At 42.4% G+C, this 57,671-nt stretch carries 41 protein-coding genes and 2 pseudogenes (2 of these 43 running past the window's edge); 22 read left to right on the top strand and 21 right to left on the bottom strand.

Annotated features, from left to right (window positions below):
- Positions 1–609 carry the 5' portion of a succinyl-diaminopimelate desuccinylase gene (gene dapE / locus MRK00_14045; protein ID MDR4518487.1) on the bottom strand. It extends 522 nt beyond the left edge of the window, so 609 of the gene's 1,131 nt are visible here — the first part of the coding sequence; its start codon is at positions 607–609; the stop codon falls past the left edge of the window.
- Positions 610–857: 248 nt separating this feature from the next.
- Between dapE and MRK00_14040 the strand changes: the two genes are divergently transcribed.
- The 4 genes from MRK00_14040 to MRK00_14025 all read left to right on the top strand — a co-directional run bounded on the left by MRK00_14040 (position 858) and on the right by MRK00_14025 (position 6,549).
- Entirely contained in the window at positions 858–3,596 is a 2,739-nt protein-coding gene (locus MRK00_14040; protein ID MDR4518486.1) for an acyl-CoA dehydrogenase, read from the top strand.
- A gap of 1 nt (position 3,597) precedes the next feature.
- Positions 3,598–5,406 (top strand): long-chain fatty acid--CoA ligase, encoded by a 1,809-nt coding sequence (locus MRK00_14035; protein ID MDR4518485.1) that lies wholly within the window; start codon positions 3,598–3,600, stop codon positions 5,404–5,406.
- A gap of 247 nt (positions 5,407–5,653) precedes the next feature.
- Positions 5,654–5,911: a hypothetical protein gene (locus MRK00_14030; protein ID MDR4518484.1), complete on the top strand. Its 258-nt coding sequence runs from the start codon at positions 5,654–5,656 to the stop codon at positions 5,909–5,911.
- 344 nt (positions 5,912–6,255) lie between these two features.
- Positions 6,256–6,549, top strand: coding sequence for a hypothetical protein (locus MRK00_14025; GenBank protein MDR4518483.1), 294 nt, complete (start codon positions 6,256–6,258; stop codon positions 6,547–6,549).
- A 61-nt stretch (positions 6,550–6,610) separates the two neighbouring features.
- Here the strand turns inward: MRK00_14025 and MRK00_14020 are convergent, their stop codons facing one another.
- From MRK00_14020 to MRK00_13970, 11 genes are all read right to left on the bottom strand, one after another.
- On the bottom strand, positions 6,611–7,363 hold the full coding sequence (locus MRK00_14020) for a PEP-CTERM sorting domain-containing protein (GenBank protein ID MDR4518482.1): 753 nt from the start codon (positions 7,361–7,363) through the stop codon (positions 6,611–6,613).
- A gap of 253 nt (positions 7,364–7,616) precedes the next feature.
- On the bottom strand, positions 7,617–7,826 hold the full coding sequence (locus MRK00_14015) for a hypothetical protein (protein MDR4518481.1): 210 nt from the start codon (positions 7,824–7,826) through the stop codon (positions 7,617–7,619).
- A 119-nt stretch (positions 7,827–7,945) separates the two neighbouring features.
- Positions 7,946–9,019, bottom strand: a complete 1,074-nt coding sequence (locus MRK00_14010) for a hypothetical protein (protein ID MDR4518480.1) — start codon at positions 9,017–9,019, stop codon at positions 7,946–7,948.
- Positions 9,020–9,318: 299 nt separating this feature from the next.
- Positions 9,319–11,946, bottom strand: coding sequence for a hypothetical protein (locus MRK00_14005; protein ID MDR4518479.1), 2,628 nt, complete (start codon positions 11,944–11,946; stop codon positions 9,319–9,321).
- A complete protein-coding gene (locus tag MRK00_14000) occupies positions 11,943–13,325 on the bottom strand; it encodes an ATP-binding protein (GenBank protein MDR4518478.1) in 1,383 nt (460 codons plus the stop codon). Before MRK00_14000 ends, MRK00_14005 begins: the two co-directional genes overlap by 4 nt.
- Positions 13,309–17,859 carry a contractile injection system tape measure protein gene (locus MRK00_13995; GenBank protein MDR4518477.1) on the bottom strand — a complete coding sequence of 1,517 codons (4,551 nt, stop codon included), beginning with the start codon at positions 17,857–17,859 and terminating at the stop codon, positions 13,309–13,311. Before MRK00_13995 ends, MRK00_14000 begins: the two co-directional genes overlap by 17 nt.
- Positions 17,843–20,962: a hypothetical protein gene (locus MRK00_13990; GenBank protein ID MDR4518476.1), complete on the bottom strand. Its 3,120-nt coding sequence runs from the start codon at positions 20,960–20,962 to the stop codon at positions 17,843–17,845. The genes MRK00_13995 and MRK00_13990 overlap by 17 nt, the downstream gene beginning before the upstream one ends.
- A 4-nt stretch (positions 20,963–20,966) precedes the next feature.
- The gene (locus MRK00_13985; GenBank protein ID MDR4518475.1) at positions 20,967–21,284 is read right to left on the bottom strand and encodes a hypothetical protein; all 318 of its coding nucleotides are present in this window, start codon (positions 21,282–21,284) and stop codon (positions 20,967–20,969) included.
- A gap of 12 nt (positions 21,285–21,296) precedes the next feature.
- Positions 21,297–22,115: a hypothetical protein gene (locus MRK00_13980; GenBank protein ID MDR4518474.1), complete on the bottom strand. Its 819-nt coding sequence runs from the start codon at positions 22,113–22,115 to the stop codon at positions 21,297–21,299.
- A complete protein-coding gene (locus tag MRK00_13975; protein MDR4518473.1) occupies positions 22,099–25,983 on the bottom strand; it encodes a hypothetical protein in 3,885 nt (1,294 codons plus the stop codon). Before MRK00_13975 ends, MRK00_13980 begins: the two co-directional genes overlap by 17 nt.
- A 120-nt stretch (positions 25,984–26,103) precedes the next feature.
- Positions 26,104–26,526: a GPW/gp25 family protein gene (locus MRK00_13970; GenBank protein ID MDR4518472.1), complete on the bottom strand. Its 423-nt coding sequence runs from the start codon at positions 26,524–26,526 to the stop codon at positions 26,104–26,106.
- Positions 26,527–27,446: 920 nt separating this feature from the next.
- Here MRK00_13970 and MRK00_13965 point away from each other — a divergent pair.
- The 16 genes and pseudogenes from MRK00_13965 to MRK00_13890 all read left to right on the top strand — a co-directional run bounded on the left by MRK00_13965 (position 27,447) and on the right by MRK00_13890 (position 45,177).
- Entirely contained in the window at positions 27,447–28,691 is a 1,245-nt protein-coding gene (locus MRK00_13965; GenBank protein ID MDR4518471.1) for an HDOD domain-containing protein, read from the top strand.
- 51 nt (positions 28,692–28,742) lie between these two features.
- A complete protein-coding gene (locus MRK00_13960; GenBank protein ID MDR4518470.1) occupies positions 28,743–29,318 on the top strand; it encodes a hypothetical protein in 576 nt (191 codons plus the stop codon).
- 76 nt (positions 29,319–29,394) lie between these two features.
- Positions 29,395–29,757 carry a response regulator gene (locus tag MRK00_13955; protein MDR4518469.1) on the top strand — a complete coding sequence of 121 codons (363 nt, stop codon included), beginning with the start codon at positions 29,395–29,397 and terminating at the stop codon, positions 29,755–29,757.
- A gap of 118 nt (positions 29,758–29,875) precedes the next feature.
- Positions 29,876–30,976 carry a PAS domain-containing protein gene (locus MRK00_13950; GenBank protein ID MDR4518468.1) on the top strand — a complete coding sequence of 367 codons (1,101 nt, stop codon included), beginning with the start codon at positions 29,876–29,878 and terminating at the stop codon, positions 30,974–30,976.
- A gap of 114 nt (positions 30,977–31,090) precedes the next feature.
- Positions 31,091–32,154 (top strand): annotated as a pseudogene (locus tag MRK00_13945) (IS5 family transposase).
- Between the two features lie 269 nt (positions 32,155–32,423).
- On the top strand, positions 32,424–33,971 hold the full coding sequence (locus MRK00_13940) for a methyl-accepting chemotaxis protein (protein MDR4518467.1): 1,548 nt from the start codon (positions 32,424–32,426) through the stop codon (positions 33,969–33,971).
- Between the two features lie 167 nt (positions 33,972–34,138).
- Positions 34,139–36,349: a chemotaxis protein CheA gene (cheA, locus tag MRK00_13935; protein ID MDR4518466.1), complete on the top strand. Its 2,211-nt coding sequence runs from the start codon at positions 34,139–34,141 to the stop codon at positions 36,347–36,349.
- A gap of 59 nt (positions 36,350–36,408) precedes the next feature.
- Positions 36,409–36,918: a chemotaxis protein CheW gene (locus MRK00_13930; protein ID MDR4518465.1), complete on the top strand. Its 510-nt coding sequence runs from the start codon at positions 36,409–36,411 to the stop codon at positions 36,916–36,918.
- Positions 36,919–37,976: 1,058 nt separating this feature from the next.
- Positions 37,977–39,122, top strand: a pseudogene (locus MRK00_13925) (methyl-accepting chemotaxis protein).
- Positions 39,123–39,198: 76 nt separating this feature from the next.
- Positions 39,199–40,119 carry a chemotaxis protein CheR gene (locus MRK00_13920; GenBank protein ID MDR4518464.1) on the top strand — a complete coding sequence of 307 codons (921 nt, stop codon included), beginning with the start codon at positions 39,199–39,201 and terminating at the stop codon, positions 40,117–40,119.
- A 3-nt stretch (positions 40,120–40,122) separates the two neighbouring features.
- The gene (cheD, locus tag MRK00_13915) at positions 40,123–40,770 is read left to right on the top strand and encodes a chemoreceptor glutamine deamidase CheD (GenBank protein MDR4518463.1); all 648 of its coding nucleotides are present in this window, start codon (positions 40,123–40,125) and stop codon (positions 40,768–40,770) included.
- 34 nt (positions 40,771–40,804) lie between these two features.
- Complete coding sequence (locus tag MRK00_13910) at positions 40,805–41,884, top strand: chemotaxis response regulator protein-glutamate methylesterase (protein ID MDR4518462.1); 1,080 nt, start codon at positions 40,805–40,807, stop codon at positions 41,882–41,884.
- A 78-nt stretch (positions 41,885–41,962) separates the two neighbouring features.
- Positions 41,963–43,675 (top strand): methyl-accepting chemotaxis protein, encoded by a 1,713-nt coding sequence (locus MRK00_13905; protein ID MDR4518461.1) that lies wholly within the window; start codon positions 41,963–41,965, stop codon positions 43,673–43,675.
- A gap of 249 nt (positions 43,676–43,924) precedes the next feature.
- Positions 43,925–44,356: an NlpC/P60 family protein gene (locus tag MRK00_13900; GenBank protein ID MDR4518460.1), complete on the top strand. Its 432-nt coding sequence runs from the start codon at positions 43,925–43,927 to the stop codon at positions 44,354–44,356.
- Between the two features lie 72 nt (positions 44,357–44,428).
- Positions 44,429–44,830 (top strand): isoprenylcysteine carboxylmethyltransferase family protein, encoded by a 402-nt coding sequence (locus MRK00_13895; GenBank protein ID MDR4518459.1) that lies wholly within the window; start codon positions 44,429–44,431, stop codon positions 44,828–44,830.
- Between the two features lie 47 nt (positions 44,831–44,877).
- Positions 44,878–45,177: a DUF4389 domain-containing protein gene (locus tag MRK00_13890; GenBank protein ID MDR4518458.1), complete on the top strand. Its 300-nt coding sequence runs from the start codon at positions 44,878–44,880 to the stop codon at positions 45,175–45,177.
- 61 nt (positions 45,178–45,238) lie between these two features.
- Here the strand turns inward: MRK00_13890 and MRK00_13885 are convergent, their stop codons facing one another.
- The 9 genes from MRK00_13885 to MRK00_13845 form a co-directional block, all read right to left on the bottom strand.
- On the bottom strand, positions 45,239–46,384 hold the full coding sequence (locus MRK00_13885; GenBank protein ID MDR4518457.1) for a TIGR03088 family PEP-CTERM/XrtA system glycosyltransferase: 1,146 nt from the start codon (positions 46,382–46,384) through the stop codon (positions 45,239–45,241).
- 83 nt (positions 46,385–46,467) lie between these two features.
- On the bottom strand, positions 46,468–48,027 hold the full coding sequence (xrtA, locus tag MRK00_13880) for an exosortase A (protein MDR4518456.1): 1,560 nt from the start codon (positions 48,025–48,027) through the stop codon (positions 46,468–46,470).
- Positions 48,028–48,121: 94 nt separating this feature from the next.
- Positions 48,122–49,144 carry a FemAB family PEP-CTERM system-associated protein gene (locus MRK00_13875; GenBank protein ID MDR4518455.1) on the bottom strand — a complete coding sequence of 341 codons (1,023 nt, stop codon included), beginning with the start codon at positions 49,142–49,144 and terminating at the stop codon, positions 48,122–48,124.
- Positions 49,145–49,188: 44 nt separating this feature from the next.
- Positions 49,189–50,025, bottom strand: coding sequence for a DUF3473 domain-containing protein (locus tag MRK00_13870; protein ID MDR4518454.1), 837 nt, complete (start codon positions 50,023–50,025; stop codon positions 49,189–49,191).
- A gap of 45 nt (positions 50,026–50,070) precedes the next feature.
- Positions 50,071–51,081: an XrtA-associated ATPase gene (locus tag MRK00_13865; GenBank protein ID MDR4518453.1), complete on the bottom strand. Its 1,011-nt coding sequence runs from the start codon at positions 51,079–51,081 to the stop codon at positions 50,071–50,073.
- Between the two features lie 15 nt (positions 51,082–51,096).
- Positions 51,097–52,638, bottom strand: coding sequence for a TIGR03016 family PEP-CTERM system-associated outer membrane protein (locus MRK00_13860; protein MDR4518452.1), 1,542 nt, complete (start codon positions 52,636–52,638; stop codon positions 51,097–51,099).
- Complete coding sequence (locus MRK00_13855) at positions 52,635–53,528, bottom strand: XrtA-associated tyrosine autokinase (protein ID MDR4518451.1); 894 nt, start codon at positions 53,526–53,528, stop codon at positions 52,635–52,637. The genes MRK00_13860 and MRK00_13855 overlap by 4 nt, the downstream gene beginning before the upstream one ends.
- 62 nt (positions 53,529–53,590) lie before the next feature.
- Positions 53,591–55,156: a chain length-determining protein gene (locus MRK00_13850; GenBank protein ID MDR4518450.1), complete on the bottom strand. Its 1,566-nt coding sequence runs from the start codon at positions 55,154–55,156 to the stop codon at positions 53,591–53,593.
- 191 nt (positions 55,157–55,347) lie between these two features.
- Entirely contained in the window at positions 55,348–55,908 is a 561-nt protein-coding gene (locus MRK00_13845) for a polysaccharide export protein (protein ID MDR4518449.1), read from the bottom strand.
- Positions 55,909–56,496: 588 nt separating this feature from the next.
- Between MRK00_13845 and MRK00_13840 the strand changes: the two genes are divergently transcribed.
- Together MRK00_13840 and fghA are read left to right on the top strand one after the other, a co-directional pair.
- Entirely contained in the window at positions 56,497–57,603 is a 1,107-nt protein-coding gene (locus MRK00_13840) for an S-(hydroxymethyl)glutathione dehydrogenase/class III alcohol dehydrogenase (GenBank protein MDR4518448.1), read from the top strand.
- A protein-coding gene (gene fghA / locus MRK00_13835; GenBank protein MDR4518447.1) for an S-formylglutathione hydrolase crosses the window boundary here: on the top strand, positions 57,603–57,671 show its start. The gene runs 780 nt beyond the window's last position; 69 of the gene's 849 nt are visible here — the first part of the coding sequence; its start codon is at positions 57,603–57,605; its stop codon lies off the right edge, out of view. Before MRK00_13840 ends, fghA begins: the two co-directional genes overlap by 1 nt.

Below are 57,671 nucleotides of genomic sequence, written 5' to 3'. Positions count from 1 at the left end.
ATTTTTCGCCAGATGCGGATAGGCAATATGGCCTTGAATTCCTTTAACGGTCAGATTGCCGGAAAGTGATCCACGGCGGCCATTTTTAATGGTATCGCCCAATTGATTCACACAGGTTGGCTCTCCCACAATACAATAATCCAGTAGTTCATCGCGCGCCTTGAGCGCTTCCACGACTTTAACCGTGCCATCTTTAGCTGGACCTTCCTCGTCTGAGGTGATCAATAATGCAATTGAGCCGCAATGGTCAGGATGTTTCTCGACAAATGCTTCGATAGCGGTGATAAATGCCGCCAGAGAAGACTTCATGTCCGCTGAGCCACGCCCATATAGCTTGCCGTCTCTAATTGCCGGCACAAACGGATCGCTTTCCCATTGAGTCAGAGGGCCGGTTGGGACCACATCGGTATGCCCCGCAAAGCATAGTACCGGTGAAGTATTTCCGCGCCTGGCCCAGAGATTGTCGACCTCGCCAAAACACATTTTTTCTATTTTAAAACCAATTTTTTCAAGCCGTTGTAAAAGTATCTCCTGACAGCCGCAGTCCTCGGGCGTTATTGAACGTAATGCAATTAATTGCTGCGCCAAATCCAATGTATTATTGGTCATAAAAAAACCTTCAAAATAAAATAATAGAAATTAATCTGATGTAAACCTACAAAGTGTATGTATTAAGCAACACTTTTTACAAAAAACTTTATTGGGGGTGTAGGGGTTTATGTGATTATCATGTAAATTTACGGTTGCAACAGAATCTGAATTCTACACGTCTGATGAAAGACATGCATCGATGCCGTTCACGTAACTGAGGCAACTGGAAATTTAACTAACCAAGTTCGATCAATAAGGGGAAAAAGATGCTCCTGTCGCTATTTTATATTTTTTTGTCTTTACTGGCGGTCATCGCTTTAATTTTATTCGTTCCGATTTTAAGGCGTCTGATTGTGTCCAATCAGGTTTTAAAAATTTTTCGGAAAATGCTGCCGCAAATTTCCCAGACCGAGCAGGAAGCGCTTGATGCCGGGACTGTATGGTGGGACGGCGATCTTTTCAGTGGAAAACCGGACTGGAATAAACTTCTGGCCTATCCCAAGCCACAGCTCAGTGAAGAAGAACAGGCGTTTCTTGATGGCCCCGTCGAACAACTTTGCGAAATGCTGGACGAATGGCAAATCACGCATGATCTAAAGGATTTGCCACCGGAAGTTTGGCAGTTCATCAAGGATAACGGCTTTTTTGGATTAATTATCCCCAAACAATACGGTGGAATGGGTTTCTCGGCGCTGGCGCATTCCGAGGTGGTGATGAAAATCGGTTCGCGCAGTGGCACCGCAGCTGTAACGGTAATGGTGCCGAATTCGCTCGGACCCGCAGAGTTGCTGTTGCATTACGGCACGGACGAACAAAAGAATCATTACTTGCCGCGACTGGCCAAAGGGCTAGAAGTACCCTGTTTTGGCCTGACTTCACCGGATGCCGGTTCGGATGCAGGTTCAATCCCGGATTATGGCATCGTTTGTAAAGGTGAATTTGACGGTAAACAGGATGTGCTGGGTATGCGCGTCACCTGGGAGAAGCGTTACATAACGCTTGGCCCGGTCGCAACAATTCTTGGGCTGGCGTTCAGATTATACGATCCTGATCATTTGCTGGGCCAGAAAGAGGATCTGGGCATTACACTGGCACTGATTCCGACCAATACGCCGGGACTGAATATCGGGCGGCGTCATCTTCCTCTCAACGCCGCATTTCAAAACGGTCCCAATTGGGGCAAAGATGTATTCGTGCCAATGGAGTGGATTATTGGTGGGCAGGAGGGCGTCGGGCAGGGCTGGCGCATGTTGATGAACTGTCTGGCTGCTGGCCGTTCGATTTCGTTACCGGCAACCAGCGCCGGCGGCGCAAAACTGGCGGCAAGAACCAGCGGCGCCTACAGCCGGGTTCGCGTACAGTTCAAAACGCCAATCGGCTATTTCGAAGGCATAGAGGAAGCGCTGGCGCGTATTGGCGGCAATACATACATGATGGACGCGGCGCGCGTCATGACAGCTAATGCTGTCGATCTGGGAGAGAAACCGTCAGTGATTTCTGCTATTGTCAAGTACCACCTGACCGAGCGTGCGCGCCAGGCCGTCAACGATGCCATGGATATTCATGGCGGCAAAGGCATATGTATCGGCCCACGCAATTATCTGGGACGATCCTACCAGCATATCCCGGTAAGTATTACGGTTGAAGGCGCAAATATTCTGACGCGCAATATGATTATTTTTGGGCAGGGTGCGATCCGCTGCCACCCGTATACCTTGCAGGAAGTCAATGCAGCGCATGACCCTGACAAGAAACGCGCATCAATAGCCTTTGATGCGGCACTGACAGGACATGTTTTATTCAGTACGCGCAATACGGTGAATTGTATCGTGCATGGTTTTTTCGGCAAATATTTAAAGGACAGCATTCCAGAGAACTGTCTGCCGGAGATGGCGGTATATTATCAACAACTGACACGTTTTTCGGTGAATTTCGCGTTTCTTTCCGACATTGCGCTGGTAAAACTTGGCGGCGCACTAAAACGCAAGGAGCGGTTGTCTGCCCGCCTGGGCGATATTCTCAGTTTACTGTATCTGTGCTCGGCAACACTCAAACGATTTGAAGAAGATGGTCGTCCTCAAGCCGATCTGCCCTTATTGCACTGGTCAATACAGGATGCAGTTTATCGTATTCAGCAGGCATTTGATGAGTTTTTAAGCAATTTTCCCGGCAACAAAGCTTTTGTATGGCTGCTAAGAAAATGGATTTTCCCGTTAGGCAAACCTTATTCTCTGCCCTCTGATACACTGGGGCACGACATTGCACGGCTCATGCTGGAACCCGGTGAAGCACGCGACCGGCTAACATCCGGCATTTATGTGCCGGCAGCGCCAGGTGAACCGCTTGCCGTTCTGGAACAGGCCTTGCAATGCGCTATCGAAAGTGCGCCAGTCGAGTCCAAGGTGCGCAGTGCAGTAAAATCCGGGAAAATTACCGCACAGGGCGAGAAAGATCAGATTACGCAGGCATATCATCTGAATGTCATCAACGCTTCCGAATTTGAATTGTTAAAACAAATGAAAGAGCTGCGTAGCCGTGTTATCAAGGTTGATGATTTTTCGCAGGATTTTGCGTATGAACCATCCGATCTAAAAGGTGAGGTAGCGCCGACAATTTCAATTCCACCGACACCACCAGCGCCGTCTGAGCCTGCGCCAACGATTACGGATTATACGGAACCTGAAGAATCCGCGGATTCAGAGGAAAATGCAACGCAAAATCAACCAATCGGCGGAATTGAGCAATCCAAAATTTTTGAATCCGGTCAGTTAAGCGAAATAGCGGCTTCGGATATATTCGCAGAACCTGAACCGGAAAAGAAAGACCATGACATGGAAACCGCAGCATCAACTGCAGAAACCGAAACTGGTGCAAATATGAAATCCATTCAGCAGACGCCTAAAGCCGAGACTGTTGATACAGCTTCCTCAACAACCGAAAGCCATCGTAGCGAAAACGGCGGTAAAGGTGACGAAAAAGAATCGCAGACAAATCAGGCCAGGTAAGATGGATCATATTATTACGGTTGAACAGGCAAAAACACTCGACGGTTTATTCAGGGAGCGGGTGCAATGGACGCCAGAGGAAATAGCCTATCAATATTACGATGATAAACAGCAAGCCTGGAGCGCCTACACCTGGGCGCAAATGAACGCGCAGGTTGCCCGCTGGCAGGCTGCGCTGATCAGGGAATCGCTCGCGCCGGGTGATCGCGTGGCCGTAATGATGCGCAACCGGCCGGAATGGGTTATGCTCGATCAGGCGGCGTTGGGTCTGGGGCTTGTTGTTGTGCCATTTTACACTGAAGATCGTGCCGAAAATGTGGCCTATATGCTAAACGATGCAGGCGTAAAGCTGTTACTGCTGGAGAAGTCCGTACACTGGCAGGAAGTAAGCGAAACCAGTAGTAGTGTTAGCAGTTTGCAACGCATCGTACTGGTTGAACCTGATGGTGAAAACCATGCGACATCGTTGAGTAATAATCGGTTAATCACATTATCAGACTGGCTTCCGAACAGCGCTGAAGCGGTTCAACATATCAACAGCGATCCATACAGCCTCGCCACCATTATCTATACTTCCGGAACCACAGGCAAACCCAAAGGAGTCATGCTGAATCATCACAACATACTGACAAATGCATACAGCAGCTTGCAGGTTGTAGAGGTCAATCCGGACGATTTATTGTTATCATTTTTGCCACTGTCGCATACTTTCGAACGAACAATTGGTTACTACCTGCCGATGATGTGCGGCGCAAAAATCGCTTATGCGCGTTCAATTCCACAATTGCAGGAAGATCTGTTAACAATTCGTCCAACCATTTTAATTTCAGTTCCCCGGATTTATGAACGCATCTATGCTGGAATCCGCACCAAGCTTGCGGAAGGCGCTTCATTTGCCCGCTGGTTGTTTGATTTTACTGTGGATGTGGGTTATGCACGATTTGAACATCAACAAAAACGTGCTTCCTGGCGGCTATCGTTTTTATTATGGCCGTTACTGAATAAACTGGTGGCTTCCAAACTCATGGACAAACTGGGCGGAAAATTGAATCATGCCATGAGCGGTGGTGCTGCTTTGTCCGCCGAGATATCACGCGTGTTTATCGGTCTTGGACTGCCTATACTGCAAGGGTATGGCATGACAGAAAGCAGCCCAACCGTTTGCGTAAACCGTCACAAGGATAACGTGCCTTCGAGCGTTGGCCTGCCAATTCCCGGCGTTGAAGTTAAGCTTGGGGAAGAGGGGGCTTTGATGATCCGTGGACCGAATGTCATGATGGGCTACTGGAATAATCCCCAGGCGACAGAAGCGGTATTGTCACCGGACGGCTGGCTGAATTCGGGCGATGTCGCATCGATTGACCAACAGGGTCATGTAACAATTACCGGACGTCTGAAAGACATCATCGTTTTGTCTACCGGTGAAAAAGTACCACCGGGCGACATGGAAGCAGCCATTTTGCGTGATCTGGCATTTGAACAGGCGATGGTTATTGGTGAAGGGCGTTCCTATCTGAGCACGCTGGTGGTCCTGAACTCGGACAACTGGAAAAAATATGCGGCTGAACGGGGCATAGCAGCAGAAGCTGAAAATGATGAGCAAAAAGAACAGATTGAGGAGGCTCTGCTTGATAAAATTACCCATTTAACCCGGGAATTTCCCGGCTATGCCCGTATACGCAAAGTTGCAGTCATACCAGAACCCTGGTCTGTCGATAACGAAATGCTGACGCCAACGCTGAAGCTCAAGCGTTCAAAAATTATGGCACATTATAAGGATCTCGTTGAGACAGTCTATGAAGGCCATTAACAACCCGATAACGTTCACTAACGCAATCTAAAGATAGTTGCATATTTTTGACATACTTTCAGGGCAAGCTGGATTTCTTAAATTTTTTTAAAATAATCCGTCTATAAATACCAAAGACAGGCCGGTGCCATTTATTCAGATTTTTCTTTTTTTTGAAATACGGCTTTTTTATAGATGTTTTCATCGCCTGAAAAATTGTTTTTTTTGGTTTAATTTAATTTTTAGTTTTTTTTCAGAGAGTATACGAATGACTTTAAGAGCCCAAATCAAAGAGTTTAATAATTACCTGAAAAATAATGAATCTGTTCTGGATAGAGACTTCAAGCATGTTGCAGATAAAATTCAGTTGCATTGGGGATATCCAGAATTTTATCCTTTCATAAACAAATTGTTCGTTACTGATTCAGAACGTAAAAGAGGTGGCTTTCCCCCGGAAGTGATGCAGGAAATTTATGCGCTACACGAAATACATTCTAAATTGTTTCCACTAGAAAATTCCAAATAAAAATATTATATTCAAGTTGAAATTCTGATCATCGCCTGAAAGCTTCTTCTACTGCATACTGTTTTGGGCATACTTGAATTAACACACCTTCAAAAAAACCTCAGGTTATATAATACTTGATAGACGGAAAATCGTACTAATCCAATGTGTCACGTATCATCATAGACCATATCCAAGTTGCAATGCTGCATTGTGTCTTCTTGCTTCACTCTTTGGTGAAATATCCAAATCAATCTGCCAGTACCCAGATTTCCTCCACATTGAATCAGTGTAAGGAGTATCAAGATGAAAGCACCTTTACTTGTAAATCTTGCGCCGGCAATCAGTACCGATGTCTGTCGCTGGTGCTTCGAGTACTGGGGCATGGCGCTTCGCGAGAGCATGCACGTCCCATATTCCACGTACTTGCCCTTGCCTGGTATAAAGCGTCCAATAGTGAACGACCTGTGGTCGTAGACGGATTCAGTCGATATAAAACCGAGGCCGGAATAACCGCTCATTTTGATCCATTGGCGCAGCCCGAACGTCGGCTGATACCAGATGGTGAGCTTGGACAACAGGTGTTGGCCGAAACAAACTACTACCATAAAACAATGCGGTACAATCTTCACCGTAAAATACCAGGTGATAAGCAGTAATAATAGGCCTCCCTTTACTGCATGGAGGCGTTAATAGATTATTCAGTTAAGTTTTCCTTATTTATGTCCTTCTATACTTCATAAGCCCAATTAATCCAATACCGAGTAGAATCAATATAGATGGCTCTGGGACTGTTGTAGGTGGTGGGGCAACCGTTTCTTCTATTCCTGCATAAAGCACTTGGGCTTGGCTATAGTTGTAAAAACCAAAAGAACCATTGTTAAAAGAACCTGTGATACTCAATTCCTTTACATTATTTACAAATACTTCTACTAATGATGATGTAAATACTAAATCAAAATGATAAGTTGTATTGTCTAGCCACCCTGTACTACCAAGAGTAGTTGCCCGTTGAAGTTCGTCTACGCCATGAGCACTACTATGTAACCATGCTCCTGCACCGTCAGGAAGTACATCGGTTACACGTGATATTGATAGGCCAGCCAAGGCAGTTCCACCAAAAAATCCACCTTGATTTGCTTGTTTCCAATCAATGAGCAAATAATCAGATGATGAATTTCCTAAATCACCAGCATTATAACCAAGTACAAAACCAATAAAATCATCATCCCCAGTAGTCTGTACCGTTATTTCACCTGACAATTTTAACCCTTGGCTATTCGTGTTATTGTAGAACACAGTTGGGTCACCATTCAGTGATTGTTTAACAGCATTATTTCCGGTTTGCAAAGTCCAATTTCCGCCTCCTTCTGCTGTCCATGAAGATAAATCAACAGGAACTGCGTTGACTGGTGCAACAATTCCTAAAGAAAAAATTCCGGCGCAAAGCACGCCACTTAACGACTTATTCATAACGCTCCTTGTATATATTAATAATTTTAATTTGTTGTATTGCTACACAGATAAAAAAGCAAAAATCATACCTGGATTAATATCCTTTTGTTATCAAATTGTTATATTTGATGCTGCATGGTAATTCCTGTGGAGTGTAAAAAATTCCGACTCTATATAACCTTGGTTTGTGGAGTTTTAAGCACTCCCTAACTTGGATAAAAGTTAACGGGTCACGTCAATACTACCTACGCAATATTGCTAATAATTTATATTATGTAATATTATGGAGAAAAGCTATGAAATTGCTTTGTGCTTTTTCCGGTATTATTCGAGGCGTTCCCGGCGTGTCTGTTTCGCAGATTATCAAGATGCCGACATAAAAGTCGCAATTCTTCCGGATCAATGCCTGCAACAAGCAGGCGTTTTTTTTCCTTCTCGACATAACGGTAATATCGCCGCTTTGCGCTAGAGTTGCGAGCATAGCGAATAAACCAATAGTGATTATATAACTTCGAGAACATATTTATAAAATGATAAAAATTATATTTACGTTCTATTGAAAACTAAATTTACACTTCGAAAAATAGGATTATTACTTTGCTATTTTGTGCCAATTATTTTAGAAACTTTTTCTGAAATAGTAGAAATGTTTTGTTGCTCGATCTTTGCTTTTTCAATCTCTGCAGTTGTTTGTCCTTTTTTAAGTACAGCGTTTCTTTCAGTATTTAGTAATGTTGATACTACACTTGTAGTAGTATCTTGGTTGTCATTACACATTGCAAGTTTAAGTGCAGAAAATTTAGATTCAATATTGGTAATTTCGTTTTGGAAATATTTGATTTCTGACAAGCTTTCCTTATATAACTTTAAGAAGAAGAACGCAAATATCTCTATAAGAACAACAAGAGATAACTTTGGCAAGAAATACGCTAAAAATGCTACTTTATCTTCGGGTATAGAATCAATTTCTAACACAAAATATCCAAGAACGATTAACCCTAATAAGGTGGTTATAATACCCAAAGCAAGATTTAAATTACCCCTTCTACCTAAAGTGCTTATTTCAGAATCAAGTCTGCCTAACATCCTTAAAAAAATTTCATCTAAATTCTCATGTTTTTTAAATTTTTCAATTCGACTTTCAATAGAATCAAAATACTCCTTAAAGGCTTCATCATTTGACTTTTCAAGTAACTCTAATTTTAATTGATCAACTATTTCTTTTTTCTCATCCGGATCTATTGATTCTAAATTTAGTGATACCTTTTTGTGAATTTCATCTATTTCATGTTGAATTTTAAATATTTCAGCGGTTCTAGAGTCTATAAGTTTTTTACAATACTCCTTAATATGGCCATAATCTTCAATAGAAGGAGATATGTTAGACATCTTAACATTATTGCGATATCCTCCTGTTTGCAAATAGATAACAATCCAGCCGGTACCAGCAACAAAGATACTAAATGGTATTGCAATCTTAAGCAATTCTTTCAAGTTTTCATTTGGGTCGGTATACTGTTCTACATTCGTACCATCTGAACTAAAATTTATAGTATTAACTGTTTGTATTTCATCAGTTAGCAAAAGGTAAGTCACTAAGCCAGTTATAGCAACTATCGTACTTGCTGCAGTAAGTAGAGTAAAAAGCCCAAATTTAGTGAAAAAACTAAGCATACGCATATTTTAAGATTTATTGTATTTTTATCTAAAAGATATGAAAGTGTAACAGGTAATCAAAGCTAACTATAATTTTGACCATCCATACTTTGCTGCAAGTTGACAAGTTTCTTTCGGTATCATGAGGTGTTCTGACGATTTGCCGTAGCAGATGCAGCCGAGTTTATCAGAATCAAGGCAGGCGCCTATTCTGTCCCAGTCGTACATAATCACGATGTCTTCAGATATATTTTTGATACCAGCTGCCGGCCAGACTTTGGTGGCCAAATAACCGGGGCCACTTCAGTTTCCCGTTATTACCTGGGCCGGGTTGGTTTTTTTGACATCCGCTGCTGTTTCCGGTAAAAAACAATGCTACCCAGGGCGCCGATTGAAACCACACCGATTAACGGTATATTGCCTTCAGCGAGCGTTTCGAGCATGGGGTCGAACAGCAGGAGCAGTAATGCCACAATCAGCGCCGGAATAATGGATGCAAAGATGCTGATAATAAAAAGATTCTGATATTTCCCCTGAAGCCGGCATGAACGACGGTAGCTGATCAGTAAAACGAGCGATAACACGGTCAGCAGAATCAGCGCAAGCCAGAAAATTTTGCGGTTTTCGCAGACAAACCTGTCGAGCAACGAATCCGGCTGACCATCTCTTTCCGCGAGTTGAAAATGCCTGACCAGGCAACCGCCGATCGCTTTTAATTCCTCACAGCGGCCGGACATCTCAGCCGGCATTTCAGGCTCATTCATAGGCATGGCCCAAAATCCTGCGCCCCCAAAATTATCCTTGAAATACACAATATCGTCTTCAAGCTGCTCCCAGTTGCGGCCATCGAATTCGATTACCGGCACGATATTACGCAGCAACAGTCCCCTTAAAATACCGTACAAACCGCCATTTTCGATATTCAGGCGCAATTCCTTTTTTGCTTTGGTGGTAGGTTCCTCGATCAGGACCAGAATCTTGGCCTTAAGATCGTCCCGGATGTCGATTTGCTGAAAAGAAGTCGCTGCGTCATTCGGCTGAATGCCCGAGATTCGCTCAATCAGGTTAAAATACTGATAAAACCCTACCCCTAGTTCCGATTGCACAACCATGATGTTCACGAAATAATCGCCGCCCGCAGCATTCAGTCTTTTTGTCAGGTCATCATAGAGATTATTCAGCAGATCAACCGATACTGCATCTATCGGAAACCCGCGGAAATCAAGCGTAACACCATCGCCCCGTGTCGCCGCTGGCACCAGTCCAAACGACCATCGCGCAAAATCTTCTTCAAGCGGTTCAGTCAATAATTGAAACAGCTCGTCTGCCAGTGTAGAAAAAATATTGGCTTTCTGATTTGAATCGAGTAATTTCCATGTTTTTTCCCAATAGGAACGGTCTTTGTGAATGACCCAGTCCACCTTGCTATCATGTTTGCGCACGGCCTTCACGAAAGGATTTTGTTTCAGAAACCGCTTCAGATCGAAGTGATTGTGATCATCGTTGGCGTGAACGATGGCGCCGCCAGCCTCAAAAGACAACCCATAGTAGGCCACTCTGGACAGGACGCTGAAATTAACGGTTTGTTTTTCATTATTCGCCTGCCAGTAAGGATAAAAACCGTAAACAGTGCCTGATAACTTGTCCAGTACGCACCCGCAACCGTTACCATCCCATTCAAAGGTTGTGTTTGCATCGAAAACCGGTCTTTTTCTGTACAGCAGCGCGATGCTCGGCTGAACGACGTTCGCATACAATTGGGTGACAAATGCGTTGACATCGTGCTGTTCCGTTTCGTTACATGCGCCAGAGCGTTGACGCAACGCATTGATTAATTTCAGGTGTTTGCGAATATCGGGCATGCCATAGTATTCCCGGTTATTCAGCAGATCGGTTTCAAGACTTAAAAAGTCTTCGTCCACGAACCTGAGTCTCTGGGTATATTGACTATGTAATATCAGCGTATTGCAGGCCCCTAGAGCGGAATGAATTCTGGCCTGAGCAGCTTTATCAAAAAGATCCTGAGCCGGATAAGCGATTCCAGCCAGCTCTTTTTCCAGCAGTTCCGCGAGCACAGCATTCAACGAAGATACAGACGGGTCGCCACTTATCGCCTGGTTAAGAAAAGCGATAAAATCCGGCGTAATAATCAGCGGTTGGTTATTGTAAAATCTTTTGATTGCGGGTAACAGCCTTTTCACCAAATCGGGATAGGCTTGCAGGACTTCTGAAACTGCTTCCGCGAGCAGTGAAAAATTCTCGAATGGTTTGTTTTCCAGTTTGAGCAACTCCACGATCATTTTTTCCTTGTTTTGCAGCAACTGGAAATCTTCTGCGGTCAATTGGTAGTAATACAGCGGCGACACGGAATAATCGAGGGTGGCGCCGATCTGAAATGGCTCAGTCAGCGCCCGGTATTGGTACACCAGATCTAGGAGCGCCTGATGCGAACCTGAGCGCCTTATTTCGTAATCCAGATCACGCTGTATACTGGGCAGTCTGTCATTCCAGTCGGCGAAATCAGGCATCAGCAGCACAGAAGCTTCTTCGGGAAACATATCGGAAAACTCGGCTATCTTTTCCACCCTGTTAATCAGACTGTTGACATAATCGCCTATCGGTTCAATTTTGAAATCAAAGGCAAAACGCTGCAACCAGAATAAGGTGACCGGACCGATGACGCCGTCAGTAAGCGGTTGCTTACTCAACTGTACATCTCTTTTCCAACTGAAATCGTCCTGGTAAATCGCGGCAAGGTTTTGTTGTGTTCGTTGAACAACAGTCTTGTCCAGGCGGATAAATTCAGACCGGTCAAGCAGCCGGTCATAATGCTGGTCGTAATCCAGTTCGTAATGCAGACTCTCATTTGCATGCAGCAAAGAAACACTGCAGCCGGTTATCAAGGCAAGCCAGAGGTGCACGATTATTGACAAGCGCATTTTCATTGTGTTCGCCCCTCTTTCAACAGCTCTTTTGTAACACCTTTGATGAGATCGTCCTGGGTAATGGTTTCCCGTTTCATTCGAACCGCCTGTATGGCAGCATAGCGCACCGCATTGGTAATCGCGCCGCCTGATATGGCATATTTATTGGCCAACACACTTAAATCCACGTCTGGCGATAATCGTTTGCTTTCCGGAAACATGCCCTGCCATAATTGCAGGCGTTGTTCGGTATCCGGCAATGCAAAATGAATTGAAGTCTGAAAACGACGGGAAAATGCTTCGTCGATATTGGCTTTTAGGTTGGTCGCAAGAATAACTACGCCTGGGTAGTCTTCAATTCGCTGCAACAGATAGGAAATTTCCTGATTGGCGTAACGGTCATTGGAATTACTGGCTTGGGTTCGTTTACCGAACAACGCATCCGCTTCGTCAAAAAACAATATCCAGTTCTTGTTGATAGCCTGATCAAATACGTTGGCGAGATTTTTCTCTGTTTCACCGATATATTTGGAAACCACCATGGACAAATCAATACGATACACGTCGATATTCGCAGCGGAACCGATTAATGTTGCTGTCAGTGTTTTTCCAGTTCCCGGTGGACCGTAAAACAACGCACGGTAACCGGGCTTGATATTCCGGCCCAATTCCCATTGCTGCAGAATTTTTTCGGAATGCTGCAACCAGGCGTTGATATTTTCGATTTCATCCATGATTTCGGCACTTAACACCAGGTCCTGCCAGGTCAATGCCGTTGTAATATGTTTTGCTGGAAAATGAATATCATAATCGGGCTTTTGACTTTTTCCGGTCGTCATCCGGCCCAGATATTCAGTAGTCATCGTCAATGCTGCGCTTAAAAAGGGTTCTCCATTCGTCGCATGCGTGACTTTAATTACGCCCTGCTTTGACAGGTAGTAATCAGCCTGAAACAGTCGCAAAACCTGAAAACGCCGGGTTAAGTCGTTACCTGCGAGTATGAAAACCGCCGTTTCGCAAGTGGGTAAAAAGCCGCTATGGTGTTTCCCCCGCCAACCGCCAAATTCGGTAAAACCGCGCGCAAGATCCTTATTGTTGAATAAAAAATAATCGAGCCCCTGCGGCTGTAAATGTGGCAATAACGCCAGAATAACAATTATGCGTTCATCAAAATCCATGTCGAATTTTTTGATGATTTGTGCAAATTCTGATAAGTCTGTCGCCAAATCGGGCGGTGCTATCGTGCTGATTTCCTTGATATCGGTGTTCCGTTCGAAATACAGATCAAACCGTGCTGTCATGACTTTTTTAAACCATACAATCTCTTTTTCGAGTGTTGCGGCATTAAGGTTTTCTTCAGGTTGAGATAAAACCAAGTTATTATTAGCGCCAGGTAACATGAATTGCCCGCTCCATCCAGTTGTATTTAATAACTGAAAAACTCCAGGGCAATTGATCGAGCAACATATCAAATGGCCCAGGTTCAATTGTCAGAAACCACATTTTATCCTTCAGCAATAAGTGTCCATTACGCTGCAGAAACGTTTCTCTCAATCCCTGTACTGAAGTGTTTCCAATTGTCTTCCAGTTCCGAATCATGCCTTGTATCAAATTCTCTATTGTTTCCTGCTCATGCTGACTGATTTCTATTTCGTTGCTGATCGGGGTGATAGTCGATAAACCGCACAGTAGTTTATTTAGCAACAGTTGATATTCGGGAGACCGCGTCTCTTCATTCACCATAAACTGTAACAAATGTACAGCACGTTCGGCTGCTGACCGATTAACAAAAACGCCTTTTTCAATTAAACCCAGCAGCTTGAAAAGCTGCGGCAAATAAGGCGCCGCCAGCACTTGCCCCGCATTGTGAATATAGAACTCATCGCCGTCGTCAACTTCATTATCCATTTCCGCCATTTTGTTTGGCAATACGTATTCGGCAACATTGTCGTTTCTTATTTTTAATGGCTGGGGATGAAAAGACCGTTCAGGTTCTCGCTCTAAACCGGATTTTTGTTGCATCAGCAATGTTTCAATACTGTGCCGGAGTATACGCGTTCCGTGATCTTGACCATATTCAACACCGTGCATTTTTGTCAAGGCGTTATGCCAGGATTGGATAACAGTAATATTGTCTTTGCTCTCAGACAGTTTATCGATCACCGTATGAATAAACGCCACTGTGTTTAGGCGGCCTGCAGATGCATCAATGATGGGTAAGGCGAGAAGATAACTAAAACTGTTTTCCCAGATTCTCCGCTCCCATTCATCAATACGTGCAGCATGCTTTTTTGGCGTGAATTGAAAAAGCATTTTAGCATTTGACAACAACTGTTCGATAACCAGGGTTGCCTGGGGCGACAGCAAGTAAATCATATCAAACAGAATGGATTTAGGCAGCTTTGCAATTATTTGTGTACGTACTTCCGTCTGCTGTAGCAAATCCAGCACATGTTTTTGAATCGTCTGTGCGTTGGCAGCTGGCAATAGTTGTAAAAACAGCTCCGTTCCGGTTATCGTGGATTGGATCAAAGCGGAACGGATACGGTGATAAATGGCCGCTGCAGCCGAAGTTGATTGTATAACGGGTTGTTTCAAACCAGTCACGGTGAGTACTGGATCGCTCACGTCAACAGACCGGGATACTATGGACTCAAGATCGACAGCCTGATCGCGTAGCAGTTTTTCCAGTATTTGCTGATAATACAGGGCAATATTTTCGGCCCTATGGGCATGGGTTTCGATGGCATTTATAAATGTTTGACTGTCGTCACCGGTTAATGCCGGATTATGTTTTAGCAGTGCCCGAATCATAGACTTCAGCTCATTTTCGGTTAGTTTCCCTAAAGTTAGTTGACCGGAATGAAAGGCGGTTTCAAGTTGCTGATAACCCCGTTCATAGTCACGCGTTAATGTATCCACTATTTGCCGCATTCCCTCACCGGACAAGTCACTCTGTGGCGTAGCGTGTGATGCTGAAATCGCTTCAACAAGAACATTGCGCAATACGATTTTTTCATGCCCGTGTTCTTGCTTCAGGATCTCGTGCCAATTTCTTAGGATCGCCGCAGTATCATTTTCACCAGACAGGTTATTTACCAATCCATGCAAAAAGCTTGCCGCATCAAATAAACCTTCAAATAAATGTTTTGGCGGTTTATGAACAAAAAAAACCAGCGCATTTTTCCATACCTGATGTTCCCATCCGGCAACGTCGGGATGAAGCCTGTTTGGGGTTTTATTGTGCAACGTTTCGGAGTACAGCATCAGTTGTTCCAGAATGATCGCTGTGTGTGGCGACAAAACATAGCTGATATCAAGCAATATTGATTGCGGCAACCGCAATATCAGCTGTGTTCGCTGCGCCTTATCCTTGAGATACTTCAATAACTGTTTTTTGGCCGATGGAATATCTGTCGTTTGCAATTGCCAAATCTGCACATCTGCCCCTGTTTCTGCAAACTGCTTTAAAGCGGACTGGATACGTTCAAGAATATCAGTACCGGTCTTTTTATTTTGAACTGGCCGTTTTTTTTCTGCAACTTCAGTATTGAGCGCAATATCGCTATCTGTCCGGGGCAAATCATGTCGCGCAGCGCGTGAGGCAATTTCCTCCAGGTTGATCGTCTCACCGGACAGTAATTTTTCCATGACCTGTTGGTAATAGAACGAACGGCTTCCAGCCTTCCGAGCATGGGATTCAATTGCTTCAATAAACGTTTGCTTGTCGGCATCAGTTAATGCCGGATCATGTTTCAACACGGCATGAACAATAGCTTTCGGCATTTCATCCGGCAATTCCTCAGACGCCAAACCGCCCGTTTCACTGGCCATTTCAAGCCGTTGCCGTTGTGCAACAAAATCGGTTTCCAGTGCGGCGATTATCAATTTTATTTCCTGATTGGCAAGGAAACTTCGGGATACAGATGAATCCGTCGATAGAGCATCGAGAATAATATTGCGTAGTGTGTTCGTCCCAACTTTGTTTTGGTGATCCTGATGTTGCAAAACTTCTGGCCAGGATTGCAATACTGGCGCTTTATCTTGATCTGCAGACTGCCCTCTCGCAATTTCGTACGAAAAAGTCGATGCTTTAAATGACTGTGATGTTAAATCTGCAGCGGATTGAGCGACTGATTGTTGTCTTGTTGCTTTTGTCTGATCAGGGTTGGCTTGCTTTGAAGAATCGGTCTCCACCGTTGCTTCGGGCTGCCGCCGGGTGTAATTTGGATCAGTCGCCAAGCCTGTTGTAATCAAATTTTTTTCCTGGGCTGTCGGGATTTCCCGGGTTTCAGGCTTTAATGTTGCAATAGCATTAAAAAAAATATTTTGCAATGCGCCATGTTCCTGCTGCTGCGCTTTAACTAAAATTTCGCGCCAGTTATCCAGCACGGTCACAGTTTCTTCATCGTCAGGTATCATTCGTACAAGCGCCTGCACAAAGTGTGTCGCCTCGAACGAAGTTTTTAGGGATCCAGAAACCAGAAAGCTCAACGCATTTTCCCAGAATTGCCGTTCCCATTCTGCAATAGTCATGTGATTTCTGTCGGCGGTGAGCTGGTGAAATTTCACGGCATGCAGCAGCAATTGTTCGATAATTAAAGCCGCTTGCACTGACAACAGGTATGCAATATCAATCAGGATAAACGATGGCAGTCCGGCAATCAGTTTTTGGCGTATCACCTTATCCTGTAGCATTTCAAATAACTGTTTCTGAATTGTTAGAGAATTTGCAGCGTGTAAATTTTCAAGGAACAATCGAGTTTCATTGATTTCTGTTTGTTGCAACGCGGCTTTAATCTGCTTGAATAACACAGTCGAATAAGAAAGATGACGATCTTTTTCAGACATTAATACCGTCTTGCCGAATAGCGACTCACCGTCATTAACCGTTTTCTGATCACCGTATGTTTTGGTTACTTTGAAGTATTGCAGAAAATTCCATATAGACTTCTGCCCTGCTTCCGATTTTCGGGCATAAGCGGTTAATATAATTGGTAACCGGCTGTCTTTAAGATGTTTTTTCGACAAAAAAATCAATTCATCAATCAGAGCGTTCTGGTCAAGTAAATCAGGGGTGGTCAATTTTTGCAGAATTTGCGGGATTGCATCGGAAAAATCGAATGAATCCAAAGCATGTGCATGACCAGCAATTGCCTTAAAAATTTGCGCCCATAGTTGTTGCATTGCAGCGGTCTGCTGCAATGTCGGCAATTGTAATACAGACAAAACGGATTGATATGCTCTGGTCAGATCCAGCATCAATTCATGCTGTTTTGGCGCGATTTGAATGAGTATTTTTTCAAGCGCCCTGTTTGAATATTGTTTGACCAGACGACTGACAAAAGCTGCGCGTCTGTTCGATGGTATTTTGACCATCAGCGCGCGCAGTGCAGCACCTCCTGTTGCATCGAGCAATACCCGTTCAAGAAGCTTTTCGTGCGCCCATGAATTTGATGCATCGACATGCCAGGGCATGTTGCCTGTCGCCAGAAAGTGATCCAGTATTTCCAGGTCTGACTGAAATGGGTTGATCTGTTGCACTGTCATCCCGTCTGCCGATGCTTTTTGGTATTGATGGCCTTCCGGTTGCGTCAGTTTCGGGGATGATGGTGTTATCGATCTGCCCAGACTTCGGGCTCTATTTAACTGGAGGATGAGTTGTTCATACAAAGGCGGAATAATTTGTGTTAAAAAATCACTATTGGAACTGGGAATATCTCCCAGATCGATTGTTATCCGTTCAATGCGTAAAACCTTTCCTTTCTCATCATATTCGTCCAAGGCGGCTTCCACCGTGGGTAACAATTTGTCAACAACCCATGTACTCATTAGCGATTCATGTTCATCTGTAATAACACTTGAATCGAACACAAAGTCCAAAACAACTTCCTCGATGATATGCCCAGTTCCATTATCAGAGCCAGTAATCACGATCTGCGTCCTGTTTATATTCCTTTAAAAATGAAATAATTTTTTCAGATGCCTGATCAAGTTGAGGAAACAGTGTCGCTTCATCATTTTGCGTTAATTGCTGTATAAAACCGAGCCAAGCCATATAGCGTGCTTCAAAATCCTGCATTTGTGCAAAATCGAGCCAATAAAAATCTGCGAACAAATGCGCCGGCAAGTTCATTTGAACAGTTTCCTTAACGAACTTTCTATATGCAATATCAGAAAAACGCGCCGTCCAGTTTGGAAAAACAAAACTGACATGGTAATGAAAAAAAACGGTGTCAGCCGAATGATGACTGAGTGTTAGCGGTTCGCGGCCGCGCGGACGCAGTAGAATATGCTCAATCATATAGAAATACTCACTGGCTTCATTTAATTGTTTTAGCGTACTGCAAAACTGCTGCGCATATCTTGCTGCGCCGTAAAAAGTAGATTCTTTTGCCAGTATCCATAATCTGCCACCCTGTTCGGATCTGAAGCATACTGTTGTTTCCTCTTGCTCTGGGCCGGACCGAACAAGCCGGTAGTTTTCCAGGTTCAGGCCTTCCTTGAAAAGCGAATAACTGAACACTGGCAGCCGGGAAGGTATTGTTATACCGGAAGATTTGAAACCCGCAATGGGTGGAACGCCCTCACTTTGTTTTTTTTCGGTTATATACTTAACCTTTCCGGCCATCATTTGATCGGAAACCAGTCGGCTTTTTCTGCTACTCAGCACCGCCGTCACGAATCCGGGTTTGCCATCACATTTTAATCCTAGAAGCAAACTGATTCTAGCGTGCAAGGCTGATGAAATTTCCATTGTCCGCTGGCCATCAGACTGCGTTGCTAAAGATTGTCGGCAGTAATCGAATCCTTTTCCTCTATCACGGGTAATTTCGCGGATATGCTTCAGATAATTGATTTTTTGTTCAATAATCCAGTTATCCGCATCATCAGGACGGTAATAATTGAAACGAAGCAGTTGCTGTTGTTCATAGACTTCGCCATATAACGCCAGCAAAATATCGAGTAGCCGATTTTTTCGCTTGCCATAATCATCATAATGTCGAAGTATGTCATCAATTGCGGATGGTTTGTCTTGCGCACGATCGGTATAGAGCGTTTCTATATCCGGGATTTTGGAATTATCCAGAAACTGGGAAAAATAGGTTTTTTCCGGGGCCCCGTTCACAGAGAACAGTTCCGGAATTTCTTGCAGTCCCTGTAAAAAGTTAGCCATCAGTTGCTCAAAGGGAAACAGATAAGCTTTGAGTTGTTTGACTTTTGCTTGCGCTTCAAGGGATTTTGAGCGCGGAATACCATACTTGTTGATACCGTAAATGGCTGGAAAGTGATTCTGAACTGAATAGTAATGGTCTAATTGCCGCGATCGACCCTGAGGTAACGGTATAAATCGGGAAAAAGGCTGGCAATTGCGTCTGAAGGCGTGATACTCAAAAACCAGCTTTTCCAGTTCACGGTTGAACTCGTCATAAAATACCGCAGTTTTGGCAGCGGCATTTTTTTTCAAAGTAATTGTTTCAGGATCTGCATGATTGATTTCATCTTGCGGCAACTTTAAATGTAATTGCTGTGCATTGCTTTCGACATCTGAAAAATACAGGGCAGGAAAATAATGCTGTGACAATTGATAATCCAGATCCAGATAGCGGCGTCCTGTTTTATCGAGCAAATTGAGGTTCTGGATGCGTACAACACCTTTGATTTTTCTGATCTGCGTCATTAAATCCATAACCGTAATTGTGCTTCGCTGCGTTTCCAGGAATTCATCACGAATATAGCCGTGTTGTGTCAGCGGTCCAGTAAAAACCCGTTCATAGTTTTTATCCTCGGTTAACACAGCCCCATAGTGTTCAATCTGAATACTTGACGAGATATAGCGTGAGCAGTGAAAAAAAATCTCCGCGTAGACTTTGGCCGGTATATACGACGGATGTATTTCTATCTTGCCAACCATAAAAAAAGGTTTTGTTTCAATTACTTCTATACTGTGAACATCCTCGCCAAGACCGCGATTGGCCGAATAAACTTGCAGAATTTTTTTCTTAACGCCAGTTTCATAAAATGACATCAACAGCTTTGTGACATTTCTCAAATCGTCAATCCGGTTTCTTAAAAATACCGCGAAATCATTTAAGGGTGTCGTCAAACGGGGCAAAACATTTTCCAGAACAACAATAAGGTCGTTCAGTTTCTTTATCGGAAAATCCAGTATGGAAAGAATTTGTTCAAATTCTACAATCGGTAACGGTACATCGAATAATTGCTCTAACAGAGTTAACTGCTCACCGAACTGACCGGTTCCCTCAGGATTGCACGACTGCCTGACCAAAGTCTCCTGGATTGCATCCAGTTGATTGCGCAAATCGGTCAGGCCGGATAATTGCTTTTCCAATTCGAGTAAAACTTCGCCGGATTTTGTAATTAATAGCGTAATCGATGCAAACGGTTCAGTCTGTATTTTTTGCTCAGACCGGTTAATTCGATCCTGCCATCGTTTCAACGCATTCTGCCTGATGTGGAGGCTTTCAGTAATTTGATCGGTCAACCCGTACAACCGGTTCAAACGATCCAGTAATTGACAAATCTGATTAATGGTTTTTTTTTGTTTTTCAGACTCAGAAACGGTCTGTGTCCGGGCTTGCAGCAGATCCGTGTCGATTTTCACATAAATGTTGTATAGACCGGCAACTTCGCCATTTTCGGGCTGATAAGGCTTGAACCAGATTTGGTCGATTTCCGGCACCGCGTCATATAGAATTTTCTCATAGTCCAATTCGGTAACAGCCGAACTCGGTAGGATTTCATGCGGCGGAAAAAGCGCCTGTTTTTCATAATCAATTGTGTTGTTACTGGCGGCAAGATAGTCTTTTACTGGGAACTCACAACGGTACGATAGATCCGTCAAGGCATAACACAGTTGTTCCAGTATGGTGACACCCGGATCGTGTAAATTATAGTCGGTCCAGTTATCTCCGCTTATTTGCTGGATTAATGACAGTGCGTCCTTTCTGAGGGTATCAAAATCAAGCGCATCCGGATCGCTGCGAATACGCTTTATTTGCTCAGAAGTCGGCATATGTTCAGGATGTCTGGGCTGAGTGAACGCTTTCTGGCTGAACCTGGCGCTCCATTTGTCTGTTCAAATTGGCCAATAATTGATGAACATGTTCGTATGGCAATTTTCCGAGTGCCTTGACTGCCAATACTATTTCTTGCTCTGTAAACGTGAATGTAATCCGCCGAGACCGGTTGGAGATTTCTGTACAATGAAACTGCGCCTGTTGATTCAGTTTGCCGATCAGTTCAAAAACCGTCTTAAAAGGATACTCCGCCAATGCGGTCAATAGCAGATTTCCTTCCTCAAGACTCAACTCTATTGATAGTATGCGATCAGTCATTATGGTTACCTGTTATTTTTTCTTTCTGGATGTAGACACAGGTTGCTTAGATGGTTTTACTTCACTGTCGTACATGGCAGTATCTTCCCAAAGCCGAGTGATATGATATCTCACCCAGATACCCTCGCCATAGGAAACGCCTGTACGCAATTGCAATATATATTCAAAATTATCGCTTGCGCTGGAAACAGGCTCCCAGCGCAATTCCAGCTGATTGCATTTGGCGCCGTAATGCGCTTGATGATAGCTGATATGATTCTTTGCATGATAGGTGCATAAGGCAAATGCATGCATGAGTGCATATTTGCCGTCCGCGTCCCGCCCCCCGACGCCGGAGACAACCTCAAACGCATGACAACCCGTCAAAACACCAGTGATATCATACCATTCACCGTCAGCGGGAACAGCGAATTCATCTTTCTTTCCTGCTCTGCCATGTGCCGCAATTGTTCCGACGACATCAAGTTCATATTGTGGCTGTTCGGTGTTAATGCCGACACCGAAGCGCACAGCACCCGCTGGATCATTATTTTTTTCTATGCTGCGTAACGTTAATAAATTCGGATTGAATTGATTGCCGATTTTAAGATTAGATGTCGCCTTGTCCAAACCCACAAACCATAACGGGCTAAGCGTTTCCATTTTTTGATAAAAACTCATTAATTTCCCATCACCAAGCTGGAAAATTCTTAGGCCGTCTTTAATCGTTTTGTCAAAGCCATCATCGACCAAATTCAATGACGAATCGATCAAATCCGCAAATGCGACTTCCGAAGGCATGCTGCCATTTTTAAATTTGGCTTCCAGTGTTTTTCTATTTTGTTTTGCCATCTCTGTTAAGAACAATGAATGTACTGCCTATTTCCAATTCACCAATGCCGGTAATCTCCGGCTCTATTGAAACGAAACAGTCATCAACTTCGATAAAATGCTGCCGCATTGGCTCCGATATGCTCCAGGGGTATTTGGGCATAATCTCACAGGACTCGGTGTCTTTCCTTGTTTCCAAAACACTGTCAAACAGGTCAAATAATGTATTGCCGTCGGGCGTTATGCGTAACATCGAAAAATTTGTAACCCGGTCAATAAAATCAAGTTGTTGTATATAAGACTGCACATCATGCATGTTGATACGCCACCCAAAATGGGTGGTATAGCCTACCCTGTCATGCCACGGCGAAATATACGCTGAAATTGCTTCATTTAATTTTCCTATGCACAAACCGCGATCACGTCCATTTTTTAGTTTAACCGTACACCGTACTTGCAAGGTTTCATAGATCGGATTGACAAAATGGACAGTCACAAAAGGTGATGTATGCCGTTGAATAAAGTCTTTCACTGCATCGACCAGATGCCCACTTAACCATAATTGTTTGCCATAGTGTATCTGCTTTACGGGATGCGGCAATAACACGATTGTCACATGACCGGCCCGTATACACGGAAAGAGCCGGTTATGCTGCGGCTCCCTTTTGGGCGCCAGATTCGCAAAACACTTTACTTTATAAACTTGTGGAAAATTTGCCAATATGAGTTGCTCATAGTCAATAGGCAGTAATGCACGGTTCTTATGACGGAGTCGTTCACTCACCCGGATGCGTACATCGATTTTGCTTTCAGCAGATTTCCCACTGACTGATGGCTGAACTTGCCAGATATTATCCAATCCGGAGATTGATTGCTTGGCCTGCTTAATGCTGCCAGCCGGCAATGGATTAAAGGAAATTAATTTGGAAATTTCAGTGCCATTCAAATGGCGATTGATTTTTAGTGCTTGCGCATAGACTGAATAGAGGCTGCAAAACTTCTCCATATCAAGGTCGGCGGATACGCATAGCCAAAAAAAACCGCTTGGCATTATGGTGTTCTCAGAATTAATAGTCGCCGGAACGTCCAGTGTCACAATTCCTGAAGTCATAAACCCGTGTGTGGAATCTGAGACAATTTCCTTGACAGCCAATGGTATCCATTGATTGGAAGACAAAAAAAACCATTGCAGTTGTTCTGCAGAATTATGTTCGGTTGGCAGCGAGTTTTCGCGCAAGTGAAAATAGAGGGTCAGCAATCCACCTCCCTCAAATGCTTCCAGCCCAATCAACAAGTTGCCTGAATAAACATACTGCGGTAACAAGAAAACAGAATGACCCGATTTCATTATTGCGTCTTCCCATCCCATGGGATGAAGATGAATAAGCTTATCCGCAAACAAAGGCCAATCGTTGGTCTCCGATTTACCGATAGTAATCCTGGAGGTCGCCTGATAATTCACCAGTATGGATGTGACAACCGGCGTATACGGTGCATTGGGTTCTTTTTTGAGCACCTTGTTGAATCGCTGCTTGGCATTGTGGGTCAGTACGCGCGCTAAAGTCTGCGGATATTTTTTATGACCAAAAGCATCCGCAGGAGAAATCAATGTAAACTTAAAAAAACCGTTTTTACTTGAAGGCGTATAACTGAATGATGATAGCGTTTGCCGGTAATCTGACGGACTCCAGTATGGCATTAATGGATCGCACGATATCCGTTTATTTTCATTTAATGTGTTCGCTGCATGATGCACGTCTTTGGTTTGAAAAAGCACATCATCAATGCCGGTAACGGTGTCTTCCGGAAACCATTTGCCTTCCATTAATACAGATAGACCAATCTTGAAATCGGTATGCGCATTTGGTCCATCGTATCCTTGATAATAAGATTCAAACCCTCCGATTCCGGCGGGAAAGCCCCCCCACTTTATCTCCACGCTGAAATGAGTCAGCTGCTTTATTGCTGCTTCGGCGCAACCGATTACACAGTATGAACCCACTTCCGGCAAAGGGCCCAAAGGATTAAAAGACGCCAGCGATGACAACTGCCCCAGATGATTGTGTAATGTCAGGGTACGGTGACCGGATACTGAAACATTGACCTCGACCCAGTCAAGTTCCAATTTGTTCAGGATACTGTATGGATACAGATACCCTCTCGGGTTTAGTATAAATCTGACCGCGGGTAACTGTGTCGTATAGCCTTCACCATGAATCACACTGGAATATGGTATAACAGCGGGCGCATCGATTGAAAGTGCGAATGCAATACTTAAACTGTTGTCATCCAATCGTTTGTCGACATCAGAATAAGCCGGAACATATTCTTCGATCGGCAGCCACCCTGCTTCACTTGTCACATGAATCACAAAGAGATTTCTGAAAACCTTAAAAAAAATGTCTTGTTTCTCTTCATCAGTTAAACCGACATCCGTGGTGTTATGCGAACACGATTTCAGTACTATGCCAATAGTGTTGATCCATTGCGTAAGCGAGCTTTTTCCGGTACTCGCATCAGGCACGCAAAATTTTAGCGTAATACTGATGTTTCGCCGGCCTTCTCCGAGCAGCAACGTCTTGCTGGCCACTATAAAGCCGATCTGAGCATGCTCTACAGACAACGATTCGATTTCGGTATTTTTGGGCGCCCCGAAAATCGGGTAGGCCATTAAGTCATCTTGATCTGTCGAGGTTTCTTTATTGTAAACAGGTATTGTATTAAACCAGCACTCGGTTGCAAGTTGTCTGTGTTTTTTTTTACCTGCATTCGGCAGTAAAACAGTCTCCTGCAGAATATTTTCTGGCGAATTTAATGGATCACGATTAAAAAACAACGTATGGATTGCGCACACTCTGGCAGCGTGAATGAAGGCATCGCTATCACTGGAAAACAGTATCTCCTGCTTGTCGTTGTCCAGTCCGGCCTGAAAAACCGTACCTTTTGGAATCAGTACGGTTTGTCGTTTGTTGTTCAAAGCGACGACCAGATAAGTATGGTCAGGCTGAAAAGGATTGGCCTGCGCACCTAGAACCTGCTCATAATAAAAATCAATATAATTTGAAGTAAATCGATTGATTTTCTGATGCAACCGCTGAAACAATTGTAAAAATGCAATCAGCAGACCGGCCGCCGGATCATGACGCTGGTTATACAATGAAGCAGAAAGCAAATCCACCGCACGTGCTTGTACCATTTCTATCGCTTTGATAACTGCATAAAAACTTGAACGTATACGTGCCTGGTCTTTCAGTCTGAAGGAAAAACCCACCAAAGGGCCCTGTCTTTCTGGTTCAGCAGTGTTTATCAGCTGTATTAAATCGTTTGAAAAAAAAATATTCGGTTGTTTATCAGGTAAGAAATGTTCAAAGTACAGTAATAAAATGCGCAGCTCTTTCCCGAGCCCGATAATAACGCTTTCAATTAATTGATGTAATTCTAGACCAGTCTGATTCTGCGTTGTCCTAAGTGCGACCAACCAGTTGTCTATAATTCCGGCGACATAATACAACGCAATCAGCTGTTGCCTGAATTCAACCGGTAAAGCCTGCTGCATAGCGTGCACAGCTTCGTGACTGTATTTTTCAGGATATTGCTGATATTTAAAAAGACCTGACAGTTTACCTGTATCGGTAGACAAGATAATAGCGATGATGACGGTTTCATCGGCTGTGAAAAAAGATTTCCAGTGACCATCCTCCTCATTATTTAAACGATAAAATTTCATCATTTCGGCATAATCGACAACCATCGCCATCAATGAATGAAAACGTAAATCGATAAGCTGAAAATAATCATGATCGAGTGCAGGCAATAAACGGCTCGCCTGGCTCGTGCCGTCACGAATATGCAGATGTACATTGGAGACCAAGTCAGTACAGTTTTTCATGGATAAATAGAATATTCATGCAGATCAACAGTGTTCCAGCGCGTTAACCGTTAAAACCGTTTCAAGATAGTTTGCTTGTTTTTTGTAGATTGAGTCTAGCGTGCTAACAGATTGAAAATATTAAAGACGCACATTGGTTCCTTCCGTAAAATAAAACGGATACACCATATTTTGGCGATTATTGGTTGAGCGGATGGTATATGTAATATTGATTCTAACCAAGCCGTTTAACCAATCTTCCTCGTTTTCTGTGTCAACATCAATATGTTCTACCTGTATCCGCGGTTCAAAAAACAAAATAGCGCGTTTTATTAAATCTATAATGACCGTAACAGCACTTTCATCAATTTCTTCAAATATCTGGGATTTTAAACCACATCCATACGTCGGTTGCATAACTCGTTCTCCTGGATTGGTCGACAGTAAAATATATAAACTCTCCTGAATATCCGCTTCGGCTGATACCTGTTCAACGGTGCCATTTTTATTAAACCGGGGTGGAAAGGCCCAGCCAGTTCCAAGAAACGATTTTTCTTCAGCCATACTAAATTATCGTCAATAATTATAAATTATAGCGATTCGGGCAACTCATAAATTTTTTTACTTAGCGATTTTGCATGGTCAACAAAAAATTCCCCGTTCTGATTAAACGGGGCAAGAAATAAAAAGAATGAAAAGCCGCTACGTAAATCTGCTACTACAGATTCGAAATAAATTTCAATACCAGCTCACTGCACTTTACTATAGTTTCTCTAAAGCAAAATAATTCTCTTAACACAATTATGCGCAATAGAAATTGATATGTTATTACAGCAACTGAAAAAAAGCGGCCTAAGCCAATTAGTCTGGTGCTTTATTAGTTAGAAAGTTACCAGCCTTTCATACTAATATTCGAGACAATTCAAACGCCCGTACAAAACTTCAAATGCGTAATTGTTTCATTAACACCATCAAATCTAGGCATTCCGGCAAGTATATTAGAATACCTACAAAGTATCCACAGTGAAATCTTTCGCTTCCCGTTGTTTTTTAAATCTATGTAAATCTTATATGTGTCCTTTATTGTGATTGTTCGAACACTCACTTTAGCATTGCGATGCAAATTGTGCGCATTTGATTAAAACTGATCACATCGAAAATATTCAAATATACCAGGCTAAAATCAAGTCAACGCTCAGTTAATCCTTACATCCATACAACTGGAATCTGTGCCGGCAATGAACCCCAGACTTGGTTAGAAAATGACCATATCACCCTCCAGTCTTGTTGCGCGCACGATTTAATCTTTTTTGTCCCAATCCTATTCATCATTACTCGCTTGACAAAAAAATAACATTTTCCCCAACCATATCCCATCTTCTAACTTCAAATTTTGAGATTCCCTTAAGAAAAAAACCTTCAAGTCGATAATCAATACCATGAATTACATATGTTTATGACTGATAATGATTACGGAGAACTGAATGGACAATATTTTTCTTGGTAAACAGCCCATACTCGATCGACATAAAAATTTGGTTGCATTCGAATTATTTTTCAGGGCTGATGAATTTACTGAGTCAGCTGATTTTGCAGACGATCTTTCAGCTACTGCAAACGTTATCGTTAATGCTTACGGTCACTTGGGCATACAGAATGTTTTAGGCCAGCAACGTGGATTTATAAACATAAACAAGGAACTAATTAAAAGTGATGTCATCACCCTGTTGCCAAACAAGCATGTTGTTTTAGAGGTTGACAGTTCAGATCAGTTTGATGATGAATTTGTTGCACAGTGCGCTGAATTAAAAAAAACAGGTTATCAGTTTGCACTTGATGGCGTGGTTTCACTCAATGAAAACATCCAGCATATTTTGCCTATTATCAATATCATTAAAATCGATGTATCGAAACTGACAAAAGAAGAACTCACTAACCTCGTTAATCAATATAAAAATTGGCCGGTACTGCTTCTAGCAGAAAAAGTTGAAAATCACGAGTTAGCAAATCAGTGTATGGAACTCGGGTTTGAGATGTTCCAGGGCTATTTCTATGCAAAACCCGAAAATATTTCGGGTAAACGCGCTGATCCGGCCAAGATTTCTTTATTAAAGTTATTGACGCTTATAATGGGTGACAGCGATATCGATGAGATTGATAAAGAATTCAAACGACAACCGGGTTTAAGTTATAACCTGATGCGCATGGTTAATTCCGTTGCCTGCGGTTTGCCGCAAAGGGTCAATTCGATTAAACAATCCATTATGTTGTTGGGAAGAAAACAATTGCAACGCTGGATACAGCTATTGCTTTATACAACCGAAAATTCCGGCGATAAAGACACCATGGCAAATGCGCTGCTTAAAACGGCCGCAGCACGTGGCAAGCTCATGGAACTCATTGCTACAGTAGAACGCCCTTCAGACAAAAACCACCAGGAAAGAGCCTTTATGGTCGGCATTTTATCGTTACTGGATACAGTACTTGGTATAGATATGCAACAAATTATCGATAAATTGGGTATTCCCGATGATATGAGCCAAGCCCTACTAAAAAAAGAAGGACGTTTGGGTCTCGAACTTAAACTGATTGAAGCAAATGAAACTGGAGAAGTCACAGTTATCCAATCGCTGTTAAAAGAACTTGAATTTTTGAGTTTAGGCGAATTAACTAACCTGGAGCTTGAAGCATTGGGATGGGTGAACAGGATTGGAGAAGCAAACGGTTAATAGGAAACAATAGAAAGTTCTTATTCCATTTTACCGGCTAAAGGAAAAAAAATGACTGATAAACAATATGAATGTATTGAGAAAATTAAACAGACAGACATCGAACCTGAGGATGAAGCTTCCAGCAAAATCTGTAACGTAGAGATCGATGAATATTTTTTGACTGTCAAAAGCGACTTAAATCAGATAGATCGACTGATAAACGATGCCGTTACGAATCTTGTGATTAATTTCAAGTACATCAATGAACTATCAAAATCGCACCATGAAATGGTAATGACAATTGAGAAACTATCAATACCCAAGGAAAATAAACCGGTTTTGGAATTATTGAACAAGCAGATGGCTATTGGAGAAAAAATTGAACGAGAACTGGAATCTGCTCTAACTTCCTTGCAATTTGGTGATTTAGTTTCTCAGTTACTGGCACATACGTCAAGACAGATTGAGATGCTGAATTTTGCGCTACAGCATATCGATCAAATCAAAAACAACCAAAAAGACCCGGATAAATCACATAGAAAAAACAATGAAATTTCACAGGCAATACAACTTGCCCATTCAAAGAAATTGAACAAACCCGTTGTTCAACAGGAAATGCAAAATGGTGAAATAGAGCTGTTTTAGTCGCTTACATAGAAACTTTAATTGATAGATTTTAAGTTATATTTACTGAATCGATACAAGGAGTAATTAGATGGAAATGGGAAAGGCAATTTTAACAGTAGATGATTCTGCATCAATTCGCCAAATGGTTTCATTCACCTTAAAAGGAGCCGGGTATGACGTTACTGAAGCAGTTGATGGGCAGGATGCTTTGGAAAAAGCAAGCCGGAAGGCATTCAATCTCGTTTTAACAGATATCAATATGCCCCGGATGGATGGGCTGAGATTACTGGAAAAGTTAAGAGAAATTTCTCAATACAAAACCATACCCATATTGATGTTAACAACAGAATCCGGCGATGAGATGAAAGCGAAAGGCAGAGCAGCAGGTGCAACGGGATGGCTGGTTAAACCATTCAATCCAGAAAGTCTGCTAGAAGTTATAAAAAAAGTTACCTAATAAGTTTAAATTGATATCGATAAATACTCTTGATAAAAGATTTGATATTTACCATCAATTGCTAAATTGTTAATCGTTATAAATTTTGTTTCGGTGAAATTTTAAAAAAGGATCGGAAATGACAAGTGCTATTAAAACTTTTGTAAACAAATTTGTGAGCAAATCGGCTTCAATCCAGGATTATTCCTTGGCTGCTATCGGACAACATCAAGGAATTATCGAATTAACATTAGATCGTAGAGTCGTATCGGCTAATGATCTTTTTTTGAATATGCTGGGCTACTCTCAGGCTGAAATTGCAAATATGGATTATGGCATGATGGTCGATCCGGAATACCGTAATAGTGCGGGTTATCATACATTCTGGCAAAAACTGAATAACGGTGAATTTATTTCCGGTGATTTCCTCTATCACACTCGCGAAAATAAAGAAATCTGGGGACATGCTTCCTTTAATCCGATAAAAGATGATGACGGAAAACTGTCCAAAATCGTCGGTATCGTTACAGATATTACCGCTGCAAAAAAAGAGCAACTTGAAGAGCTGGAAGAACTGAAAGTACGCGCATCAATTACGGATATGACCAGTATTGTTTCCGATGCGAATCTCAAGGGTGATATCCTCTCAATTAATCAAAAATACATGGAGGTTTCAAAATACAGTCGCGACGAATTAATTGGGCAACCGCATAGTATCACGCGGCACCCGGATATGCCCAAGGAAGTTTTCAAGGAAATGTGGTCAACCATCGGACGCGGTAAAATTTTTCGCGGTGTCGTGAAAAATCGCGCCAAGGATGGAACACCTTATTATGTGGATGCCTGCATCGCGCCTGTTCTGGATAAACGGGGCAAACCTAGGAAATATATCGGCGTTCGCTACGATATTACCGAGACAGAAATTGAACGCCACAATATGAGAGGTATTTTTGATGCGATCAATTCCGCATATGCCTATATCGAGTTTGATACCGAAGGAAAAGTTTTGTCGGCGAATAAAAACTTTCTCGACCTGATGGAATACCAACTCGATGATATAGTCGGAAAACATCACCGTACTTTTGTCGACCCGTCTTACGCGAATTCTGGTGAATATATACAATTCTGGAACGATCTTGCTGCCGGCAAAGCTAAAACCGATACTTTCAAAAGAATTACCCGCTCAGGTAAAGGCGTTTATATCCAAGCAACTTACTCGGCAATTAAAGGGCATCTCTAAAAATTGATATTACAAGACAGGGTAATTCAGGAAGGGAAGCCATTTTTCATAGTTAGTGTATAATAACACATTGTTTATTATAGTTAATAGTCATATTCACTGATATAGGATTCCATCATGCAATTCAGTTTTTTTGACCTTGAAAATCGCTATGAACAGCTAAGCAAGCTAAGAGATCCGCTTGAAGAACTGAATCGCATGATCGACTGGAATTTATTCGCTGATCTTCTCAGGGAGACGACTACGAAGCCTAGGAAAAGCGCGGCTGGTCGCAAACCCTTTGATCGGGTGATGCTATTCAAGATGCTGGTATTGCAAAGAATGCATAATCTGTCGGATGACCAGTTGGAGTATCAAGTACGGGATCGATTGAGTTTCATGCGTTTTTTGGGGCTTGATTTGGCGGGGGTGGTACCGGATGCAAAAACGATGTGGGCGTTTCGGGAGGAGTTGAAGGAGAATCAACTGATTGAACGGCTATTTGCGAGATTTGCTGAATGTTTACGGGAGCTGGATGTTGAGCTGAAGTCAGGTCAGATCATTGATGCAACTTTTGTGACGGTTCCCAAGCAACGTAATACGCGTGAGGAGAACAAGATCATCAAGGAAGGTGCGATTCCGATTGAATGGGGGCAAAATCCTCACAAGCTGGCACAAAAAGACATTGATGCGCGTTGGACGAAGAAGAACAACGAATCGTTTTATGGTTACAAAGATCACGTGAATGTGGATCAGTGTACCAAGTTGATAACCCATGGGAATTTACATCAGCGGAAGTTCACGATAGCCAGGTTTTGGCAGAAGTGCTGCAATCCCCTAAAGAGGGAGGGACTGATGTTTACGCGGATTCAGCCTATCGCAGCGAAGCACAGGAAGAAATTCTGGCTACTTCTGGACACACGAGCCGCATTCACGAAAAAGGTGCTCGCAATCATCCACTCACGGACACGCAAAAGTTTGGCAACAAAAAGAAATCACAGGTGCGCGCACGGGTTGAACATGTATTTGGTTCGATGACGAATGAACTGGGTGGAATCACTATTCGTACCATAGGGCTTATGAGAGCAAAAGTACAAATAGGCTTGCTCAACCTCGTTTACAACATTAAGCGTGTGGTGACGTTGATTCGCAAAAGATGTTTCAGTTTCGACAGGGTTATTACGCCCAGAATTGCCTAAAATAGGAAAAACGAGAGGATAACAACCCAAAACGCCTTGAACTGAGCAATAATCAAATTCTTGAACAGAAAAATATCGGGAATCGAACTAATCGTTCCCCGGCTTGGAAAAATTCTCTTTATATAAGGTATTTTTAGAGATGCCCTAAAGATGAAGTGGGTCGTGTGTTCAAAGTGGCCAAAATCGCAACTGATGTGACAAGAGAAAAACTTGAAGTCGTTGGTCAACTCGACGCAATCAGCAAGGCTCAGGCTGCAATTGAGTTTTCTATGGATGGAAAAATAACTGCTGTTAATGATATTTTCCTGGAAATGTTCGGATATACAGGCAACGAAGTCATTGGACAGCATCACAGTATAATGCTTGATGCATCTGGAAAAAACACTCAAGAATTCAAAGGGTTCTGGGAAAGGCTGCAACGTGGCGAACAAAACAGCGGCCAATACAAGTATATCAACAAAAGTGGCAAAGACATTTGGATTCAGGGTTTTGCCAGCCCATTAGTAGATTTAAACAGGCAGCCATTTAAAGTGGTCATGTATGCTTCAGATATCACGCAACAAGTAGACGCAAAACAAATGCTTGAATCGGCTGTGATACAAACCAAAGATGTTATTTCATCAGCACGTGAAGGCGATCTGTCGCAACGTATTCCGATGGACGGCAAGGAAGGCGGTATCGCTGAATTGTGCGACAACGTCAATTCACTAATTGAAACAACCGATATCACCATGAAAGAAGTTGGGCGTGTGCTCGAAGCGCTGGCCCAGGGTGATTTGAGACAAAAAGCACCTGAAAACTATCAAGGCGATTTTGGCCGATTGGCTGATCACGTCAACAAGACAGTTGACAACCTTGTCAGCATCGTTAACAGCATAACTGATTCATCAGATGTGATATCAGACGCCATAAAAGAAATTGCATCAGGAAACAGCGACTTGTCCGAGAGAACTGAAAAACAGGCGGCTAACCTTGAAGAAACAGCGGCCAGTATTGAAGAATTAACCAGCACTGTTCGTCAGAATGCCGAGAATGCACAACAAGCCAACCAGCTCGCGATAGGCGCCTCTGACGTGGCGGAGAAAGGTGGAAATGTCGTCAGCCAGGTTGTCACAACAATGTCTTCCATCAACGACAGTTCGAAGAAGATTGTCGATATTATCAGCGTAATTGATGGCATTGCCTTCCAGACTAACATCTTGGCATTAAATGCAGCGGTTGAAGCTGCTCGAGCTGGCGAACAAGGCCGAGGTTTCGCGGTTGTGGCTACAGAAGTCCGTAATCTGGCGCAACGCAGTTCCGCAGCGGCAAAAGAAATTAAAACGTTGATTAGCGATTCGGTTGAAAAGGTTGAAAACGGCACCAAACTGGTCGATGAAGCGGGCACAACAATGGATGAAATTGTTCAGTCCATCAAACATGTCGCAGATATTATTGGCGAAATCACTACCGCATCTCATGAGCAAAGCTCAGGAATCGAACAGGTTAATGACGCGATTACCCAGATAGATGAGGGCACTCAACAAAATGCTGCGCTTGTAGAAGAGGCGGCTGCCACAGCTGAAGAAATGCAATCTCAGGCGCAGCAATTGACACAGGCCGTCGCTGCATTCAGTCTGAGATCGTCACAAAAAACTGTTTCCAATACAAAACAGGCGCCGGAGAGACGTGATTACTCGTCAAGGCCATTCAGTGGAAACAAAGCAACAAATAGTGACATGTCAGCCAGCAAGACTCAAGCAACAGAAAAGGCAAAAACTGCGACCACCAAATCAAAAGTCGTCAACGCCAAAGATAATGACTGGGATGAATTTTAACGGTCACTCAATCATTTGATCAATGCAATTGCATGTAGCCTGTGTACGTCTGCAATCACTTTGTTAAGAGTAGAACTGGTCATTGACCTGGGTTACAGACGTGCATGGGTTTTCAACAAGAAATTAAGATTTGACCAGATCCATACTTTTGAATTTTAGGATTAGAAATGAGCGCAGACCTTGAACAATTTTATGAGGTATTTTTCGAAGAATCCTCAGAATTACTTGCAGAGATGGAAGCGTGCTTGCTTGGGTTGGATATCAGTTCTCCAGATCCTGAAGACTTAAATGCCATTTTCCGCGCTGCACATTCTATCAAGGGTGGAGCAGGCACATTCGGTTTTACAGACATGACGGAGATGACACATATGCTGGAGTCGTTACTGGACAAGATACGCAAAGGTGAAATTGAAATCCGCAGCGAAATGGTTGATACCTTTCTTAAAGCAGGTGATGTTATCAAGGGTCAATTAGAAGCACATAGAGGCAACGGCGAAGCCGACAAAGCGACAGCTGCGGAAATCAGTGAGGAATTAAAACAGTTCTCGGAGAGTTCCACTCCCCAAAAAAACGAAACAACAGACAAAGCAATAACAGCACCTGCAGAAAATAATGATCAATTACCTGCCGCCACATCAGATGAACAGGCCATTAATGCTGAAAACATTAAACCGAATACTTCAGAAAATGAAACAAAAAGCTTTAACATAGAATTCTCAACCAGTGATATTAACGCAAAATCAATGGAAAATTTGTTTTCCAATTTGAGTGTGCTCGGAAAACTGGAAAAACTCCTGGAATCAGATGAGAAACAAATTTGCAAATTACGGCTCACCACCGCAACCTGCGAAGAGGATGTCTGGGAAGCACTTGCTTTCGTTGTCAATCCCGCTCAGTTAATAATCGAGAAGGAAACGCAGAGCAATCAACAAGCAACAATAAGTGCGGAGCCTTCCCCTGCTGTTTTAGCCGAAGAGACCAATTCAGGGAATTCTGACGAAGTAATCGCTGCAGCGGCAACCGAAACAGAACCAAGTTCGGAAAAACTATACGGTTTTTTCCCCGGAGCCCCCGCAGCACCCAATGAAACAGAAAAAACAGAAAAAACCCAAATCAATATACAACCTGCAGATAACCCAAAAGTCACTGCGAACCCAACAAGCCAGAGTCCGGCTAATAAACAATCCAAATCAAACACTGCAGCAAGTGAGTCTTCTTCTATTCGGGTCAGTATTGAGAAGGTCGACCAGATGATCAATCTGGTGGGTGAACTGGTCATTACCCAGGCGATGCTTGCACAAACAGCTTCAGAGGTTGATCCGGTGATTTATGAAAAGCTCAACAACGGAATGAACCAGTTGGAGCGGAATACGCGCGATCTGCAAGAAGCAGTTATGTCTATACGAATGCTGCCAATCAGCTTTGTATTTAGTCGTTACCCCAGGGTGGTACGCGATCTTGCAGCAAAGCTCGATAAAAAGGTTGAGTTGAAAACGGTCGGTGAAGGTACGGAACTGGACAAAGGATTAATTGAAAAGATTGCAGATCCTTTGACGCATCTGGTTCGAAACAGTCTGGATCACGGTATTGAGTCGCCAGAAAAAAGAATCGCGGCAGGAAAACTGGCTAAAGGAACCATTACATTACGCGCATTTCACCAGGGTGGCAGTATTGTCATTGAGGTTGGAGACGATGGCGCAGGGTTAAACCGTGAAAGAATCATAGCAAAAGCATTGGAACGCGGCATATCGGTTCATGATGGCATGACAGATCAAGAAGTCTGGATGCTCATTTTTGAAGCGGGTTTCTCTACTGCCGAACAAGTTACGGACGTTTCCGGCCGCGGTGTCGGCATGGACGTGGTAAAGCGCAATATTCAAGACATGGGCGGACGCGTTGAAATCGATTCAGTTTTCGGCGTGGGTACGCGTATTACCATCCGTCTGCCACTGACATTGGCCATTCTCGATGGATTATCCGTTGCTGTTGGCGATCAAATGTTCATTGTTCCGCTTACCTATATTACGGAATCGCTCCAAGTTAAAAGTGGTGATATTAAAACAGTCGGTGGCGTTGGCCGTGTAGTGCACGTACGCGGAAATTATTTACCGGTTATTGCGTTACATGAAATCTTTAATATCAAGCCCAATGCCACACAAATTGAAGATGGTATTCTCGTCATTCTCGATGCGGAAGGTCACAAAGCAGCGATGTTTGTAGATGCGTTGGTTGGACAACATCAAGTAGTCATTAAAAGTTTGGAAAGCAACTACCGTAGAGTTGTAGGCGTTTCAGGCGCAACAATTATGGGCGATGGAAAAGTCGCGCTAATTCTGGATACTACCGGTCTGGTCATGGCTTCGCACAAAGATTCTTAAAAAACCATACAACACATTGAATTCATTAATAGTCTAAATTTAAAACTAGGAGGAGCGTCATGTCGCAACAACAAACCGTAACGTCAACCGATTCAGTTGTCGCATCAGCAAACCCGGCACTGAATGAGTTTCTAACTTTCCGTTTGGGAAACGAAGAATATGGCATCGACATACTTAAGGTTCAGGAAATTCGTGGCTATGATGCGATAACGCAAATTGCCAATTCTCCTGAGTTTATCAAAGGTGTCGTCAATCTGCGCGGTATCATTGTTCCCATTATCGACATGCGAATCAAATTCAGACTGGGCACGGCTGAGTACGACCAATTTACTGTTGTGATTATTTTAAACGTATCTGGACGAATCATTGGGATTGTAGTTGACGGCGTGTCGGATGTCATAAACCTCGATTCCGAACAGATGCGCGCAACACCAGAATTTGGAACGGCAATTGATACCGAATATATCAAAGGTTTAGGTACGGTTGATGACAGAATGCTGATTCTGCTTGACATTGAAAAGCTTATGGGAAGTCGGGAAATGGGTTTATTGGACACAACCATTAATTAATCTCGAAACAGTTGGCGCAACTGAATTAACAAAATTTATACGGCCCTGGCAACACTGAGTGATTTCGGTTTAAAAAATTTTGTGAATAATTAAGTACCTAGGAGAAACAAATGTCGTTTTTAGAACACATGAGCTTACCACAAAAATTTACTGTCCTTGGAATCATATTCCTGGTAATGGCAGCTTTCCCGGCATCATTTTATATTATGTCGGTTGCTGGTGAAGTTGAAGTTGCCGAGCGGGAGGTTGCAGGCGTTGCGCCCATTGTATCAATCCATGAAATAGTTAAATTAACGCAGCAGCACCGTGGCCTTTCCGGTGGCATACTGGGTGGAAACGAATCATTGGTAGTACGCTTGCCTGAACTGCAATCACAAATAAATAACGCTGCAGCCAATGTTGATGCTGCATTCAAATCAGCTAATGTATCCGAACTAGTCAATAGTAACTGGTCTGCTGTAAAGCAGCGTCTGGGAGAATTGGCAAACGCGGTTAATCGGCGCCAACTCAGTGTTCCAGACAGCGCCAAGCATCATACTGACGTGATAGGGAGCATGCTGTTAATTGCAGAAAAAATTCAGGATGAATTCGGGCTTTCACTCGATCCTGTTGCCGGCACCTATTTTCTTATCAATGCCACAATGGTCAATGCGCCCAAGATTACTGAAAGCATGGGCAGAATGCGCGCTGCAGGTACAACTGTTCTCGCTTCTGGCGAACTTACTACGGCTCAACGCGCCACCCTTATGGGCCAATACAGCAACATTAACGAATTTTATCAGGAGTTGACGCGCAACCTGGAAAAAGCTACCAGTACCGATGCGCATATCAAAGCAGCAATCGAAGCCAAGGCGGCTGAAGTTAAGCAGCAAATTGATAATGTCCTGGCCATCACCAATACCCAACTATTAAATGCAGAACGGTTGACTCTTGCCGCCGATAAATATTTCGATGATTATACCAACGCAATTGACAACATTTATGCATTTAATGCAATTGCCATTCAGACTCTGGTCGAGGCATTTCAGTTTCGTGTCGTTGATATGCAACATTCCATATATTTACTGATTGGATTAATGGTGCTGGCTTTGGGTTTTGGCATTTTTCTCGCCATTCTTATGGTGCGCAGCATCACAAAACCCATGAATGAAGCGATTGCAATAGCAAATGCTGTTGCTGCGGGCGATCTTACGACCCGGATCGATGCAAAATCCAATAACGAAACCGGAAAACTACTGCAAGCCCTCAAGCAGATGAACAGTAATCTGATTGATCTCGTCGGTAAGGTACGTTTGGGCACGGATTCAATCACCAGCGCCACTGAAGATATTGCTGCAGGCAATTTGAATTTGAGTCAACGCACTGAAAGACAATCCGCTAGTCTGGAACAGACCGCTTCCGCAATGGAGGAATTGACGTCGACTGTCAAACAAAATGCCGATAACGCTAAGCAAGCCAACCAGTTGGCTGCCGGCGCATCCGATGTGGCGATTAAGGGCGGTCAAGTCGTTGGTCAGGTTGTTCAAACCATGAATGAGATCAACGAAAGTTCCAAAAAGATTGTCGACATTATTTCTGTTATTGACAGCATCGCATTCCAGACCAACATCTTGGCACTGAATGCCGCTGTAGAGGCTGCGCGTGCGGGTGAGCAAGGCCGCGGATTTGCTGTAGTTGCTACTGAAGTACGCACTTTGGCACAACGCTCTGCTTCTGCAGCCAAGGAAATAAAGGAATTAATCAGCAATTCTGTAAACAAAGTCGACGTTGGAACGCGGTTGGTCGATGAGGCCGGGGCAACTATGGACGAGATTGTTAATGCTGTCAGAAGAGTAACCGACATCATGGGCGAAATTACGGCTGCATCACAGGAACAAAGTCAAGGCATTGAACAGGTAAACCAGGCAATTTCCATGATGGATACAGCTACACAGCAAAACGCAGCGCTTGTTGAAGAAGCTGCGGCTTCTGCGGAATTAATGCAAGATCAGTCTCAAGAATTGGTTGATGCAGTAACCGTATTCAAATTATCAGTAGGTAGTCAACGCGTGACTAATCATAAAAGACGTCCCAAGCCAGTGGTAACAGAATTGCCCGTTCAGAAAACACAAAAAACCCAAGTTGACGATGAGATTATGTCAGGTTTAGAGCAACCATGTAAGGTTGCAGCAGGCGGTAAAAATGATTCATGGGAAGAGTTTTAATTTGAATTTCTCACAATTTGTGCAAATGACTTGCGGATTGGATTCTAAACCGTACATTTGTTGGAGTATATAAATCATGTTAGCAACAACTACAAAAGCTTCGGAACTCCCGTCCCGTGAATATAATTACACGCAAGCAGATTTTGATAGAACCAAAAAATTGATTTATGACCATGCCGGTATTTCATTATCAGATTCCAAGCAAAACATGGTTTATAGCCGATTGGCGCGGCGTTTACGCGCGCATGGATTAAACAGTTTTAAAGAGTATTTAAATCTTTTGGAAAAAGCTGATGCGGCAGAGTGGCAGGAGTTTGTCAATGCCCTGACAACTAATCTGACATCTTTTTTCCGTGAGAATCATCATTTTCCGATTCTGGAGCAGCATTTAAAAACGTGCAAGAAACCACAGCCTGTCAATACTCAAGATGCTTCGGATCTAAGCGATTATCTTCAAAAACGCAGAAACCAGGCCAAAATTCATCTTTGGTGCAGCGCATCATCCACTGGAGAAGAGCCCTATTCCATGGCGATTTCAGCAATCAGAGCATTTAATTCATTTACCCCGCCGGTGCATATTCTGGCTTCAGACGTGGATACCCAAGTATTGAGAAAAGCACAAGAAGGCGTTTACAGTCTGGATCGTGTGGAAAAATTACCGCAAAGTGTTTTAAAAGAATTTTTTTACAAAGGCAAGGGCCGCAATGAAGGTTCAGTCAGAGTTCGTGACGAAGTACGGGAATTGATCACCTTTCGAAAAATCAATCTTCTGGAAGAATTCTGGTCGATACGCGGTCCTTTTCAAGCCATTTTTTGCCGTAATGTCATGATTTATTTTGACAAGGAAACACAATATAAAATTCTGAAAAAATTCGCACCGTTACTCGACGATGGCGGATTGCTTTTTGCCGGTCACTCCGAAAGCCTGCAATTTGCTTCTGATATTTTTAGACTGCGTTCGAATACCGTCTATGAAGTTGCAAATAAAAAAGGATAAATAATGATTGAAATCGAACCAAAAGAATTTATTCCGATTGACAAACAAGTTGCAACTCATTTCTACTACGATAGCGACTTTAAAGCCCAAAGCGTTAAACTGTTGCCCGGTGAATATTATGTCACCAATCAAGATAAATTACTGGTAACAGTCCTGGGTTCATGTATTGCCGCTTGTATTCGCGACACCAGCAATGGTATTGGCGGCATGAATCATTTTATGCTGCCTGACGGTGGAACATCGGATTCCAAAACGCCGCTCAATGCTCCCGCACGTTACGGCACCTACGCAATGGAAGTGCTGATAAACCAGCTTTTGAAATTGGGTGCACGCCGTGCAAATCTTGAAGCAAAAGTGTTTGGCGGCGGCAATGTGATGAAGGAATTGACAACATCGAATGTTGGCCAGAGAAATGCAGACTTTGTACTCAAGTTTTTAGCCACGGAGAATATTCGAGTAACGGCAAAAGATTTGGTTGATATTTACCCGCGAAAAGTATTTTTCTTTCCAAAGTCCGGCAAAGTGATGGTTAAAAAACTGAAAGGCAGCCAACTGAATAGTATTTCTGCACAAGAAAAAAGCTATAGCAAACAGGTGAATACCTTCAACAATTCTTCAGATTCGAGTGGTGCGGTTGAGCTTTTTTCCTGATAACAATCCGAATAACCGTTTTTGGCGATAATTTATGAATAAAATTAGAGTATTAATCATTGACGACTCTGCACTTGTTCGGAAAATGTTGACCGAGATCATCAATAGTCAACCTGATATGGAAGTTATTGGCGCAGCACCTGATCCGCTTATTGCCAGAGAAATGATACGTGAAATGAATCCGGATGTATTAACGCTGGACGTTGAAATGCCCAAGATGGATGGGCTCGATTTCCTAGAAAAATTAATGCGTTTGCGGCCAATGCCCGTATTAATGATTTCTACTTTGACTGAACAGGGTTCCGAAGTGACGTTTCGTGCACTTGAACTCGGCGCTGTTGATTTCATTGCTAAACCAAAAATTGATATTGCGCATGGTTTACAGGAATATGCCCATCAAATTGCATATAAGATTCGCATTGCAAAGCAGGCTCGGATAAAACGACCGATTGCTGCTTCGCAACCTAAAGTTGCGACTACTCATCAGTCCCTCCCGGTATTGACGAATCGGATTGCATCAACAGAAAAGTTGATCATAATCGGTTCATCCACCGGCGGAACCGAAGCGCTGTATGAATTCCTTTCACAATTGCCACCGAATTGCCCAGGTATTCTCATCGCCCAACATATGCCGGAGACATTTACAAAATCCTTTGCCGAGCGTTTGAACAAACTGTGCAAAATTAGTGTTGCAGAAGCGCAAGGTGGTGAACGTATATTACCGGGACATGCTTTTATCGCACCAGGACATTCTCATCTTCTACTGCAACGCAGTGGTGCAAATTATGTAACTGAATTAAGCAAATCGGAACCGGTCAACCGTCACCGCCCGTCTGTCGATGTACTTTTCAGTTCTGCCGCAAGAATTGCCGGAAAAAATGCAATCGGCGTGATTTTGACCGGCATGGGTAAAGATGGTGCGGCCGGAATGTTAGAAATGCATGACGCTGGCGCCTATAATTTTGCCCAAGACGAAGCCAGTTGCGTTGTTTACGGCATGCCTAAAGAAGCAGTGTCTGCGGGCGGAGTTGATGAAATTGTCCCACTAAACGATATGGCGAGAAAGGTTTTATCCAGAGTTGTAAATATGGGCCCACAAACGGTGCGTGTATAGGGGCGTGTATAAGAATGCATAGCGTTGTTACAAAAAATTGCCATCTAAATAAGCAATAAGGTACTGGAGGATTTAATTATGCGGGTAAACATGCCAATTACAACCAACGAAAGAAAATTTCGTGATACGGATGGGCTCATATCCAAGACTGATTTAAAAGGAAGGATTGTATTCGTTAATGATGCCTTTGTGAATATCAGTGGATTTACACGCGAAGAGCTGCTTGGACAACCTCATAATATAGTACGGCATCCGGATGTGCCCGAAGAAGCATTTGATGACTTATGGAAAACCCTAAAGGCAGGTAAACCCTGGACGGCTATCGTCAAGAACCGGTGTAAAAATGGCGATTATTATTGGGTTGAAGCCAACGTTATTCCACTGCGCGAAGCGGGTCAAATCAACGGCTATATTTCCGTGAGAAACAAACCGACAGCCGAACAAATCACGTCGGCTGAATTACTGTACCAAGAAATTAAAGCAGGCAAAGTTGTACTTAGAGAAGGAAAGGTAATTAAAAAAGGAATTGCGGAGAAACTGGTCGCAATCAGGAATCCTTCAGTAAAAACCAAATTGGGTCTGTTATTTGCTTTTCCTTGCTTTGCGCTATTCATGGCTGGACTAACCGCAATAACTGGATTGGCCGCACAAAATCCGGCTGCCTATATGTCGGCTATCGGGCTTGGCGTTTTGATCTCCATGTTACTGGCTTATTATGGCATATCATCAATCACGCGTCCGATGAGACATATTTCCGACATGATTGCCAAAGCTGCATCAGGTGATTTTTCGAACGAACAATATCCGTCTGCAAAGGGCGAACTGGGAAGATTGCTTGAACTGCTGTCAACCTTGAACAGAAATATGCGCCGTATCATGATAAATATTAATATCAGCACTGGAATCGTCAAAAGTACTTCCGAAGATCTGGCAAAAGGAAACAATGAATTAAGCGGACGTACCGTTGATCAAGCAGCAAGTCTGGAAAAAACGGCCGCATCGATGGAACAACTCACCTCAACCGTAGCGCAAAATACCCAAAATGTACAGGAAGTCAATGCATTGGGTATACAGGCAAGCAGGATAGCGAAAAAAGGCGGTGAAATAGTCAACGAAGTCGTACACACCATGAATTCAATTCATGAAAGTTCCAAGCAGGTTGTGAATATTATTAATGTCATCGATGAAATCGCTTTTCAAACGAATATTCTTGCACTGAATGCCGGCGTGGAAGCTGCGCGTGCAGGCGAACATGGTCGTGGGTTTGCAGTAGTTGCTTCGGAAGTTAGAATGCTTGCGCAACGTTCAGCAACCGCCGCAAAAGAAATAACGACTTTAATCAATAATTCTGTGAATCAAATTGAATCGGGCTCGGAATTGGTCGATAAAGCGGGACAGACTATGGCTGAAGTCGTCGACTCAGTACAAAAAGTAACTGAAATTATGGCGGATATCACCAATGCTTCTCACGAACAAAATTCAGGCATTGAACAAATCAATGAAGCCTTGATTCAATTGGATACAGTAACACAACAAAACACTTCATTGGTAAAAGATGTTTCAGAATCTGCCGATGAACTGAGCAATCAAACCAATAATCTTTCACAGGCAATAGCAGTATTCAAGCTGGGTTCTGATACAGTTACATCAATTAACACCGCATTCGATCGTCGCAATAAATCAAAACTAGCGGCCAGATCATTACGTCAAAGCAACGAAAGAAAAATTGGCGGCAGTTCTTCGAATATCCATCGCCTGTCAGAACGAATTAATGGTACAGAAGCTAAATGATCCGGTGGCATTGAAAATCAAGTGTGCGATCATCGCCACCTAAATCAGGAGATCATTTGTATGCACCAATAAAATAATAATAATTATATGGTTATATGATATTATTAATGTCGCGGTTGATTTCTTTAGCTAATTTGGTATGATACAAGCAATCATATTAAGCGAAAATTGATGATGCGACGTATACAGAAAGAATATGCTATTGTGATATGCTTGGTATTTTCCATAGTAATCACTGGGTGCGGTTCCTTGCAAGAGAAAAAACCAAGCAACTATCAGCTCAGATCAACCGAATTAAGCAAAAAACCTGAGCAAAAAACCATCATTCACAAGCTATATCGTCAACATAGGGAATGGGAGGGAGTCCGTTACCGACTAGGCGGTTTGAACAAAAATGGCATTGACTGTTCAGGATTTGTTTACCTAACCTATAAATCCAAACTTGGAATGTATTTACCTAGAACAACACGTCAACAATCACAATTAGGAAAACAAATTCATAAACACGAATTAAATGCGGGTGATTTGGTCTTTTTTAGAACAGGACCGACATCCAGACATGTTGGTATTTATCTGGAAAATAAAAAATTCCTACATGTTTCTCAACGCAAAGGTGTAACGATATCACATATGGATAATGTCTACTGGAAAGCCAAATATTGGAAATCCGTCAGGGTATAAACATATCCACTAACCATGCACCGGTTAACACTTCTAGTTCCACCCGCACTCCTACTGATTATATTCGCCACAATGATGTGGCTTACCGCAAAATTCTCTCCTTTTTTATCCATTAAACAAATACACGCCTCGATACCACTATTCATGGTAATAGCGGGAGTTATCTTGATCCTGATGAGTAGCGTTTCCTTCTTACGTCAAAAAACAACATTAAACCCGATGAAACCGGAATCATCTTCTGTTCTAATAAAAACAGGTTTGTATCAATATAGTAGAAACCCGATTTATCTAGGTTTAGCAACCATTCTTCTCGGATGGGGTCTCTATTTAAACAACATCGTGGCACTGTTGTGCATAGCAGGGTTTGTTTATTACATGAACCGGTTTCAAATTGAGCCCGAAGAAGAAACACTTGGGAAAATTTTTGGCGTTCAATTTGACGAATATAAAGGTAGAGTTAGACGGTGGTTCTAAAATAGAAAACTTAGAATAAGACCTTATTCATAAAGTAAAGGAATTAAATGAAAAAAGAAGTTGAACAACCATCACAAAGAAATGAAATTCTGGTCCGCGCGATCTTTATGTTATTTTTTATTGTCGTGTATAGTATATCGAAATTTCTCGTTACTGGAATTATGATTTTCCAGTTTGTGTCGATTATGCTTACAGAGAAACCAAACGAACAAATACTCAAATTTTCTCAAGGTTTAAGCATCTATATTTCTCAAATTATCCAATTTCTATCGTTTAATAGTGAGCAACGACCGTTCCCTTTCAGTAAATGGCCGGATAGCGCATCTCATTCTGAGGCTGAAGGTTAATCAAATCATTCGCTTAGCTGATTGATTTTTCTCATGCCGACGCGGAGCTGTAAAATCAGTTCTAATCTTTCAGGCACAACGACTGGTCATACACGCGAAGATAGCTGTTAATCATGGCTGTCATACTAAAAGCTGTTTCAATTTTATGCCGCGCTGATTTACCATGGATATCTAACAACTCTGGCGTTGTGTAATAAGACAACATAGCTTCCATTAACTCCGATTGTTTTCCCGGAGAAACCAGAATTCCAGTTCGCGCTTCTTCGACTAACTCTATATTTCCACCAACTCGCGTTGCCACAACAGGGAGACCACTGGACATAGCCTCCAGAATTGTATTTGATATTCCTTCGCCAAGCGAGGGTAACACAAACAGGTTCATCATGCGCATGAATTCTGGAATATCTGAACGCTCACCCGGGAACCAAACCAGATCATCCGCATTTGCTTGCCGCACCAGACTCAAACATTCATTACGCGAACTTCCATCGCCCACAATCATGAGTCGCAACCTCATGCGAGCCGCTGGTATTTTTTCAATAATCTGTAAAAAAGCTCGTACGAGACTCGGGTAGTCCTTAACTGCCTCCATTCTCCCTACACTACCAATTACAAAGCTATTCTCTGAAAAGAAGCCGCTTGGCGCCAATCCACTGTGAGTAGGTTGTCCAGGAGAAAACCGATGATTGTCAACGCCATTATATATTTGACTTATCCGATTTGATGACACGCCCAGCAAATTGGTTAACCATACTTCCAAGTCCTTACTAACCGTAATGAAATGATCGACAAAGGGATAAATTATTTTACGTAATAGATTATATTTAAAGTTCTCTCCTTTTAAATCAGATATATCCCGTCCGTGTTCGCTATGTACACGCGCCTTAATCCGAGCCGCAACAGCTATTAATTGAGCCTCTAAAGCCGCAAGATTACGTGTATGTACAATATCAGGCTTTAATTCGCGCAGAACTCGAAACAATTTCGTGTATAGCTTTAGATCATATCCTACACGTTTATTTAAGGCAATGACCTGAACATCATCACGCGTTATGCGCTGACGAAAATCTGTATAATCTTCGATACAAATAATCACGTGCCGATATTGACTCGGAGGGATTCTGTTAATCAGATTTACCAGACCGTTTTCAAGCCCACCAACATCCAAGCGATGAATGACATGAGCAATTAAAGGCGGAGCATTCATAATTATAATTTACACTGTCCGGATTTTAGCCGGGTCTAATCAAACATTGTCCATAATTACCGCACTTTAATAATTAAAATGCACTATTGCTTGTTTAAATTCTCTAAATTATCAGAAATTACCGGCAGCATATCAGATAGAAACTGCTTAAGGACAGATGCAGCCTCATCTGGCTCAACGTCATAAGGAGAAGCGACAATTATCTCTGCCCCAAAATCTTCTCCGTATAGCAATCGATTCTTCGCAAGTAAGGCCTTTGCCACATAAGCACTAATTGTTTCTTCATTACCTAATACATACCACCTCCAGACCAATAATTTGCCTGAATATGAACTTAATTGAGCTTGGCGCACCGTCATTTCATTTTTATCCATTATCACAGATTTCTTTCTTTCACCTATCTTACGCCACGGGGCATCGGTTTCCGGCACCAACATATTCCCAAAATTAATCAACTCATGTCCCTGTCGTTGATTGAAATAGTATGTAACATACAAGCTAACCCGGTTATCTCCAAAGCCTGAATAATGTTGTTCGAATCTTCCAGGATGTCCAATATAAATTGGTTTCCAGTCTGTCACTGGATCACTGGCAATGTACCACTCTTTCCGGTCTGGTAAATAGAAATTAAATTCAGGTTCATGAACTGTATCTTTCTCAAGATATGCCGCGTAAATGGGCCAAATCAAGGTGATAGATAACGCCGCAAAAGTAATCAGAGCTGTTTTTGTAATGGAGGTGACTTTTTTCTCATCCCCGATCAATTGCTGCTCACCCAGTTTTGGTGTGGCTGCCTCGTCGTCATCCTCACGCCAAAAGGATCCTACCCAAAATAATACTAGCATGACAAACCCAAAAAATATCCAGCCATAAATCAGATGATCTACGCCAACCGCTAACTGCATGTTACTCAAATGTCCGGTCATCACAATCAGATAGGCACGAATTCCATTGGCAATGATGGGCACCAATATTGAGAAAAATATAAATATCAGACGTCTGCTTAAACTCCGGTAAGTTAGGTAGGCATATAGTGTTCCCAGTGTGACCGACGCGATTAAATAACGTAAACCACTACATGCCTCTACAACAGACCAGTTTCCTGTAGGCAATGAGAAAAAAGTTCCCTCACGATAAACGGGAACTCCGGTCAGTTGTAATGCATTCACAGTAAAATCGGCAGTAAAATTGATCAGCGGCGGAATCAACATATCGCCAAAAGGCACCGCAAAAAAAAGATAAGCTAAAGGAAAAGCCATGGCAAACATGATTCTATAGCCCAGAATAACAGCAACGACCACCGGTAACATTGCAACAAGAATATATTGCGTTAGTACCTGAACACTCGCCAGTTCAGCAACCAGCCAAAAGAAACCCAGTATACCCAGACCGAGAAGAGCCATAGGACACGGTTGCTGGTTATGAGCACATATACTATGCCGCTTAGTCCAGATCAAATAAATAACAAATGGAAAAATCAGAAAGCCATGTGCATATGTTTCAGATCTATACCAAGTAGCGACCATGGACCCTACTGTTTCATGGTAAATCACTAGAATTCCAATTACAGCCAGAACTGCCATTAAGGCGGGCGCACCGTTCTGGTTCTGGTTTAATTTTTCAGTAGAAATTATGGTGTTCATATGACTGTTACCTACTTACTTTATAAAACGCCAGTAAAAATTTACCCGAAGATTTTTAAAATACTTAAATGTTCAGGGAAAAGTTTTTTACATCCTATCCCAAGTTCTTAACAATATGCGGTCCTACCAAATTAGCAATAGAAAGCGGTAATTTCTGCCATGCGTTAATAAAAAACTTATATTTTGGATTTGATGGATTGTGATTCGGCACATGTGAAGCGTTAATTAGCTGATACTCATAGTAAAGTGGTTGTGCTTCAAACCCCCAGTTTTTTTTAAAACTATAAGATCCGCTATCTCGTTTGCTGCGACCAAAATCAAACGTTTTATAACCGCTTTCACAGCTTCGTCTCATGAGCTCCCAATACATATAATCATTGGCAGCCAGTTTTCTCGCATCATCAGTTCCACCGCCATAGTACGGCAATACTTCATCCCGAAAATAAAAGCTCATTACACTGCTAATTGTTTTACCGTTCTTAATAACCGTCATAAGCTCGCAATCTTCAGCAAATGTTTCTTTGAGAAGTTGAAAATATCGCTTTGAGAAAACAGGTGTTCCCAATCGATGTACACTACTTGAATAAGCAAAAAAGAAACGTTCAACATCCTCATCAATAACAGCTTCAAGTTCATACTTTATGCCTTTACGTACCATCGCGCGTTGTTTTCTCGGTATTGCCAAAAGGTTCTTTTCAACATCAGGATCAATCGCCTTGCGAAAAGTCACGTAAAGATCTTTATTCGGCCAATCTGGATGAACAGAATGCATATTACGATATTCAAGATAATCCACTTTATTTCGTCGTGCCAGTTCATCAGCCGCCTGCTCAAGTTTCATTCGTGCAAATTGATTATCCGCAGCTACACCGCCATACACGCAAAAAGGTAATGCGCTAATGGAGTGTCCGAAAAGAAAGCTTTTAACTTCAGCCAATGGCAGTATTCCCTGAATCTGACCATCATACTCTGCATATAAGAACCAGACTTTATGATTAAACGCTTGCTCTATCACATTTTTCCACCCTGCCCGATGAAAAAAAGTCGCTTCCGGGCACCTCAACACAAACTTGTCCCAACGTGCTTTATCTCCCGGTTGCATTTCGCGAATTACCATTTGCTCAATCGATTTCTCAATTGCAGATATCTTATCTCTTGAATTCATTTGATAATGCCAAGTTCTTTAGGTAAGAAAATTTTATCCATTCTGTTCCATTTAAAGTCGTGCATCAGTGATCTTAGCCTTTCTTCCATACGATGCAAATTCAAGTAATGCCGAAATCGGGTTTTAAAACTGATATCACTTTGACGTGGCTGTTCCACATCAATTTCCCATGGGTGAAAATAAAAAATTGCCGCATGGGACTCATTTACATTGAGTCTTTTAATAAACCATTTAGAAACGGAATATGGCCAAAATCTGAAATAACCACCTCCACCCGCTGGAAAATTCCGTCCACAAAGACGAATTGTTGTTACCGGCAACTCGAGGACCCCGCTTTCGCCTCTTGGGTGATTTGCAAATCTTGGCGCCTCGGGCATGCCGTAGTGATCATGTTGTACAGGATAAATGCTCGAACTATAGCGATACCCTGCCTCTGCCAAGCAATCCAACGCCCACAAATTATGGTCATTGATCGAAAAACTTGGCGCCCGATAGCCTAGTATCGCCTGGCCACTAATATCTTCCAAAAGTAATTTACTACGACTGATATCTTCTTCAAATTGACGCTGCGACAGGTCAGTAACGCGTGCATGCGCCCATCCATGGCTTGCTAATTCATGGCCATTATCAACAATACGTCTTACCATTTCAGGATATCGTTGCGCTATCCAACCCAAGGTAAAAAATGTCGCCTTTATCTGCTTTTCATCGAGTAAACCTAGAATCCTGTCTATATTGCCTTCTACTCTGCATGGAATGCTATCCCATGATTCTCTTGGAATATTGGCTTCGAAAGCTGAAACTTGAAAATAATCTTCAACATCGATTGTCATGGCATTACTGATTTGATGAATGTCTGTGTTTATGTCATTCATGATTTACAATCTCTTGTTGGTATCATTTTTAACATTACCGAACGATAAATTCTGCTTTAACAAATCTAAAACAAAAAGGACTGATTTTTCCATTCTCAATAACCGGCTTTCGATTTTTCCCAGGTCCATTTTGCTTTGATTTTCCATATCTAATCCGATCTCGGGAAGTTTTGCCAGATCATCCGCCATGATTTGGTGTGCATCAAATTCTTGTTGAAAGTCAGTAATAACTACTTCGACCGCTTTCTGGTCAAAGTAATGGAGTTCTTCCAGACAACCCATCATAAGCATTCGATCGCACAGCAAATTAATTTTTCTTGGAATCCCACCAGTATGAGTATAGATCAGGTGATATGCATCATCATAAATAACAGGATTATTCTGCCAGCCAACTGTTTTTAATCGATGCTCAATATACGCTTTTGTTTCCTGTTCATCCAAGGGCCCCAAATGATAAGTAGCAATTACTCTTTGCCTGAGTTGTTGCATATTTCGACTCAACAGTGTTTTCTTGAATTCCGGTTGACCCAATAAAAATGTTTGTAATAATGGCACTTCATCTGTCTGAAAATTAGACAACATCCGCAATTCCTCTAGGGTTTCCGGGGATAAATTCTGGGCTTCATCGACAACCAGCAAAACACGCTTGCCCTGTTTATCACAGCGACGAAGAAATTTTTCAATATCAAGTAATAAAGTGGCTTTACTCGCATTGGCATATTGCAAACCAAAAGCAGCAGCAACCAGCGTTAAAATATCCGTCGAATCAATGTGGGTACTGACAATCTGAACAGCCATTATCTTGTCTGATTCCAAGCTTTGGAAAAGACTACGCATCAATGTCGTTTTACCTGCTCCAACTTCACCCGTAAGAACAATAAAGCCTTCTCCTTGTGAAAGGCCATAATCCAAATAAGCCATTGCCCGTTTATGCCCTTTACTGCCATAGTAAAAACTGGGATCCGGTTTTAATTGAAATGGTTTGGCATCAAATTCGTAAAACGATTCATACATAATCGCTCAATTCCATTAGAAATTCTTGGTTAAGGAAACAGTTACAGCATTAGCGGATAAATCAATATTCTGATTTCCAGCCTGGATGTTCGAGAGTCTATCTATGCGCTGATATTGCAACATCCCGATCAAATCAGGAAAAAAATCTTTTGTAACATTTGCAGAAAAAATCAGATTATCATTTACTCTATTTGCGGATAAAAAATCGAACCTGATAAAACTAAAATTCATATTGAAGTTCATCGTTGAGGAAAGTCTATATCGCCATGAAGCATTCCCGCCTAATTGTCTCGTATTATTGAAGAAAATGGGAAAACCAAGTAAATCAGCATCAAGCTCTTCTGCCGTATAAGGTTTTCGTTTTAGTTGAAATAAACTTAATGTCAAATTATTTCTTGAACCATTCAGGGTCACAGATGCATTAAAACGCCTTTGCAAAAAAACACGATTCGTTAAAAAGTTGTTTAAACCTAAAAGCATATCCTGTCCTAAGAGTCCGCCAAATTGACTCAGAACACCCGCTGCACCAAATTGGCCAGCCTGCTGATTTAACGTTGTTATATCTTCAATATACAACACTTCCCAGGATGTTAAACGCGTCCGATAGTTAGCAGCTCCTGAATAGGTGTCGCCAAAAAACCTCTGGCCTGCGCTAAAACGCAAATCCGTCCGCTTATTGGGTGCCCAGACAAATCCGGCTGTCCATGTTGGACTGCTGGGTTTTCCCCTAATTGAGACAAAACTGTTTCTTTCATAACCGCCTGTCGCGGTTATGCCAAAACGAGGCGTAATATTGTAACGAAAATTTGCAATAGAGCGTTCTAACTCAATCGTTCTATTCACCCGATTCATATGGATCATTTGATTACTGTAACTGAGGCCCCATCCCAACTTTCCAAAAATATCCCCACTATTCAGGTTTGCTTGATAGCTGTCACTCTGGCTATCAAAAAACCCATTAACGCCTGATTTAACAATACCTCTGGTATAACGTAACTCAGTGGAGGCAACATTCTGAAACCGGTGCCGGATGTAAGGGCTTACACTATAAATTTCAATATTTGCACGATTACCTGTTACAAAAACATTGTCAGCAGTCTGCGGACCTAAAGGACTTATATTCTGTTGTAAAATTCTTGCGCTTCCATCTATAAAAAATAAATCTTTCAAAACTTCCGTATTTGCCGAAGCATTCAGCATATGCCGAATCCGCGTCAGATTGCTGTTTCTTGCAAAGATAAGATTATTCATGACGTAGTGTGCATTCACATCATAACGTCTTCCCGTACCGGTAAGCTGCACACCAGGGTTAATTTGTGTGATTAAATCGCCTCCTTTAGCACCGGCCAATCCAAATCCGACTCCACCCGTACCGCCACCGCCACCTATTATGCCGCCACCCAATCTCAAATTATCCGTATACGTTTCGCTGATATTCAGGGACGGTTTGAAGCTGAGTTCACCAGCAGTGGCTTGTCTAGAACACACCAGAAATATAAATACAACACCTAAATAAACAAACAGACAAGGGCTGCTCTGTTTAATTGAGAAATTCATGAGTAGTAATACCCATAATATTCGCCACCCGAAAAAGTTCTGACTTTGTTATAAATTAAATTAATATTAGCTTTGGAATTAAATTGACTGATCACATGACTAAGTGCTTGTTGTGTTGTCCGCTCGGCTTCAACAACCAATACAATTTGCCCCATTCGTTCCGCCAGCACACGTGCTTCACTCGTCATCAAAATAGGCGGTGCATCAAATATTACAATTCTATCATTATAACGCTGGGCAAGTTCTTCGAGCAGCATGATCATAGTCTGGCTGGCCAAAAGCTCAGTCGCGTGTGAATGTGCAGTTCCACTCGTAATTAGACTGAGTTTCCCCACATTTGTTTTTATCAATACATCGGCCACATCGATTGATTCGCCTAGCAGCATATCCATCAGCCCTTTTTCATTCTTAAAACCTAATAAATTAGGTATTGAAGGTCTGGCAACATCAGCATCTATCAGCAAAACCCTATGGTCCATTTCAGATGCAATACTCATTGCCAAATTCACCGAACAGAAACTTTTGCCTTCTCCGGCCACCGCGCTGGAGATCATAATCAAATTGTTATTCTTTTTAGCAAATGCTTTTGTTAATAACGGTCTTTTTATAATTCTGAACTGCTCTGCAATTTGTGTTTTACCTTGATCAGGCGTTACAATTCCTAAACGACTCAGTCGGTCGAGATCAATATTGATATAATTTGCTTGAGCAGATTCATACACATGCTCATCTAATGAAGCTTGATTAACATTTAAACCTTCTTCTTGTATCGATTCAGGCTTGGGCTTGGACTCACGATTAGTCTTTAGTTTAGTTCGACTAGAAGCCTTTGCAGTCTGGTTACCCACTTCTTTTTCAAGCTTGCTAATTGCTTTTTCAATAATACTCATGACAATCCTTGATGATTTAATCAAAAAAGGCTTTGTAAATAATTTACTGGTTAAATCCGGGCTTAAAAAGGCAATATATCAATAATCTTTTCAAGTTTCCTGAAATACAACATTAACATCGTGTAAATTGCCGCTAACAAGAAAATAGAAAAACCAAACATAAAAAGCCGCTTTTTACGTTGTGCTTTTTGTTGGTCAGTCCATATCATGGGAACAGACCCCAAAACGGAAATTCCAGTAAATTCACGCAAGTCACTTTGGCTATAGAAAGCCGGCCGGACTTGACTGATTACAAATGCCACCGCAATTCCGGCCGCCAGAGAAACCAAAAAAACAATCGAAAATAACATCAGGTGATTGGGCCCAATTGGGATCTCCGGTATTTGAGGAGGATCAACGATTCTAAATGACAGCAATCCAGATGCAGAAGTTAATTCGCCAGACATTTTTGCTGAAACACGACGCTCCAGAAGTTGCTCATAATTTGCTTTATTTACAGCGTAGTCACGATTAAGTTGCGTAAATTCAGCTTCAACGCGCGGTATTGCAGTACTCATCGATTTCAATCTTTCATATCTTGCTGTATATTCTTCAACCCGCGCAGACATTGATGCAACGACAGCTTCTGCATCTGCCAATGCAACATTTAGCTGTTGTAACATGGGGCTATAATTCAGGCCCGGATCCTTATTATTTGAATAATTGCGTTTCGCTTCTTCTTTTTTTTGTTCTTCGAGTTGTGCAATAAGCCTTTTTGTAGATATGATATCCGGATGCAATTCAGTATAATTTAAACGCAATGTATCCAAATTTTCATTCAGATTACGAATACGCGCATCAATCTCGGGATTGACAATTTTTGCACCTTCTAACGCAAAAGGCTCTAAAACAAATATAGGCTCATCACCACTAATCTGCCGCCTGATCGCATCTCGACCCTTTTCCGCTTCTTTAAGTGCCAATTGCGCTTTTCGCTTATCCTCTTCAGCTTTCAATAATTGTTCATAGTAATCGCCACCTTGCCCAGGTAACAAGCCAAGGTTTTTTTGTTTAAATTCCGTAATCGCATTTTCAACTGCAATCAACTTTGATTCATAAGCCGCAATTTGCTGATCTATAAACCGTAATGCTGAAGAAGATTCATCTTTTTTACCATCAAGTCCTTCTTCCACAAAAATTGTTAACAACGATTGGACAATATCCTTGGCCAAGACCGGATCTTTATGATTGTATGAAATTGTAAAAATGTTATCTCCGGCTGCTGCGCCCAGTTTGATATCTTTCATAAGTTCCGATACCAGTCGCTCTTTTTCTTTCTCACTGACCACGTGGATATCAAGGTCCACCATCCGAACTATACGTTCAACATTTGGACGACTGATTAAAGTACGTCCCATGATGGAAATCTGTTGCTGCACATTCGGCGAAACCGTCATTCCTTCCATCAATGGCCGGATTATATTTTGGGTATCTACATAAATTCTTGCTGACGCCTGATAATCATCAGGTAACTTAAGAACTACTATCCAACCCGCAATGGCCACCACCCATGCAATAATGGTCGCTACCAAACGGTATTTCCAGATCCCTTTAATACAAACATATACTCGAGTAATTAACTCATCCATGGAAAATATTCTCTTTTAATTTCTGATCGCTTTGATTAATACGAAAATTGTACTGATGATTGAAGCCAATTAACTTAAAGCATGCTCGCCACACATCTTGCCGACCACAGGCATCTCTGATTTTGCTGTCTATAACGCTTCGAAATTTAAGCAGCGAATTAATACTTAATTTATATTCAATGATATGAGAACTAAAAAAAACTTTCCGGGATTACCAATACATCACCTTGTAGCATTGGCACATTTGCTGAAATATCACCATCTCTAATCAAATCATTTAACCGAACACGAAATTGTTTTTGTTCTCCATCAATAGTGCGAATAACTTTTGCCCTATTTCCCGCAGCAAAATCAGTCATTCCTCCCACAGCGATCATTACATCCATTAACGTCATGTTTTCTCGATATGCCAAAGCTCTCGGGTCCGCAGCTTCTCCTATAACACGAATCTGTTCACTATAACGCCCTACAAATTCAGTAATAATGACAGTGACAACGGGTTCCTGTATATATTTGGATAACGTCTCTTCAATATCACGCGCCAGTTGCGTTGAAGTTTTACCGCTGGCTGGCAAGTCTTCTACAAGAGGCGTTGTAATCTTGCCATCCGGCCTGACCGGCACCGACATGGATATCTCAGGATTACGCCATACAATAATATCCACAGTATCGCCCGGCCCAATTAAATAATCCCGTGAAATGGCGCCATCTTCAGACTCATTTAATAACGGATATGTTTTACAGCCACTCATAAGCATTAAAGAAAAGCATAAAATAAGAAATTGCTTTGCACCAATCATGCTTGAAAAATTTGTTTTCACAGAAATTTCCTCTTAAACAATTACCAGGTATAGTCAAAAAAGCTTTTTATAACATGATGGAATAGTACCAGATACTAATCGATAAACTAAATTTCATAATTAGCAATAAACCCGCAATTAACCTTTATTTATATGGGTCTGAAAAAAGAAACATCAATAACATGTAAACTATAAAGTTCGTCACCTATAAATTCTGTCACTGAATGCAGTCTGTAGCACTCTCCCAGACCTGAATATCACCACATGATATCACCATAAGTTACTGATACAACCGGACTAAGGTACACAGCGAAAAGATTTTCCGCCCCTGATTTACACAATGCTGCTTTTATCCAAATAAGTATTAGCCATTACCGCATTAAATTCATATATAAGAAAATTACTGGTTTAATGCCAACATCTCTTGAAATAAAAGAACTTAATAATCTATATATACAAATTTCACCATCCTACGATAAGATTGACACCAAATATTGAAAAGCGCAACACCATTACTCATAATTGAATAGGATTATTCGTATGAAAACAAGAGCAGCCATAGCGTGGCAAGCGGGACAGCCACTAACCATAGAAAATATTGATCTGGAGGGACCCAAGGAAGGTGAAGTGCTCGTTGAAATCAAAGCCACCGGTATTTGCCATACCGATTACTATACGCTTTCAGGCGCAGATCCCGAGGGTCTGTTTCCAACGGTTCTGGGACATGAAGGTGCTGGTATTGTGGTTGATGTTGGAAAAAACGTAAAATCCCTGAAAGTTGGCGACCATGTAATTCCACTGTATACACCGGAATGCCGCGAGTGCAAATTTTGCCTATCGCAAAAAACCAATCTTTGTCAGGCTATTCGAAGCACTCAGGGCCGCGGCTTGATGCCCGACTCAACATCACGCTTTTCAATCGACGGTCAACCGTTGTTTCATTATATGGGCACATCGACCTTTTCTAATTTTACCGTCGCTCCTGAAATAGCATTAGCCAAAATTCGCAAGGATGCACCTTTTGACAAAGTCTGTTATATCGGGTGCGGCGTGACAACCGGTATAGGCGCAGTACTGTTTACCGCTAAAGTTGAAACGGGCAGCAATGTAGCTGTCTTTGGTCTGGGCGGAATCGGTTTGAATGTTATACAAGGCGCCAGAATGGTCGGTGCCGACAAAATAATCGGTATTGACATCAATTCAAAACGCGAAGCCATGGCGCGTGAATTTGGCATGACGCACTTTCTGAATCCGAACGAAGTGCCTGATATTGTCGATGCAATCGTTCAACTTACCGATGGCGGCGCAGATTATAGCTTTGAATGTATCGGGAATACAAAAGTTATGCGGCAGGCATTGGAATGCACGCATAAGGGATGGGGGCGCAGTATTATCATAGGTGTAGCCGAGGCCGGTGCGGAAATCAGTACACGACCATTTCAACTGGTAACCGGCCGCAAGTGGGAAGGCACTGCTTTCGGCGGCGCGCGAGGCCGGACAGACGTGCCAAAAATTGTCGATTGGTATATGGATGGCAAAATCAATATAGATTCATTGATTACACATACCCTGAAACTTGAAGATATTAACGAAGGTTTTCGCCTGATGAAAGCCGGGGAATCAATCCGCTCAGTAGTAATTTACTAATGAAACAGATTCTAGAAATACGTAACCAGCATAGTTGTTTCAACGGTATTCAAAGCTTTTATCAGCAC

The sequence above is a fragment of the Nitrosomonas sp. genome, from assembly GCA_031316255.1.
In the GTDB taxonomy this organism is placed as follows: domain Bacteria; phylum Pseudomonadota; class Gammaproteobacteria; order Burkholderiales; family Nitrosomonadaceae; genus Nitrosomonas.
This window is presented reverse-complemented; position numbering and strand designations above follow the sequence as displayed.

Excerpts from the sequence above, each read along its gene's own strand:
- MRK00_14040 (MDR4518486.1), top strand. The coding sequence starts at position 858 with ATGCTCCTGTCGCTATTTTATATTTTTTTGTCTTTACTGGCGGTCATC.
- MRK00_14035 (MDR4518485.1), top strand. The coding sequence starts at position 3,598 with ATGGATCATATTATTACGGTTGAACAGGCAAAAACACTCGACGGTTTA.
- MRK00_14030 (MDR4518484.1), top strand. The coding sequence starts at position 5,654 with ATGACTTTAAGAGCCCAAATCAAAGAGTTTAATAATTACCTGAAAAAT.
- MRK00_14020 (MDR4518482.1), bottom strand. The coding sequence starts at position 7,363 with ATGAATAAGTCGTTAAGTGGCGTGCTTTGCGCCGGAATTTTTTCTTTA.
- MRK00_14015 (MDR4518481.1), bottom strand. The coding sequence starts at position 7,826 with ATGCTCGCAACTCTAGCGCAAAGCGGCGATATTACCGTTATGTCGAGA.
- MRK00_14010 (MDR4518480.1), bottom strand. The coding sequence starts at position 9,019 with ATGCTTAGTTTTTTCACTAAATTTGGGCTTTTTACTCTACTTACTGCA.
- MRK00_14005 (MDR4518479.1), bottom strand. The coding sequence starts at position 11,946 with ATGAAAATGCGCTTGTCAATAATCGTGCACCTCTGGCTTGCCTTGATA.
- MRK00_14000 (MDR4518478.1), bottom strand. The coding sequence starts at position 13,325 with ATGTTACCTGGCGCTAATAATAACTTGGTTTTATCTCAACCTGAAGAA.
- MRK00_13990 (MDR4518476.1), bottom strand. The coding sequence starts at position 20,962 with ATGCCGACTTCTGAGCAAATAAAGCGTATTCGCAGCGATCCGGATGCG.
- MRK00_13985 (MDR4518475.1), bottom strand. The coding sequence starts at position 21,284 with ATGACTGATCGCATACTATCAATAGAGTTGAGTCTTGAGGAAGGAAAT.
- MRK00_13980 (MDR4518474.1), bottom strand. The coding sequence starts at position 22,115 with ATGGCAAAACAAAATAGAAAAACACTGGAAGCCAAATTTAAAAATGGC.
- MRK00_13975 (MDR4518473.1), bottom strand. The coding sequence starts at position 25,983 with ATGAAAAACTGTACTGACTTGGTCTCCAATGTACATCTGCATATTCGT.
- MRK00_13970 (MDR4518472.1), bottom strand. The coding sequence starts at position 26,526 with ATGGCTGAAGAAAAATCGTTTCTTGGAACTGGCTGGGCCTTTCCACCC.
- MRK00_13965 (MDR4518471.1), top strand. The coding sequence starts at position 27,447 with ATGGACAATATTTTTCTTGGTAAACAGCCCATACTCGATCGACATAAA.
- MRK00_13960 (MDR4518470.1), top strand. The coding sequence starts at position 28,743 with ATGACTGATAAACAATATGAATGTATTGAGAAAATTAAACAGACAGAC.
- MRK00_13955 (MDR4518469.1), top strand. The coding sequence starts at position 29,395 with ATGGGAAAGGCAATTTTAACAGTAGATGATTCTGCATCAATTCGCCAA.
- MRK00_13950 (MDR4518468.1), top strand. The coding sequence starts at position 29,876 with ATGACAAGTGCTATTAAAACTTTTGTAAACAAATTTGTGAGCAAATCG.
- MRK00_13940 (MDR4518467.1), top strand. The coding sequence starts at position 32,424 with ATGGATGGAAAAATAACTGCTGTTAATGATATTTTCCTGGAAATGTTC.
- cheA (MDR4518466.1), top strand. The coding sequence starts at position 34,139 with ATGAGCGCAGACCTTGAACAATTTTATGAGGTATTTTTCGAAGAATCC.
- MRK00_13930 (MDR4518465.1), top strand. The coding sequence starts at position 36,409 with ATGTCGCAACAACAAACCGTAACGTCAACCGATTCAGTTGTCGCATCA.
- MRK00_13920 (MDR4518464.1), top strand. The coding sequence starts at position 39,199 with ATGTTAGCAACAACTACAAAAGCTTCGGAACTCCCGTCCCGTGAATAT.
- cheD (MDR4518463.1), top strand. The coding sequence starts at position 40,123 with ATGATTGAAATCGAACCAAAAGAATTTATTCCGATTGACAAACAAGTT.
- MRK00_13910 (MDR4518462.1), top strand. The coding sequence starts at position 40,805 with ATGAATAAAATTAGAGTATTAATCATTGACGACTCTGCACTTGTTCGG.
- MRK00_13905 (MDR4518461.1), top strand. The coding sequence starts at position 41,963 with ATGCGGGTAAACATGCCAATTACAACCAACGAAAGAAAATTTCGTGAT.
- MRK00_13895 (MDR4518459.1), top strand. The coding sequence starts at position 44,429 with ATGATGTGGCTTACCGCAAAATTCTCTCCTTTTTTATCCATTAAACAA.
- MRK00_13890 (MDR4518458.1), top strand. The coding sequence starts at position 44,878 with ATGAAAAAAGAAGTTGAACAACCATCACAAAGAAATGAAATTCTGGTC.
- MRK00_13885 (MDR4518457.1), bottom strand. The coding sequence starts at position 46,384 with ATGAATGCTCCGCCTTTAATTGCTCATGTCATTCATCGCTTGGATGTT.
- xrtA (MDR4518456.1), bottom strand. The coding sequence starts at position 48,027 with ATGAACACCATAATTTCTACTGAAAAATTAAACCAGAACCAGAACGGT.
- MRK00_13875 (MDR4518455.1), bottom strand. The coding sequence starts at position 49,144 with ATGGTAATTCGCGAAATGCAACCGGGAGATAAAGCACGTTGGGACAAG.
- MRK00_13870 (MDR4518454.1), bottom strand. The coding sequence starts at position 50,025 with ATGACAATCGATGTTGAAGATTATTTTCAAGTTTCAGCTTTCGAAGCC.
- MRK00_13865 (MDR4518453.1), bottom strand. The coding sequence starts at position 51,081 with ATGTATGAATCGTTTTACGAATTTGATGCCAAACCATTTCAATTAAAA.
- MRK00_13860 (MDR4518452.1), bottom strand. The coding sequence starts at position 52,638 with ATGAATTTCTCAATTAAACAGAGCAGCCCTTGTCTGTTTGTTTATTTA.
- MRK00_13855 (MDR4518451.1), bottom strand. The coding sequence starts at position 53,528 with ATGAGTATTATTGAAAAAGCAATTAGCAAGCTTGAAAAAGAAGTGGGT.
- MRK00_13850 (MDR4518450.1), bottom strand. The coding sequence starts at position 55,156 with ATGGATGAGTTAATTACTCGAGTATATGTTTGTATTAAAGGGATCTGG.
- MRK00_13845 (MDR4518449.1), bottom strand. The coding sequence starts at position 55,908 with ATGAGTGGCTGTAAAACATATCCGTTATTAAATGAGTCTGAAGATGGC.
- MRK00_13840 (MDR4518448.1), top strand. The coding sequence starts at position 56,497 with ATGAAAACAAGAGCAGCCATAGCGTGGCAAGCGGGACAGCCACTAACC.